This window comes from Labrenzia sp. ATLA3, assembly GCF_057180185.1.
Genome location: NZ_JBXUKV010000009.1, coordinates 54,439 through 110,624, shown reverse-complemented (window position 1 = coordinate 110,624; position 56,186 = coordinate 54,439). Strand labels below are relative to the sequence as shown.

Here is a 56,186-nt window from a genome sequence, read left to right as displayed (position 1 = left end):
GTGTTCCGTCTTGAGAACATTCAGGTCCCGACCCAGTTTTCGCAGGTCGCGTCTGACATTCTGGCTCAGAAGTATTTCCGCAAGGCCGGCGTTCCGGCCAAGCTGAAGGCCGTTGAAGAAAACACCGTCCCGTCCTGGCTGTGGCGCCATGAGGCCGATGAGGCCGCACTGGCAGACCTGCCGGAAGACGAGCGTTACGGTTCAGAAATCGACGGCCGCCAGGTTTTTGATCGTCTTGCCGGCACCTGGACCTACTGGGGCTGGAAAGGCGGCTATTTCGACAAGGAATCCGACGCCCAGGCTTTTTACGACGAACTGCGTTACATGCTGGCGACCCAGAAGGTGGCGCCGAACTCCCCGCAGTGGTTCAACACCGGCCTGCATTGGGCCTATGGCATCGACGGCCCGGGCCAGGGTCACTTCTATGTCGACTTCCAGACCGGCAAGCTCGTCAAGTCCAAGAGCGCCTATGAGCACCCGCAGCCGCATGCCTGCTTCATCCAGTCCGTTGGCGACGACCTGGTGAACGAAGGCGGCATCATGGACCTTTGGGTTCGCGAAGCACGCCTGTTCAAATACGGTTCCGGTACGGGCTCCAACTTCTCCCACGTCCGTGCTGAAGGCGAGCGCCTGTCCGGCGGCGGTAAATCCTCTGGCCTGATGAGCTTCCTGAAGATCGGCGACCGGGCAGCCGGTGCGATCAAATCCGGTGGCACCACACGCCGTGCGGCCAAGATGGTGGTGGTCGATGTCGACCACCCGGACATCGAGGAATACGTCAACTGGAAGGTCAAGGAAGAGCAGAAGGTAGCGGCACTCGTCACCGGCTCCAAGATCTGCCAGAAGCACCTTTCTGCGATCATGCGCGCCTGCGTCAACTGCGAGGCGGATAACGGCGATTGCTTCGATCCGGCCAAGAACCCGGCCCTGAAGCGCGAAATCCGTGCCGCCAAGAAGATGATGGTGCCGGAAAACTACATCCAGCGCGTCATCCAGTTTGCCCGCCAGGGGTTCAGCAAGATCGAATTCCCGACGTTCAACACCGACTGGGATTCCGACGCTTATCTGACGGTTGCCGGCCAGAACTCCAATAACTCGGTTCGCGTAACCGATGGTTTCCTGAATGCCGTTGTCGAAGACAGCGACTGGGATCTGACCGCCCGCCGCTCCGGCGACGTTCTGAAGACCGTCAAGGCAAAGGAACTGTGGGAACAGATCGGCTACGCCGCCTGGGCCTCCGCAGATCCGGGACTGCAGTACCACACCACCATCAACGACTGGCACACCTGCCTTGCCGATGGCGAGATCCGCGCGTCCAATCCGTGCTCGGAATACATGTTCCTGGACGATACGGCCTGTAACCTTGCGTCCCTGAACCTGATGCAGTTCCGCCGGGAAGACCGGTCTTTCGACATCGACAACTATGAACATGCCGTCCGCCTGTGGACCATCGTTCTGGAAGTCTCGGTGCTGATGGCCCAGTTCCCGTCCAAGGAAATTGCCGAACTCTCCTACAAGTTCCGCACTCTTGGTCTTGGTTATGCCAACATCGGCGGCCTGCTGATGACCTCCGGCATACCCTACGACAGCGATGAAGGCCGCGCGCTTTGCGGTGCACTCACCGCCGTCATGACCGGTGTTGCCTATGCCACTTCTGCTGAAATGGCCGGCGAACTTGGCGCCTTCCCGGGCTACAAGAAGAACGCAAACCACATGCTGCGCGTCATGCGCAACCACCGCCGGGCAGCCTATGGCAATGCCGAAGGCTACGAAGGCCTGAACACGGCACCGGTGGCACTCGACCATGCGTCCTGCCCGGACAAGGTCCTGATCGAACGCGCCCAGAAAGCCTGGGACCGCGCGCTCGAACTCGGCGAAAAGAACGGTTACCGCAACGCCCAGTCCACCGTGATTGCCCCGACCGGCACCATCGGTCTGGTCATGGACTGCGACACCACCGGCATCGAACCCGATTTCGCGCTGGTGAAGTTCAAGAAGCTGGCCGGTGGCGGCTACTTCAAGATCATCAACCGTGCCGTTCCCGAAGCTCTGCGCAAGCTCGGCTATTCGGAAAGCGAGATTGGTGAAATCGAAGCCTATGCCGTTGGCCATGGTTCCATCGATCAGGCGCCTGGCGTCACCCCGTCCGCACTGAAGACCAAGGGCTTCACCGATGAAAGCCTGACCAAGCTAAAGGACGGCATGAAGTCGGCCTTCGACATCAAGTTCGTCTTCAACCGCTGGACCCTCGGTGACGAGCAGATGAAGGCGCTCGGTGTTTCCGACGAGCAACTGGAAGATCCGGAATTCGATCTCCTGACCTTCCTTGGCTACACCAAGGCAGAAATCGAAGCGGCCAACACCCATGTCTGCGGTGCGATGACCCTGGAAGGTGCTCCCTTCCTGAAGGAAGAACATTATCCGGTCTTCGACTGTGCCAACCCGTGCGGCCGTATCGGCAAGCGCTACCTGTCGGTCGAAAGCCACATCCGCATGATGGCTGCAGCCCAGCCGTTCATCTCCGGTGCGATCTCCAAGACGATCAACATGCCGAACGATGCGACGGTCGAGGACTGCAAGGAAGCCTACATGCTGTCCTGGAAGCTCGCCCTCAAGGCGAACGCCCTTTACCGCGATGGCTCCAAACTGTCTCAGCCGCTCAACTCCCAGCTTCTGGTGGATGAGGACGAAGACGAAGATGAGGCCATCGAGGCGCTCGCCGCCAAGCCGCTGGCTGCCAAGGCCGAAGTGGTTGCCGAACGCATCGTCGAGCGGATCGTCGAGCGTGTCGTCCGTGAACAGGAAAAACTGCCGACCCGCCGCAAGGGCTACACCCAGAAGGCAAAGATCGGTGGTCACACCATCTTCCTGCGCACCGGCGAATATGATGACGGCCGTCTCGGCGAAATCTTCCTCGACATGAACAAGGAAGGGTCTGCGCTTCGGGCGTTCATCAACAACTTCGCGATCTCCGTTTCGCTTGGCCTCCAGTACGGTGTACCGCTCGAGGAATATGTCGACGCGTTCACCTTCACCAAGTTCGAACCGGCCGGCATGGTCCAGGGCAACGACGCGATCAAGAACGCGACGTCGATCCTCGACTACGTCTTCCGCGAGCTGGCCGTTTCCTATCTCGGCCGTCACGACCTTGCCCACGTTCCGCCGGAAGCTTTCAGCGGCCCGGTCAGCGCAGGCGCGGTCAAGACCATGGACAAGGGCAACTCTGGCGGTGTGGTTTCCCACGGCCTGGTTCGCGGCCAGACCGAGCGTTTCCGCCTAGTCTCCGGCAACGAGCCTGCCGGAGAGATCACCGAAGCGGTGAAAGTGGAACTGGGCGCAACGATTGCCGCGCAGACCTCAGCAGTCGCAACGGCCTTCGCTCGCGGCTCAGAAACCACTGCCGCAGTTGAAGTGACCTCAGCTCCTGCCCCGCAGGTGAAAACCGCAGCTCAGCAAATCGCCCAGGCCCGAATGAAGGGCTACGAAGGCGAAAGCTGCTCGGAATGCGGCAACTTCACCATGGTACGCAACGGCACCTGCCTGAAGTGCGACACCTGCGGCTCGACCAGCGGCTGCAGCTAACAACCGACGGGCTTCTGTCCCGAGTCGCATAGGACGGCCAATTCAGGCCAATAGGCGGCTCAAACGACCCTGAAACGAAAGAACCCGCCCATCGGAAACGATCGGGCGGGTTTTCTTTGTTTGCGGCCCATGATGGCAGACCCCGGGTCGAATGTCGGTGGGATAACGTCACCCGATCGATGTTCATGAGACAACGTCCCGTGAAACATGAGGATGTTTCCAAATCATCGCCTTGTGTTGGAGTATTCTGAAGGCCTTCTTTGAGGAAGACAGCCGGGGGCCATCCGCACGCGAGCGCCTTATGCCGGGTTCTTCCCCTCACCCCATGATTTCCGAACAGTTACAAGCAGTCCTGCACGCAAACGAGTTCGCGGGCGAGACTACCAGGGTGGGGGCACAGTGAGACCTCACTTTTGTTTTGATGCCTGCAAATGAGCATCAAAGACACTCGGCAGAATAACCGACCTGGGGGCGTGAAGCAGTCATCAATCAGAAGCCTGCCCCAAATGCCCCTCTCACAAATGCAGATATTGCTCCACGTGGTCGCGGTTGGCGTTGAAGGCTTCCGCCTCGCCTTTCCAGACGATTTCACCCTTTTCGATCACGTAATACCGGTCCGAGATCCGGGAGAGTTCGTCGAGGTTCTTGTCGATCAGGAGGATCGACAGGCCGCTTGCCTTCAGGCCGGCGAGCATGGACCAGATTTCCTCGCGGATCAGCGGGGCCAGGCCTTCGGTTGCCTCGTCGAGGATCAGGAGATCCGGATTGGTCATCAGGGCGCGGCCGATGGCCAGCATCTGCTGCTCGCCGCCCGACAGCTGGAAGCCGAGGTTGCGCCGGCGCTCCGCCAGGCGAGGAAAGGCCTGGTAGATCTTTTCCTCCGTCCATCCGCCCGGCGCAGGACGCGCGGTTGCGCGCAGGTTTTCGCTGACGGTAAGCGAAGGAAACACCTGCCGCCCCTCCGGCACCAGTCCCAACCCCGCCTGGGCAATCCGGTGGGGCGGTTCGCCGGTCAGGTCCTCGCCTTTCACCAGCACCTTGCCTTCGCTTGGTCTCAAAAGCCCCATGAGACAGCGCACGGTGGTCGACTTGCCCATGCCGTTGCGGCCCATGAGCGTGGTCACCTGGCCCTCGGCCAGGTCGAGGTCGATCCCGAACAGCACCTCGGCGTTGCCGTAGCCCGCATGCAGTCCGGAAACAGTCAGAAGCGCACTCATGTCTTGCTGTCTCCGAGATAGGCGGCCCGGGCCGCCGGGTCGTTTCGGACCTCGTCCGGGGTTCCCTGAGCCACGACCTGTCCGTTGACCAGCACCGAAACCGTGTCCGCCAGCCGGAAGATCGCGTCCATGTCATGTTCCACCAGCAGCATCGGAATGCTGCGGCGCAGGTCGGCCAGAATGTCGGTCAGCATCGCGCTCTCCACCCGCCCAAGGCCGGCCATGGGTTCGTCCAGCAGCAGGAACCGCGGCGCGCCCGCCAAAGCGATAGCCAGTTCCAGAAGCCGCCGTTCGCCGTGGGACAGGTCGGCGGCGGGCACGTGGGCCCGCTCCGCCATGTTGAGGCGTTCCAGCGTCGTCATGGCCGTGTCGTTCAGGGTCTGCTCGCGCGCGGCCGGGCGGAAGAAGCGGAAGCTCGAACCGTCTTTGGCCTGCGCTCCCAGCGCCACGTTTTCCAGAACCGAGAACGACGGCAGGATCGAGGTCAGCTGGAAGGTGCGCCCCAGGCCCGCCTGCGCCCGCTGCCAGATCGCGCTGGCGGTTATATTGCGGCCGGCAAGAACGATCTCGCCCGCATCCGGGCGCAGAACGCCTGAGATCTGGTGGATCAGTGTCGTCTTGCCCGCCCCGTTCGGCCCGATAAGCGCATGGCATTGTCCCTCGGGAACGGACAGCGAGATGTCGCGGCTGACGTGTACGGCGCCGAAATGCTTGTTCAGGCCGCGGATTTCCAGAACGCTCATGTCGCCTGCTCCGTGTTTACCAGGTGCGCGCCCGTTTTTGCCGCCCCGGACTTCGCGGGATCGGAGACCTTCGGGGCCGGCAGCAGCAGGTGGCTCAACCCGCCCCGGGCATAGAGCGCCATCAGCACCAGCAACGGGCCGTAGAGAAGTCGCCATTCGTGCATGAACGATCCGAGCACTTCCTCGACGATGACCAGAAAGAACGCGCCGAAGAGTGCGCCGTTACGCGTTCCCAGACCGCCCAGCACAACGACCACCAAGAGGTCTCCGGACCTTTGCCAGGTAGCAAGCGCGGGGCTGACGAACTCTGCCTGCTGCACCGTCAGGAGGCCGGCAACGGCGGCGATCATGCCCGCAATCACATAAGCGGTGAGCCGGTAGCGGAAGACGGAAAAGCCAATGATTTCCGTCCGCTCGGGATTGTCGCGCGCAGCCCGCAGGACCCGGCCGAAACGGGAATTGCTCAGGCGGTGAACGCCCCACCAGGTGACCAGAAGCGTTAACAGGATGACGATGTAGAGGTGACCGCCGCTCTGGACAACGTCACTGCCGAACAGGGTCGCGAGGGACCAGAGCGTCAACCCGTCGTCCCCGCCATAAGGTGCAAGCGAGGTCAGTGTGAAATAGGTCATCTGGCCGAAGGCGAGCGTGATCATCAGGAAGTAGATCCCGGAGGTCCTGAGTGCCAGCGCACCGGTGACAAGCGCGTAGAGCCCGGAAACAGCGAGCGCAATCAGCAGCAATACCAGGATATTTTCGATCCCGCTGTCCAGGCCGATGGCCGCCGCATAGGCACCGATCGCGACGAAGGCCGCGTGACCCAGGCTGAGCATCCCGCCCTGGCCGATCAGAAGGTCGAGCGAGATCGCCGCGATCGCCAGCAGCATCGCCTTGATCACCAGATTCAGGAGGTAGGCTTGGCCGATCAGCGGCAGGACGAACGGGGCGGCCAGCAGAAGCGCGAATACGAGGCCCATGACAAGGAAACTGCGGTCCACGCGCATCATGCGGCCCCTTTCGCCGGCAGCAGTCCCTGCGGACGCACCACCAGGATGACGGCCATCAGGATGTAGATCAGCATCGACGCCAGCGCAGGCCCCACCTGAGTGGACAACGAGGGCGGAAAGACCAGTTCCAGCCCCTCGGTCAGGAGTGTGCGCCCGAGCGTGTCGAAGAGGCCGACCAGAAGGGCTGCCAGGAAAGCTCCGCGAATCGAGCCGATGCCGCCGATGATGGTGACCACGAAGGCGATGATCAGGATGTTGTCGCCCATGCCCGGCTCGATCGCGAAGATTGGTGCGGCGATCACGCCGGCAAAGCCCGCAAGCATCGCGCCGACGCCGAAGACGATCATGAACAGCTTCTGGACGTCGACCCCGAGCGCGGAAACCATCTCCGGCGTGGTCGCGCCGGCACGGATCAGCATGCCCACCCGGGTTCGGGTCACCGTGACGTAGAGCAGAGCTGCAACGACGAGCCCGGCCAGGATCGTGACGAAGCGATAAACCGGATAGCGCAGTTGCTCTGTCAGCTGGATCGATCCGGCCAGAAACTCCGGCGGCTGGATCGACAGCGTGGCCGGACCAAAGATCACCTTGGCCAGTTCATTGAGAAAGATGATGATCCCGAAAGTCGCCAGCACCTGGGTCAGATGATCCCGGCCGTAAAGTCGCCGGAAAACAAAATGCTCCAGCAACAGACCGAACAGGAGGGCTGCAACCATCGACAGGACAACAGAGACGAGGAAGCTGCCGGTCAGTTGATGAAAGGCGAAGACCAGATAGGCCCCCACCATATATTGCACGCCGTGGGCCAGATTGATGAAGCCCATGACGCCGAAGACGAGCGTGAGCCCGGCCGCGATCAGGAACAGGAGCGTGCCGTACTGGAGCCCGTTCAGGCACTGGATCAGAAGGAGAGTGAAAGACATCGCGTCTGCCTTTTGATTGAAGAAATGCGCCTCCCCTCGACGAGAAGGCGCGGTCGGCTTGCTACATCTTGCATTCGTCGTGGAGGCTGTCGGCGTAGTCCTTGACGATCGTCCGCTTGACCGTCGTCCAGTACTGGCCGTCGTCCCGCTTGGCGACCTCAAGCAGATGGAAATCCTGAACGGGATAGTGGTTATTGCTGAAGGAGAAGGAGCCGCGTACGGAGGTGAAGTCCGCGGCTTCCAGTGCCTTGCGCATCGCGTCCTTGTCGCTGACCTTGCCACCGGTCTTTTCCAGCGCGCTGGCGATCAGCATGGCCGTGTCATAGGACTGGGCGGCGTAACCGCCTGGAACATAGCCATATGTCTCCTCGAAGGCCGACACGAAGGCCTGGTTGGTCTCGTTCTTCATGTCCGGCGCCCAGTTGCCTGCCGAAAGGAAACCGACGGCAGCGTCCTTCTGGCCAGGCAAGGTGGTTTCGTCGGTCGTGAAAACGGACGTGAATGTCATGCTGTCGCCAAGGCCGGTGGCCTTGAACTGCTTGACGAGGCGTACGCCCATACCGCCGGGCATGAAGGTGAACAGCGCGTCCGCACCTTCGGTGGAGATCTTGGCAAGTTCGGACGAGAAGTCCTGATGGCCGAGCGGCGTGTAGATCTCGTCCGCAATCTCGCCCTTGAAGGTCTGCTTGTAGCCGGCGACATTGTCGCGCCCGGCCTGGTAGTTGGGCACCATCAGGACGACCTTCTCGAAGCCCTCCTCATTGGCGATCATGCCGCTCACCTCGGCGTTCTGGTTATTCTGGTAGGAGGTGACGAAGAAATACGGATTGCAGTTCTTACCGGCGAAGGTCGACGGCCCCGCATTGGGGCTGATCAGGAAGGTCTTGGACTGTGTGACCGGCTTGAAGATCGCCTGCAGCAGGTTTGAGAACACGGTTCCGACTACGATGTCGACCTTGTCCCGCTCAATCAGAGACTTCGCCTTGAGCAGCGCCACATCGGGCTTGAGCTCATCGTCCTCGACGATGAGGTTGACGGACTGGCCGCCCAGCTTGCCGCCGTTCTGCTCCAGCGCGAGGTTGAACCCGTCGACGATCTGCTGGCCGAGCGCTGCCGGTGGGCCGGACAGGGTAACAACCATCCCGATCTTCACGTCCTCGGCGAGCGCTGCCGACGACAGCGCCGTATTCATTGCCAGCATCGCCGCCAGGCTCGCAAAAGTGATTTTCGTCCGAGCTTTCATGATCATTCTTCCTTTTCTGCCCCCCTCCGGGACGGGTTGAATTTCAGTTCAACAATTTTGCGGGACCGGTTTCCTTGTTTGTTTTTCCGATGTCCCGGGATGACGCCCGACAGTTTCGGTCAGGCATCCTCTTTCGTGGCGAAGCCGGCCATCTTCGCGTAGCCTTTGACAATCGCCTTGCGGTCTTCGTAACCAAGAACATCGTCCACGTTCTCGAAACGGCGCGGGCTCAGCTTCTCGACCTCATCAATCACGCGCTCGGGTCCCCCGATCCGGTTGGTGCGCACGACCTCGGCGGTCTTGGGCAGCCGATCCTGCTCGTAGCGGTAGAGCGCTTCGCGCGGATGTTCCGCAGCCGCCAGTTCATCGGCAAGGCAGCGCGCATCCAGGATAGCCTGCGCCGCGCCGTTGGAACCCACGGGGTACATCGGGTGCGCCGCGTCTCCCAGCAGCGTGACCCGCCCGTGGGTCCAGCGCGGCAGCGGATCGCGGTCAGCCATCGGATATTCGAAGATCGCGCTGCTACCGCGCACGAGCGCCTCAATGTCGATGCCCGGCACGTGGAACCGTTTAGCATAGGGCAGCACCTTGGACAGCGGCGCCTGTTTCGACCAGCTTTCCGGTGGCGGCGGCGAAACCGAAGCATCGGCGACACGCACATTCACCACCCAGTTCATCAACTGCAGGCCGTCCTTGGCGGGTGCGATCGGATAGAGCACCAGCTTCGCGCCCAGTCCACCGGCAATCGCCATGGTCTCGCCGTCTTCCCAGACGGGCCATTCCGCAGCACCACGCCACATGACGACACCGGTCCAGCTCGGCCCGCCCTCGTTCGGATAGAACCGGCGCCGGCCGACGCTGTGAATTCCATCGGCGCAGATCAGCACCTCGGCGCGTATCGTTGTCGAGCTGAGCCCCTCGGCCGTGTCGGTGAAATGCGCCGTGACGCCCGCCTCGTCCTGGACGAAGCCGGACAGCCGCTTGCCGGTCAGAACCGCTTCCGGCCCCATACGCTCGACCGCGGCATCGTAGAGCACCTTCTGCAGCCGGCCGCGGTGGATGGAAAACTGCGGATATTCATGGCCGGCATGAAGCCCGCGCGGCTCGCGCCAGACCTCCTGACCGATGCGCGTCAGGTAGCGCAGCTCGCGGGTGCGCAGTCCGACCTCGTCCAGCCGCTCCAGAAGGCCCAGTTCGGCAAGTTCGGCGATGGAATGGGGCAAAGTGTTGATGCCGACCCCGACCTCGCGCACCTCTGACGCCTGCTCTACGACCTGCGCCTTGACGCCGCGTTTGTGCAGCATCAACGCCGTGGTCAGCCCGCCGATACCGGCGCCTGCGATCAGGACAGTCATTGCACTGCCTCGTCTTCCGGTGGCAGGAAGTCGATGGCATGGGCCGCCGAGACGGCGACAATCTCGGCCGGATCGGCCTCGGGCCCCATGTTATGAAGCGCCCAGAACAGATCGTAGAGTTGCCTGGTCGGGGTGACCCAGAACAGCGTCTTGATACTGCTGTCGGACTTGTTGAAGATCCCGTGGGGAATGCCGCGCGGCAGCTTCACCAGGTCTCCCGGCTCGCCGACAGTCGGCTGTCCGTCAAGCAGGAAATCGAAACGACCTTCGAGGATGTAGAGAAACTCATCCTGATCCGGGTGAATATGTGGCGGCACGAAGGTGCCGGGCGGCAGAGTGGCGTGCCATGTGAAGCACTCATCGGTCATCTGCTTCGGAACATAGATCTGGCCCAGAACGTTCCAGCGGATCTGGTCGAGACTGTCGCGGGAATTGACGATCCCGGGAGCCATTGCGGTCATTTTTGTCTCCTTTATCCTCGTGATGCCTGATGATTGAGTTGCCTGCGCCCGTCCGGGCTTTTCGTTGCCGGCCTCTTGGCGAAAAGGGCCGACAAAGGCAGCCGTGATTGGCGATTCAGGATCCTTCAGGCCTTCGATGATCGTGAAGTGGTTGTGGTCGCCTTCGACTTCGCAGCGCACCGGCACATCCAGTCCCGACCACATGTCGGTCATGAGACGCGTCTGGCGGATGAATTCGGGTCGCTCGCCGCCCCCGACCCAGCAAGTCAGTGGCGTGGCTGCTGCTGGCTGCGCCAGAACCGCGCTTTCGGCGCGGGCCTCGTCCAGATCCAGGTTGAGTGTTCGGTTCATCTCGGTGTGAAGCAACGGGCGCAGGTCGTGAAGGCCGCTGATAGACAGGGCATGAACGATGCGGCCACGAACATCAGCCGGTAGCGGGCTATCCACGCAGAGCATTCGTGTCGCAAGGTGTCCGCCCGCGGAGTGTCCGGAAAGGCGGATTGGGCCGTCAATGAGTTTGGCGGCCGTTGAGATAGCGCGGCCGATCTGGGCGGTGATCTCGTGGATCCGCGCCTCCGGTGCCAGGGTATAGGTGGGCAGACACACCGCCCAGCCCTGCGCCCGGGCGCCTTCGGCAAAATCCGTCCAGTGCCCCTTTTCCAGCCGCATCCAGAAGCCGCCATGGATAAAGACGGCCAATCCCTTGGGCGTGCCGTCCGGCCAGACGATGTCGAATTTTTCCCTCGGGTGGCTGCCGTAGGAGACATCCTGGTCGAGCCGGTGACCGCCCGCCTGCAGATCCGCCCGGTAAGCCGCCGCCCGCGTGGCCCAGAAACCGGGAAGCTCGGCGGAGTTCTCGACATGTTTCATGTTCGCGAAGGCATCGTCCCAGTCGCGCAGAGGTGCTAAATTCATTTTCGGACTCATTGGGGCTGTCCTGTTGGATACCCGGTACTGTTGGAGGTCTTCAGTCGCAGGACCTTTTGAGGGGCGCAGGAACCTTTTGAAGGCCCTGCGCAAGGTTAGAAGGGCTTTCCCCGGCTCAAGCCGCATCGGGCGGCGGCAGGAAGTTCACGTCGCGCAACGCGGACAAGCGCACCAGCTCTGCGGGATCGGTCACCCCGTCCAGCTCAGTGAACAGCTCGAAGAGCTTGCACGCAGGCGAAACGCCAAAGACACAGGTCGCCGTCTTGCCGGAGCGATTGAAGATGCCATGGGCGATGCCGCGCGGCATCCGGATCGTGTCGCCGGTCCCGGCCTTGTCGTGCGCGTCGGGAAACTCGATCTCCAGTTCGCCGTCCAGCATGTAGATCCACTCGTCCTGCGTTGGGTGGATATGCGGCGGAACGAAGGTGCCTGCGGGAATGGTCGCATGCCAGACAAAGGCATCCTTCGACAAAAGCTTGGGCACATAGGTGTGTCCCACGACGTTCCACGCCAGACCGTTCACGCCGTTGTCGGCCTTCAACACGCCTTTTTCCATTGTCCGGGCTCCTGTTGCTGCGGATCGGTTACGAAACTCGCATTACCCTGCAACGCTTTCCCGCAATCAGTTATCCGAAAAACGAACGCCTCTGCCGGCATAAATTTTAAGCTTGAAGCAAATCGGAACTCGTGCGCTAATTTGATCAGGGAAAACCCGTACCTTTAGCGTTGGGGAACGAATGGTCACACCAGAGGCTTTGCCGACGAAGGAATATTTCGCGCAGCACCCTGTTGTCCGCACGCGCGACATGGATGAAGCGCGGCACATCGTTTCCCGCAAGCTTTGCGACCACAAGCTGGAGGTCGTCGGCCGCCAGTCCGGTCTTTTCGTCCGCCACAATGCAGTGACCGGTCGGTCCGTTTCCGTCAATTACCTGCGCTATGGCGCCGACGTGACGGTGGACCCGGGACAATTGGGCTCTTTCTATCTGTTTCAGGTACCGCTTTCGGGCTGCGCAACCATCAGGCACCGGGGCGAGGAAATGACCGCCACCACGCAGACAGGTGCCATAGTGAACCCCGACCGAGGCGCGTTGCTGCACTGGAGACGCGACTGCAGCAAGCTACTGCTCCAGGTCGACAGGAGCCAGTTGGAAGCCGTTGCCCGGTCGATCACCGGCGCCCCCCTGCCCGGCCCCATCCGCTTCCAGATGCAGGTCGATCTGACCAACGGACCGGGACGCCAGTTGAGACGCCTCGTCATGGCCTGCGCCCAGGCGATCGAAAACGGAGACCTGTTCCTGGGTGAACTGGCGGCCCGGGACCTGAAGGCGGAGGAAGATCTGGCCCACGCGCTGCTCACCCTTCAGCCCAGTAACATCTCGCACATCATCGAGCGTTCGGACCGCCGCGCCACCCCTCGCGAAATCCGGATATCACTGGAGTACATTCACGCGAACCTGGGCGAACCGATCACCCTGGCCGACATCGCCCATGCGGCGCGCATGAATGTGCGAACGCTGCAAAAAGGTTTCAAGCGCATCTGCGGTCAAAGCCCGATGCAGGTCCTGCGCAACGCCCGGCTGGACACGGCGCATTACATGCTCGCCGCCCGACGCGACCCTCCCAGCGTCAGCGAAGCCGCCTACTCCTGTGGCTTTTCCCACCTTGGCCGGTTCTCTTACTACTACAAGGAACGCTTCGGACATCTGCCGAGCGACACGCACTAAGGGTGCTGAGTTAAACCTCGGACCTGATATCTCGTTCGATCTTCAAGTTCCCACCAGCCACACCGCTGCTTCCTGCGCCCGGGCGAAAAAACCCGCCAATCGCGCACGATCGGGCGGGTTTTCTTTGTATTTTTTGAGTGATCCAACTCCGGCTGCACACCCTAGCCCACCAGCCTCTATCTCAGAACATGCAGTGAAGGGTAAGTGGCACAAAACCAAAGCCTCAAACAGCCCTCGCAACTCCAGAACTATGCAGCTGAGGCGATAAATTGGCTGAAGAGACGAGCCCTGTCCGCCAATACTTCCAGCCGTTCTTTGTTAGTGCCCACCACCGCCGCCGGCAGCCGCGGGTTTGGGTTTTTCGACGAAATAGAGCGCGGCGACCAGGGCAAGAAACATCACTGTCAGGATCAGGAAAACATCCGAGAACGACATGATAAATGCTTCCCGGGTGACGATGCCCGACACGGTTTTCAGGGCGGCGGCCTCGGCGTTCTGGCCTAGCTCCGAAAAGGCATGTGTCATGTTGGTCAAGGTCTCGTTGACGACCGGGCGTGACCAGTTGACCGTTTCGGCAATCCGCTCGTAATGGAAATCCTGACGGCTGGTCAGCATCGTGTTGATGACCGCAAGCCCCACCGCTCCACCCAGGTTCCGGGTCAGGTTGAACAGGCCGGAAGCGTTCTTGATCATCTGCGGTGGCAGCAATCCGAGTGCGATGTTGTTGATTGGCACCATGCACAGCATGAGCGAACAGCCGCGCAGGATCTGGGGAATAAAGAGCTCCCAGAAATCCCAGTCATGGGTGATGCCCGTTACCATGTAGGTGCCAATGGCAAAGCCGGAAAACCCGATTGCCATCATGACACGCGGATCGAGCAAGGACATCAGCCGCCCGGCAATCGGCGCTGTCAGAAACATGGCAAGACCGGTTACGAACATCGTCTCGCCGATCTGCAAAGACGTGTAGTCGCGAACACCGCTGAGATAGACCGGGTAGAGATACGTCAAGCCGTAAAGCCCCACCCCCATGATGAAGCTGAACAGACTGCCCATCGCGAAGTTCTTGTCGGCGAACGCCCTGAGGTCGACAATAGGTTCGCGCGCGGTAAAGGCCCGCCAGAAGAAGATGGCAGCGCCCAGAACGGTGACCACGGAGAAGAGGACAATCTCGCCGCTCTGGAACCAGTCGTCGCCCGAGCCTTCTTCCAGAACGAACTCCAGAGACCCCAGGAAAATCGCCATGCCCGCGAAGCCGTACCAGTCGAAATGGTCGAGCAGCGACAGATCCGGCTCGTCGAAATCGATCAGGGTGACCGCAGCAAGCGTAACGAAGATGCCCGGCACGACGTTGATCAGAAACAGCCAGTGCCAGGACCCGAATTCGGTGAGATAGCCACCAAGCGTCGGGCCGATGGTCGGCGCCAGCGTGGCCACCAGACCGATGACCGGAGAGATGACGTTGAATTTCTCACGCGGAAAAATCAGATAGGCCGTCGCGAAAACCGTCGGGATCATGCCACCACCAAGAAACCCCTGCAGGGCGCGGTAGATGATCATTTCCTCGATGGTGGAGGCTGTAGCGCACATCAGGCTCATCACCGTGAACCCGGCGGCCGACAGTGCGAACATCCATCGGGTCGACAGCATGCGCGAGAGATATCCCGACAGCGGGATCATGATGACCTCCGCAATCAGGTAGCTTGTCTGCACCCAGGGGATATCGTCCTGCGAAGCGCTAAGACCTGCCTGAATTTCCGACAGGGACGCAGACACGATCTGGATATCCAGGATCGCCATGAACATGCCGAACACCATGCAAAGAAAGGTGAACAGCTTGCGTCCGTCGATGGGTTCGCTCTGTGCCGTCTCGCTCATGTGACGTAACCTTGGACCGGCTGGCGTTTTGCCGAAAGCGGCAGAAAATCTGTTGGCCAGTCAGTCGAAAAAAGTTGAGTCCTCACGGCACGCTGCCGGTCAAGGGATGCTCATCAAAGGGGCGGTATCCGCCAGAGGCGGATACCGGGCGTGTGCGGTTGGAGGCCGCGGGGATAACTTGAACCGGTGCGGGTCATCGACACGCACCGCAAACCTAGTGAAGCGCCGAAACCGTGACATTGGCCTTTTGGCCGCCGGTTCTGGTGTCGACCTCGACCACCACCGACATGCCTGCGCGCAGATGGCCACTTGTGATTTCTTCTTCCGGAACCTTGATCTTCACCGGAACGCGCTGGACCACCTTGGTGAAGTTGCCGGTCGCATTTTCTGACGGCAGCAGGCTGAACACCGAACCGGTCGCGGGGGCGATGCTTTCAACCGTTCCGCGGATCGGTTGGTCCGGATAGGCATCGACGGAAATTTCAACCTCAGCCCCGGGCTGAATTCCTTCAAGCTGGGTTTCCTTGAAATTCGCATCGATATGGGTGTCGGCTAGCGGCACGACCGCTGCAATCCGGCTACCCGGCTGAAGCAGGGAGCCGACCTGGGCCGCCCTGTTGCCGACAATCCCGTCGACAGGAGCCCGAATAACCGTGAAGGCCAGATCGCGTTCGGCCTTTTCAAGCGCGGTCTTGGCTGAAACCACCGCCTGCTCGGCTTCCTTTTTCTGCCCGTTCAGCACTTCGATGTTGGCTTTGGCAAGTGTTACCGCCGCCTGAGCATTCTCAAGGTCCGCCTGCGCGCCTTTCAGCCCGGCATCCGCGGTATCGAGTGTTGCCTGGCTTGCAAACTTGTTGTCCGCCAGCTTTTTCTGGCGGTTGAAGTTGGCTTCAGCTTCTTCTTTTCTGGCCTTGGCCGCCGCAACGGACGCTTCAGCCTGCAGCACGGAGGCCTTGGCTGCCGTGATCTGGGTCGTGATGCGGTTGACCGTTGCGCGGGCGCTGTCGATGGAGTTCTTGGCCGACTGGACGGCCAGCTTGTAGTCCCCATCATCAATCGTCAAAAGAACATCGCCGGCTTTCACACGCTGATTGTCGCCAACGGCAACCGAAGCAACATATCCGGAAACCTTGGATAGGATCACCGTGATGTCGGAGGTCACATAGGCGTCGTCCGTGCTGGCGATGAACCTGCCTTCGGTCCACCAGTGATAGGCTTCATAACCGCCGAAGCCGAGGCCCGCGAGCAAGATCAACGTAAAGACCCGCTTGGCCTTGCCCTTCTTTTTTGTCGGAGGCGTTTGCGAAGACGCTGTTGAATTCGCCACCTGAGCCTGAGCCGATACAGCTACCTGCCCGCTCTTGGTTTTGCTCGCGTCTTTCGCAGCAGACGGTGTTGCCTGCTTGCTTTCCGCGTCGCCGGAAGTCTTGCCGTCTTGGTTCTGCGGGCTCGCCGTCTGCGGCCCGCCACCGATCGCACCGCTCTCGGTGCGGCCTTCTCTGAGTGCCACGATGGTATCCTTTGCCCAAAATTCTCGACCGCCCAATGTTGACTGAACGGTTCGGTCAATTTCGTTTATATGTTCAATATTCAGGTCAGCGCAAGAGTTGCGGAGAATTTTTTGCAGCGCACCATGAATCAAATAGCTTGAGGAACCACGATGGACAGAGGAGAAAACGTGACCTGGCATCAAGAACGTTTCAGGACCGCGAGCCCGGCGACCGGACCTTGCAGTTGGTCCATTTTGGCGATGCGCCCTGCCCGCAATTGATGGTTTGATTGCGAAAGATTGAACAGTTCTAACGAATGACCGATAGTGTTGAACATGATGAAGCGCCTGCCGGTCGGCTGACTTCGGGACCGATACGACAACTTCGGACAAACAGCGTATGTTGGACGAGTTGTCTTGCTATAACCTGCTGAAAGACGGCAGAAATTCGAGATTGTGATGACCACCGACACTCAGGACCTACCGGCGCTTTCCGAAGATCCGGCGCAGAAAACCGACAATGCCAAATACCGGCAGATTCTTGCCGGCGCGCGCAAAGTCTTCCGGGCGAAAGGCTTTGACGGTGCCAGCATGGAGGTCATCGCCAAGGAAGCCGGTGTATCCAAGGGCACGCTCTACGTCTATTTCAACAGCAAGGAAGCCCTGTTCGAGGCATTGATTCTGCAAGATCGGTACAGCCAGGCGGAAATCCTGCAGGAAGCCCTCGTAAGCAAGGCGGATGTGGAAACCGACCTGAACCGTATTGGCCGCAGCTATCTCCAGAAAATGTCCAAGCCGGACAAATTGTCGACCCTTCGTATGGTAATCGGCGCCGCCGAGAAGTTCCCGCAGTTCGGCATGCTTCTGTATGAAGCCGGTCCCTGCCAGGGCCGACGTGACCTCGGCGCTTACATTCAGGAGCGGATCACCCGAGGCGAGCTGAAAGATTGCGATGTGGAGCTGGCTGCCGGACAGTTTTTCGACCTGTGCGTCGCGGGTGTCCTGAGGCGAATGCTGCTCAATGCCGGTCCCAAGCCAAGCGAAGAAGAAATCGAAGCCAATGTCGAGGCTGCGGTCAAGGTGTTCCTTGCAGCCTACGCAGTGTAACGGGCAACGCTTTTCCGACATTGCGGCTTTCCTGGATCAGAAAACCGGACTGACAGGGGCGGACAGACTGTCCGCCGATCCTATATGAAGCGGTACACACCAGTCCCATAGACCACAGCAGGTTCCATGACCGCCCGTCCCCCTATCTTCCAGTTCGACAATTCCTATGCACGGGATCTGCCCGGTTTTTACGTGGCCTGGGAAGGCGCGAAGGTGCCCGCCCCCAACCTTGTGCTGTTCAATCGGGATCTCGCGGCTGAACTCAACCTGGATGCAAAGCTTCTGGAAACGCCGGAAGGCGCCGAGATCTTCGCCGGTGTCAGACAGCCAGACGGCGCCACACCTCTCGCCCAGGTCTATGCGGGTCATCAGTTCGGTGGCTTCTCGCCGCAACTTGGAGACGGCCGTGCGCTTCTTCTTGGCGAGATCATCGACAAAGCCGGAAATCGCAAGGATATTCAGTTGAAAGGGTCGGGACCGACCCCCTTCTCACGTGGTGGTGACGGCAAGGCCGTCGTGGGACCTGTTCTGCGCGAATATATCCTCGCCGAAGCCATGCATGCGCTTGGCATCCCGACAACCCGGGCATTGGCTGCGGTCACCACTGGAGAAACCATCTACCGGGACGGCCCGAAACCAGGCGCGGTACTGACGCGCGTCGCCGCAAGTCATTTGCGCGTCGGAACTTTCCAGTATTTCGCGGCGCGCGGTGAAACGGACAAACTCCGCCAGCTCGCAGACTATGCCATCGCCCGCCATGACCCGGATCTCGCAGGACAATCGGACAGATACCTCCAGCTGTTCCGCGGCGTGGTTGAGCGACAAGCGTCCCTCATGGCCAAATGGGTCCTTGTTGGCTTCGTTCACGGCGTGATGAACACCGACAACACCACGATTTCCGGAGAAACAATCGATTATGGCCCCTGCGCCTTCATAGACGCATACGATCCGGCTGCCGTGTTCAGTTCCATCGACCACGGCGGACGCTATGCTTTTGGCCGGCAGCCCGTCATCATGCAATGGAACCTTGCCCGCCTTGCGGAAACCCTGTTGCCCTTGATCCAGCCAGATGATCCGGACCACGCTGTCGAGCTGGCAAGTGCGGAACTCGCCCGCTTCCCCGACCTCTACCGCTCTGACTGGCTAACCGGCATGCGCGCAAAAACAGGCCTTCAGACAGAAGCGGAAGACGATCCTGATCTCTTCGAGACCATGCTTGCGGCGCTGCAAGAACAGTCAGTCGACTACACGCTGTTTTTCCGGCATCTCGCAGATGCTGCGATGGATACCCCCGAAAAGCTGCGTGATCTCTTCACGGGCCCGGCACAGATTGATGTCTGGCTGGAACGCTGGAGAAAACGCCTTGAGAACGAAGGCAAAGCACCGGTTGAGATCAAGGCAGAAATGGACGGGGTCAATCCCATCTACATTCCCAGAAACCATCTGGTTGAAGATGCCCTTCAAAGTGCAGAGACCGGAGAGTATATTTTGATCAACAAGTTGCTGGAAGCTCTTCATTTTCCATATGAAGAAAGGTCCGGCCTTGAGGCCTATGCGCTCCCCGCACCTGCTGCATTCGGCCCCTACCGGACCTTCTGCGGCACGTGACCTGCGATTGTCTGGCCAAGGGACACTTTCGGGGCTGCACTCTCAGCCGGCGAGTAACGGTATAAGCCGACCGGAACACCCTAGCCGGCCAGGCGCTCGACCAGAAAGTTCATTTCCTCTTCAAGCTTTTCACCAGACAGACCAACGAAGCGCGCTTCCAGGCTGATCGTGACGAGACCATGCACAGCCGCAAAGGCTGTGCGGGTTCGCGCAGCGAGGTCTTCTTCCAGCATCGTGGGCTCGAGTTCACGCAAGGGGGCCGCAATGAAGCCGAGCAGCGCGATGTTTTCCTGCATGTGCCACTCAGGCACCGGCTTCCCCTCTGGCAACTGATGGCTGAACAGAGTTATCCAGAGATTGCGGTTGTCCCGCGCAAACGCGAGGTAAGCCAGCGCCAGCACTTTCAGACGCTCCAAAGGCTCGTCGACAGTCTCGACTGTCAAGGCCATCAGATTTTTGATGCGCCCGAGCGTTACCGAGTTGACTGCAAGCAGCAGTGCATCCTGGTCCTCGAAGTGCTTGTAGACCGAACCGACAGAATAGCCGGCATCGGCCGCGATCTTTCTGATGTTGACCGCTTCCATACCCCCCGCTTCAACAGCAGCAATCGCTGCCTCCAGAACGCGACGATGGGTTTCTTCGCTTTTCGCTTTTTGAACTCCGGCCATTAACCGTATCGCACCTCAAAAGTGAACTTTGTTCATTTTTCTTCTTGACCTAATCAAAATCATGTGGCTTTGTCAAATAGTGAACAACGTTCATCTTTTAAGAGGGCACAATGTTTGAGCCATTCATGAACCAACTGAAAGCGCTGTTTCTAGCCAGCGCAGAGGAAAGCCGGGGCAACCAGTCCCTCGCACTCCTGTCAATCAACACCCGCACAGCCGCCGCATCCGTCCGCACGGCCCAGGTTGCGCTGGCCCGCGCCAGGGCAGAACAGCAGCAGGACCGCAAGCGGCTGAGGCAAATCAATACGTCCCTTGAAGATCTGGAGAACCGGGCTCGCAACGCCCTTCTAAAAGAGCTTGAGCCCCTTGCCAGAGAAGCAGCAGAAGCCATTGCGCTGCTCGAAGACGAAAAAACGGCTCTCGAGGAAGCGATCCATTCCTTCGACAACGAGCTTTCAGGCCTCACGGAAACCCTTCACCGCGCTCAAAGCCGCCTGCGTGCCCTGAAACGCGGCGAACGCACGGTCGAGGTTCGGGACCAGATCCAGAAAGCACAATCTCTCGGCTCCAGCACCGGCCAGTCAGCTTTGGCCGTGGCCGAAGGACAGCTGGAGGAGATCAGCAGAAAGCAGGAACGTGACCAGCTTGCCGAGCAAGAGTTCAAGGCCCTGTCGGCAGCAGATAATCCGCATGCGGTTATCGAAAAGCTGGGCGACGCCGGATGCGGCGCACCTGTCAAAACCAGAGTGGACGACGTGCTCGCCCGCCTGAAATCCGACCTTCCCCTTCTTCTTGAAACAACCATCTAACGCGAGGACGAACCCATGCAGGAATCAACCGTCAAACACACCAACAACTGGACCATTTTTACCGCCAGCAGCTTCGCCATTGCCGCTATCATGATGGGCTTGGGCATCTGGAACCTGGAGGCGAGTTTCTCAGCCAAAGGCTTTTACACCATGGCCGCGATCATGCTCGTACATACCGCGGTGACATTGACCAAGACACTGCGCGACCGCGAAGAAGCAAGCAAGTTTCACAACCGCCTGGAAGACGCTAAAACTGAAAAACTGCTGATGGATATCAGCAAGCCGGAAAACGTCTGACCCAACTTTCAAGCCGGGCGGAGACCTTGTCGTTCCGCCCGGGCTGTCTAAACCGAAGGTTATGAAGCCGCCGAAACAACGGCAGCTCCCAAGGAGGACCTTATGAGCGCTCCACTGATGACGTCCCGGCGTTTCGCTCCGCTCTTCTGGACACAGTTCTTCTCCGCGTTCAACGACAACTTCCTGAAAAACGCCCTGGTGTTCCTGGTGTTGTTCCAGGTCGGGGAACAGGGGACGGACGGTGGCAACACCGGTGTTCTGATCACACTGGCCGGGGCGGTCTTCATCGCTCCCTTCCTGTTCCTGTCCGCTCTCGGGGGCGAGCTTGCCGACAAGTTCGACAAGAGACGGATCGCGCGGGCGACCAAGCTTGTCGAAGTCGCAGGTGCAGGGCTTGCGGTTGCCGGCATGGCTCTGTCCTCCCTGCCTGTCCTGTTTTCCGCGCTGTTTGTGTTCGGCGCCATGTCGGCTCTGTTCGGGCCGGTCAAATATGGACTGCTCCCGGATCATCTGCCTGCCGACAGTCTGCCGCGCGCCAATGCCTGGATCGAGGCGGGAACCTTCCTGGCAATCCTCGGCGGCACGATTTCCGCCGGGCTTCTGTTCAGCACCGGCGCTCCCACGCTTATCTTCGCTCCGGTGATGATGGCGCTGGCACTTGCCTGTTACGGGCTGAGCCGCCAGATCCCCTCCGCACCGGCCGCAGCCCCCGACCTGAGGGTTGACTGGAACCTTGCCACCTCGACATGGCGCGTGGTGCGTAATCTGGCCTCTGACCGCCGCCTCTTTCTGGCAGCCCTGATGAATGCCTGGTTCTGGCTTATCGGCGCCATGGTGCTCGCGCTTCTGCCGCTGATCGTCAAGACGCTTCTGGGTGGTGGAGAAATCGCCGTCACCTATTTCCTGACCGTTTTTGCAATATCGATCGGCATCGGGTCGGCGATTGCCGCCTGGCTGCTGGCGGGACGCGTCGTCCTTCTGCCAGCCCCTGTCGGAACGTTGCTGCTTGCGCTGTTCTGCCTCGACGCTGCGCTGACCCTCGCCGGCTTGCCAGCTGCGACGCAAACATCAAGCCTGCAGGAGTTCCTGACGCATGAGGGTGTAATACGTCTCAGCATTGACATGGCCGGCCTTGCCATCTCCGGTGCGCTGCTGGTTGTCCCCACCTTCACGGCGCTCCAGACCTGGGCAAAACCAGAGGTGCGTGCCCGCCGGATTGCAGCCTCCAATGCCCTTGGCGGCGCCCTGATGACGATTGGCGGCGTGCTGCTGGCAGGCGCCCAGAAACTCGGTTTTTCCGTCTCAGAGATTTTTCTCGCACTGGCAGTGTTGAACCTGATCGCGGCTGCGGTGATGCTGAAGACCCTGCCGACCAATCCGCTGCGCGACGCGATCTCAATCCTCTATCGCGCGATCTTCCGGATGGAAGTCAAGGGACTGGAAAATCTGGAAAAAGCCGGCGAAGCCCCGATCCTGGCGCTCAACCACGTCAGCTTGCTGGATGCCGGCCTGGCACTGACCCTGACCGAAAAGAAACCGTCCTTCGCGATCGACTATGACATCGCCCGGCGCTGGTGGGTAAAACCCTTCCTGCACCTTGCAAATGCGATACCTGTCAATCCGACAAAGCCCATGGCCGCCCGTGCGTTGATCAAGGTGGTGAACTCCGGTGAGCCCATGGTGATCTTCCCGGAAGGCCGGCTGACAGTGACCGGCAGTCTGATGAAGGTCTACGACGGTGCCGCCATGGTGGCCGACAAGACCGGCGCCATGATCGTCCCCATTCGTATCGACGGCCTTGAAAAAACGCCGTTTTCCTATCTGAACCCCAGTCAGATCCGCAAACGACTTTTCCCGAAGGTAAAGGTAACGATCATGGAACCGACCCGCCTGGACATCAATGACGACCTGCGAGGCCGTCAGCGGCGCGCGGCCGCCGGTGCCAAGCTCTATGGCGTCATGTCCGAGTTGATGTTTGAAACCAGCCTGATGGAAGACGTCACCATCCTGGAAAAAATCATCGCCACAGGCGCAGAACACGGCCACGGCAAACTGGCACTTGAAGATCCGGTGACTGGCAAGCTGAGTGTGGGCAAGTTGCTGACGGGCGTTTCCGTGCTTGGCCGCAAGCTGATACAGCACACCAAGGGGGAAGAGACCCTGGGGATCATGCTGCCCAATGCCAATGGCGCTGCCGTGACCGTTCTTGCGACCATGTCCGCCGGCAAGGTGCCCGCCATGATCAACTTCACGGCCGGCCAGGAGAACATTCTCGCTGCGTGCCGGGCTGCAGAGGTTCGAACGCTGTTGTCCTCTCGTGCCTTCGTCAAACAGGCCCGCCTGGAGCAACTGGCGTCAAACCTTGAAAACCACGTTCGCATCATCTGGATGGAAGACCTGCGGTCTGAAATCGGCTTTACAGACAAGATCCGCGGTCTACTGACCAAAAGCCGCCCCCTGGTGCGCCGACAGGCGGACGATACGGCCGTTATCCTGTTCACCTCGGGCTCGGAAGGAACACCGAAGGGCGTTGTTCTGACACACCGAAATATCCTGTCGAATGCCACACAGGCAGCCGCAAGGGTTGATTTCACGCCGAACGACAAGGTGTTCAACGTCCTGCCGATGTTCCATTCCTTCGGTCTGACGGCAGGAACCATTCTACCGTTGATTTCAGGTGTACCGGTCTACCTTTATCCGTCGCCCCTGCACTACCGGATCGTTCCGGAGCTGATCTACACCTCCAATGCAACGATCCTGTTTGGCACCGACACCTTCCTGAACGGGTATGCCCGCGTCGCCCATGCCTATGACTTCCGCTCCCTGCGCTACTGTTTTGCTGGCGCGGAACCGGTGAAACCGTCGACCCGTCAGATCTATCAGGAACGGTTCGGCTTGCGGGTTCTGGAAGGCTATGGCGTGACCGAGACCGCGCCGGTCATCGCGCTCAACACGCCGATGTACAACCGCCCGGGCACGGTCGGCAAACTTATGCCCGGAATGAAGGCCCGCCTTGAACCTGTGCCAGGTGTTGAAGATGGCGGCAGACTGCATGTCTCGGGGCCAAACGTCATGGTCGGCTATCTGAAGGCGGACAATCCGGGTGTGGTCGAACCGCTGGTCGATGGCTGGCACGACACCGGCGACATCGTCGAGATCGATGCTGACGGCTACATCATCATCAAGGGCCGCGCCAAACGCTTTGCCAAGATTGCCGGTGAGATGGTGTCTCTGTCCGCCGTGGAAGCGCTGGCAGGTCAGATCTGGCCGCAACACCTTTCAGCCGTTGCCGCCATCAAGGATCCGCGCAAGGGCGAGAAGCTGGTGCTCGTTACGGAAAATCCGGATGCGGATCGCACAACCTTCATTGAAGGCGCAAAAGCCCGCGGCGCACAGGACCTGATGATACCGGCAGAAGTTCGTGTGGTGTCGAAGGTTCCCGTTCTGGGCTCCGGCAAGCTGGATTTCGCGGCGGTTGCGAAACTGGTCAAGGACGGTTCTGAACTGGGGGAAGCTGCCTGACGCTTCACCCACGTCGAAGATCGTTTACACCATCAATCCGGCACTGTTGGCCACTTTTGGCCTGGTGCCGGCGAAGGCCGGAGCGAAATCTCCGGCCTTCACCTTTGGAACACCGGCAATCACCGACGCGGTATCAAAGATCTGACGCGACCTCTTTAACGCGTCGGCAGAACCATCTGTAATCATTCTGAAGCCGGTCGCTCGTTCCATAGCCACTCAAACAGACTGTGTTTTCTCACAGCCCCGTCACAACATCACCTCAAGTCAACCGGCTTTCTCAGAGTCCACACCCAGGATGTGAAATCCGGCTGCAATCGATTGAACCACCATTGATCGGTCTCACGTCTTGGGGCAACTTGCATCGTGCCAACGCTTCGCGAAATTCTTTTGCCTATCAGACAGGAAATACCCCATGTCCGCACCCGCTTATGACGACAAGAATGTCTTCGCCAAGATCCTGCGCGGCGAACTGCCGAGCCACAAGGTTTACGAAGACGACAAAACACTGGTGATCATGGACATCATGCCACGCGGCGACGGTCATGTTCTGGTGGTCCCGAAGGCCCCTTCCCGCAACATTCTGGACATCGCCCAGGAGGATCTCAACGCGGTGATGGCAACGGCCCAGACGATGGCCAGAGCGGTGATCAAGGCCTTTGAAGCAGACGGTACCACCATCCAGCAATTCTCCGAGCCTGCTGGCGGTCAAGTGGTGTTCCACACTCACGTCCATGTCATTCCGCGCTTCGAGGGCGTCTCACTGAAACCCCACACAGGCACAATGGCCGACAACGACCTTCTGGCGGAACACGCTGAAAAAATTCGCGCTGCGCTGTCCTGAACCGGGCTCGGCCCGACCGCCGACAGGAACGAACAAACAACGCTCGCCCGGCCCCAAGCCGAGCGGGCATTTTTCGAAGTTTGGGAACACAAACGCGGCGTTTCTTGGAGAGTGCACGGCGGAGGTTTGCCTGTCAGAAGTACCGTTAGTTTTCCGCCAACTGCCGACAACGCAGCGCGTGACAGAGCAAATGTTGGCTGGAAAAAAGCCCCTAGGCGACACCGGCCTGAACAGCCGCGTCGTCCTGTTCCTTGGCCATGTTCTGATCTTCCTGAAGCACCTTCACCACGGAAGGCCGCTCGGAGAACCGCTCGACATATCTCGTGAATTCCTCGAATTCCGGCACGATGCCGAACATCATGCCCCACCGAAGCCCCACACCCCAAAGAACGTCAACGGCCGTCATCCGCTCTCCTAGAACAAACGGTCCCTTGGACAGCTGGATACGCATGTTTTCCATCACGGTGTCGAAAGACCCATAGGCAGACATGGAAGGCGGCGGTTCTTCCCGTTTCAGAGCGCGGTCAATCAGTGCGGGCTCAAAACAGGACGCCATGTGCACGAACCAGCGCAGGTACGGCCCGCGTAAGGGATCGTCGAGCGCGGGAGTCAGTCCTTTTTCCGGAAAAAGATCGGCCAGATAGACATAGATCGCGACCTGTTCGGTAATGACCGCTTCGCCGACATGCAACGCCGGAACTTTTCCGGCAGGATTGACCGCAAGATAGCGGGGCGTCCGATTTTCACCCAGCTTCAGGTTGAGCACGTTCAACTTGTAAGGCGCTCCCAGTTCTTCCAGGAGAATGCGCACGCCTGTGGCCCGTGTTTGCGGTGCGTAAAAGAGTTCGACCTGGTCCGCCATTTTCCTCTCCTTGACCGAATGCAATCACCCCCTCTTCAACCTACCCCATCTATCCGGCAAGTGAACATGGCAAATCGCTACGTGTCAGGAGGCCATTCGGTCGAGGAGCAACCAGCCCGCGACAAGGAAAACTTCTGCCGCGAGCACGCCCACAAAAACCCGCTGGCGGGCCACAAAAAACGAGGCAAACCCGAAACCGGCGGCAGCCACACGCAGCCAGAGCGGTGTTTCCGCCAGCACGCCTTGCGGAAACAGGATCAGCTTTGAAATGACACCGGCGACCAGCGCGGTCGCGACACAGCGCACCCAGATCAGCAGTTCGCCATCTTCGCGCAGCTTGCCGCCTGCAAAAACACCCAGCCACCGCCAGACGTCGGTTGCAAACCAGCCGGCAACGATGATCATCGCCAAGGGCCACCAGGTTTCGGAAATCAATCCGCCCGCAGTTGATCCGTCCATCACGACAGCCCCCTGCGCATGATCCGTGTCCCGAGATAGGCAATCGTACCGCCCACAAGACCGGTCCAAAGAAGATCCAGCCCAGGCAGATAGATGAAGAAGACCGGGCCGAGCACCAGCCCGGCAACCATCGCGGCTCGGTCCGCATTCAGCCGTGAAGCGCCCCAGAGCGAACACAGGAAATAGACCGGCGTCAGGAGAAACAAGGCCCCCGCTACCATGCCCGGCATGGTCTCCACCAGCAGATAGGAGACACCGGTCATGCAGAACACAAAACTGGTCACCGCCCCGCCGAAACCGAGGAAAAACGGCAGGCGTCCTTCCCTCGGCATATCCGGCAGGTGCTTCATCGCGAACACCCAGGCCGTCACCGCCACGAAATGGGAGGCGATCAGCAATTGCCAGGTGCGGGTCTTGCCGGGCACCTTGATCAAAGGCATCAACGCCATGGTCATCGGCATCAAGCGAACAGAGGCAAGAGCGACAGCAATACCCGCAGGAAGCATTCCCATACCGGAAGAAATCGCGCCGGTCAGAACCACGATGGACGGCAGCGCCCAGACGAAACCGGTCATCGCCAGCGTTTCGACAAGCGTCAGTCCGGACTCCCGGGCAAGCCCGGCATAGCCGACAAAAGCCGCAGTCAGAATAAACGCTGGAATAGACACCGCAGCCCTCGCCCCACGCGCCATCCAGACCCGGGCATGTTCTGGCGGATCTTGCGGGTTTGGTGCGTTTTCTGGCTGATCAGGAGCCGTCATAAAGCTGACTCACCTCTGGACAGTTGGTAAGGTAGCCTTACCTTTCTGGGAAATTTCTGTCTAGAGGACCAAAGGGGGAAAGCGTTCGGATCTTTTGATGCGGCAACTCCACCCATTCAGAGATCCTCACACCGACCGTGTCAGACCGCCGTCGATGCGGATGTTCTGCCCCGTGATATAGGCTGCCGCGTCGCTGGCAAGGTAGGAAACCAGGCTGGAAATCTCGTCGGCGCGGCCGTAGCGGCCCATGGGGATGCGGGCAAGGCGGTCTTCTTTTTCCGGCAGGCTGTCGATGAAGCCCGGCAGAATATTGTTCATGCGCACGTTCTCGGCCGCAAACTTGTCTGCAAACAGTTTTGTGAAGCTGGCAAGCCCTGCCCGGAACACACCGGATGTCGGAAACATCGGGTCCGGCTCGAAGGTGGCGAAGGTGGAGATGTTGATCACCGTTCCGCCGCCCTGTGCCGCCATGACCGGAGCGACGAGGCGCGCCGGGCGAATGACGTTCATCAGGTAATAATCCATGCCGAGATGCCAGCCCTCGTCAGAGATTTCCAGAATATCACCTTTCGGGCCATGGCCGGACGAATTGACCAGAACATCAATGCTGCCAAAGGAGTCCAGAGTTTTTTTGACAAAGGCGGTCAGGTGGTCCGCAACAAGATTGGAGCCGGTGAACCCCACGCCGCCCAATTCCTCCGCAAGCGCCTCCCCCTTGCCGGATGACGACAGGATAGCAACCCGGAACCCGTCCGCAGCCAGCCGTCTTGCGGCGTCAGCGCCCATGCCGGAGCCACCTGCGGTAATCATGGCAACCTTGTTATCGCTCATATCCGTTCTCCCGAAAATATCTGCTTCTTAGCTAGGCGGGTGGCCGGACGTCTGCAAATGATTTTCCTGAATGGTTTCAATTCCAAACATGAATGAGAAATGGCACAGCCTGCTTCGTCGACGACACGCCCGAAGCATTGACCCAGCCCGACCCTGTCCTCTTCCAGCATCATCGTTTGTCTTTGCAGACTAAAACGAAAAAAGCCCCGGATCTCTCCGGGGCCTTTCCAGTCTTATAATGCAGTGCCTCAGTCGGCCAACGGCACCTTGGGCACAAGGCTTTTCTTGGACGGGCCGCTTTTGCCTGCAGGCGGCTTTTTGTCCTTGGTGGCTGCAGCCTTGGCGGCGGGCTTGCGCCGGCGCTTTGGCTTGGCCTTGGTTTCGGTCTTGGCCTTGGCTTTGGGCGGTGTTGCCCGCTCCTCGATGCTTTCCAGAAGCAGACCCTTGCCGTCTTCGGACACGGAGACCTTGACCATCCCGCCTTTCTTCAGCTTGCCGAACAGCACCTCGTCGGCCAGTGGCCGCTTGATGTGCTCCTGGATGATCCGGCCAAGCGGGCGAGCGCCCATCTGGCTGTCATAGCCCTTGTCGGCGAGCCATTTGACGGCATCCTCGGTCAGCTCGAAGGTCACGCCACGATCAGCCAGCTGGACTTCCAGCTGCATGACGAACTTCTCGACCACCTTGTAGACAACTTCCATCGGCAGATTGCCGAACGGAATGATCGCATCAAGACGGTTGCGGAATTCCGGCGTGAACAGCTTGTTGATCGCTTCCGCATCGTCGCCTTCCCGCTTCATGCGGTTGAAGCCAACCGGCATCTTGGCCATATCCGCGGCACCGGCGTTCGTGGTCATGATCAAGATGACATTGCGGAAGTCGACCTGCTTGCCGTTGTGGTCGGTCAGCTTGCCGTGGTCCATCACCTGCAAGAGGATGTTGAACAGGTCCGGATGGGCCTTTTCGATCTCGTCCAACAGCAACACACAGTGCGGATGCTGGTCAACACCATCGGTCAAGAGACCGCCCTGATCAAAGCCGACGTAGCCAGGAGGCGCACCGATCAGGCGAGACACGGTGTGACGCTCCATGTATTCGGACATGTCGAAGCGGATCAGTTCGACACCCAGCGAAGACGCCAGTTGCCGGGCAACTTCCGTCTTGCCGACGCCTGTCGGGCCGGAGAACAGATAGCTGCCGATCGGCTTGTCCGGCTCACGCAGGCCGGCACGTGCCAGCTTGATGGCCGACGCCAGCGTTCCGATGGCCTCATCTTGACCGTAGACAACCCGCTTCAGATCCTTGCCAAGGTTTTCCAGAACCTCCGCATCATCCTTGGAAACGGACTTCGGCGGAATCCTTGCCATGGTGGCAATCGTATTCTCGATTTCCTTCACGCCGATGGTCTTGCGGCGACGGGTTTCGGGAACAAGCATCTGCGAAGCACCAGTTTCATCCAGCACGTCGATCGCCTTGTCCGGCAACTTGCGGTCTGAAATGTATTTCGCCGACAGTTCCACAGCCACCTTGATCGCGTCGTTGGTGTAACGAACCTTGTGGAAGTCCTCGAAATACGGCTTCAGGCCCTTCAGGATATCGATTGCATCCGGGATCGAAGGCTCATTGACATCGATCTTCTGGAAACGGCGGACAAGTGCCCGGTCCTTTTCGAAGAACTGGCGATATTCCTTGTAGGTGGTCGAACCGATGCAGCGGATCGCTCCGGAGGCAAGCGCCGGTTTCAGCAGGTTCGAGGCATCCATCGCCCCACCCGATGTTGCGCCGGCACCGATCACCGTGTGGATCTCATCGATGAACATCACGGCGCCCGGATAATCCTCGATTTCCTTGACCACCTGCTTCAGACGCTCTTCGAAATCGCCGCGGTAGCGGGTACCCGCCAGCAGCGAGCCCATATCGAGCGAAAAGATGGTGGCGTCCTTCAGAACGTCCGGCACATCGCCATTGACGATTCGATGCGCAAGGCCTTCCGCGATGGCGGTCTTGCCGACACCCGGGTCGCCGACGAAGAGCGGATTGTTCTTCGACCTGCGGCACAGGATCTGGATGGTTCGCGAAATTTCGGTATCGCGTCCGATCAGCGGATCGATCTTGCCGTTGGTAGCCTTGGTGTTGAGATTGACACAGTAAGCTTCAAGAGCGTCCGTCTTCTGACTGGACTTCTTCTCGGTTTCAGCGCCTGGCATCACATCTTCTTCATCCGCCCCTTCGACAGGACGGGCCTCGGACATACCGGGACGTTTGGCTATGCCGTGCGAGATATAATTGACCGCGTCGTAACGGGTCATGTCCTGATCCTGCAGGAAGTAGGCCGCATGGCTTTCGCGCTCGGCGAAGATCGCAACGAGCACGTTTGCGCCGGTGACTTCTTCCCGCCCGGAGGACTGGACGTGGATAACCGCTCGCTGAATAACGCGCTGGAAGCCGGCGGTCGGCTTGGAATCCTCGTCACTGTCGGTGACAAGATTGTCCAGCTCGGTTTCGACGTATTCAACCAGGTTGCGGCGGATCGTATCCAGATCGACGTTGCAAGCCCGCATGACTGCAGCCGCGTCCTGGTCGTCAAGCAAGGCCAGCAGAAGATGCTCTAGTGTCGCATACTCTTGCTGTCGCTCGTTGGCGAACGCCAGAGCCTGGTGGAGTGCTTTTTCTAGACTGCGTGAGAAGGAAGGCACGTGCGTTTGTCCTCACTTTTTTTCCATGACGCATTGCAACGGATGCTGATGCTTGCGCGCGAAATCCATCACCTGGGTGACTTTCGTCTCCGCGACTTCGTAGGAAAATATTCCACATTCCCCGACGCCGTGATGGTGAACATGCAGCATAATGCGGGTCGCTTCTTCGCGGTTTTTTTGGAAGAAGTTCTCCACAACGTGAATAACGAACTCCATCGGAGTGTAGTCATCGTTCAATAGCAGCACTCGATAGAGATTTGGCCGCTTGGTTACTGTTTTGGTCCGGGTGACAACAACCGTTCCGGCGTCGCCACCGTCATTGTCATAATCAGAGCCCGCCGACATTGCCGTTTCTTTTGCCTCTATCACTCCGGCCATCACCAAATTTCGAATCCTGAACTCACTGCCCTGCGCAGCTGGTCCAGAGCTTTCCGCAGCACGGACTGCGCCGCGAATACGCATTCTCAGTGGTAATCCTGCCGCGCAAGCCGCGCTCGCGCAATGGTCGATTTCATCAACATAAAGGTCAACAGCGCATTTGTGGTCCCAGCGCTGCCGGTCAAGAGGAATGTAGGTTGCCTGAAACTGAATAAAAGGAGGCAATAGAACGCATTTCAAAATGCGGCTGCAAATGGCAGGCCGCGCCGTAAAAAGCCAGTAAACCTGTGCATATACGAAAAAACCCGGCTCAAACGAACCGGGTTTCAGTCTTCGGGCCGTCTCGCGACGGCTAGAAGGAAAACTTATTTCGCAAGCTTGCCCATCACGCCTTCGTAAGGCTTGTAGGCATCCTTGGACATGTCGGTGACCATTTCACCGATTTTCGTCATTTCTCCAACAAAACCTTCGTAAGCGGTTTTGACGTAGTCCGCCTGTGCTTCGAATGCCTTGTCGAGGGACTTGGAAGAAACGAGCTTCTCAACAGCTGCGGAACCTTCCTCAAAGGACTTCTTCTGGTAGTCGGCCATTTCAGCTGCGATTGCCTGGAAGCCCTTGCTGACGGAGCCGAAAGACGCCATCGCCATGTCCATGTTGTCTTTGCTCATTTTCTGCAGATCGTCCAAATTGTTCATCATTTTTCTGCCCTTCTCCGGCGAACCGGTTTCCCATCCCAAGCATCGGCCTTATGGGGCGGCCCGGCGCGCATATAGCGTTACCTTACGAGACTTTGTAGATAATGCACTGCACAATAAGTGTCAAGGCGATTTTGCACTGCAAAACAACCTTTACGCGAAACTACCTATCGTTTCATCACGTAAACCGCCCCACCACTGCAAGAGAAACGACTCCCCCGGATGCGGGCTTGCGCCAGCAACTGCAAGTAGGAGGCAATCAACAAACATCAAGAGATCGGGCAAATGCTTGAATGTGATCAAATCTGAAACAAAAGATCACGAAGATAAACGAAACATTAACCCGATTATAAAGTGAACTTATGTATTGAAATAATTTATTCTTTATAAGACGAATGATCGCGACCTTAACTAAAGATTAACTCTACCAAAAAACTATTTTTTTAAGTGGTTTTTCGGTCATTCATTTACTCATTCGTAACCGTGATTCCATCAAATGACATGGAGAACGACGGGGCAGCCGTTCTGAATCGCTGGGGGTTAAGATCCAGAGCGCGCCGCTCCAGAGACAGACCACGTGACCCGGAATGGGATAGTAATTGTGTTTGGGAAGCGTATTTTTCGCAAAGGGCGAGCTCTCGCCCGCACCGCAAAGTTCTTGACCCTCGGCCTTGTGCTTCTGGGGTTGCCTGCAACGGCCATGGCAAACCCGAAATATTCGGGGATCGTTGTCGACGCCAAAACCGGCAAGACACTTTATTCCTCATCGGCTGATTCCTACAGGTACCCCGCCTCTCTCACCAAGATCATGACCCTTTATCTGGTGTTTGAGGAACTGGAAGCCGGACGGCTGTCGCTGAGCTCCAATCTGAGTGTTTCCAGCTACGCTTCCGCGCGCCCGCCCTCCAAGCTGGGCCTCAAGCCTGGTGGCACCATCAAGGTCAAGGACGCAATTCTTGCGCTGGTCACCAAGTCAGCCAACGACGTTGCCTCCGTCATTGCAGAGAACCTTGCCGGCTCCGAAACGAAATTCGCCGAACGTATGACACGCACCGCGCGTCAGATCGGCATGTCGAAAACCACTTTCCGCAACCCGCACGGTCTGCCGAACAGCAGGCAACGCACCACTGCACGGGATATGGCAACGCTTGGCCGCGCCATTCAGGAACGGTTTCCGCAGTATTACGGTTATTTCAAAACCCGGGCCTACAAGTACAAGGGCCGCACCTATGGCAACCACAACAAGCTGCTTGGCCGCGTGAAGGGTGTTGACGGGATCAAGACCGGTTATATCCGCGCCTCCGGCTTCAACCTTGTCACCTCGGTCAACCGGGATGGCAGGCACATTGTCGCCGTTGTCATGGGCGGCAGGACCGGTGCGTCGCGCAACGCCCAGATGACAAAGCTCATCAACACCTATTTGCCCAAGGCAAGTCGGGGCCCGAAAACAGCTCCGCTGATCGTCCAGAAATCTTCTACACCGACGTTTGTTGCCGCCGCGCTCAAGAACCCGCCCTTGCCGAACATCAAACCCGGCAGCGAACCAGTGCCGGCTTCAGGCGACCCGATGGTGTTGGCGTTTACCGCACCGGCCAAGGCCGCAGCCATCCCGACACCGGCTCCCGCCCCTGTCCTGGTGACTGCATCGAACGCGCCTGTCACGGCGTCTGTCGAGACACCCGCTCCGGTTCCCGGTTTCGGCAACGACGTACCTTTGCCGCCGAAACTCGTGAAGCAACGGTTTGACAGCACGTTTGCGGTTGCGACCGCCCTGCCGCCGATCCCGCCTGCAAGCCCGGATGAGCCGCTGAACACCAATTCGATTTCCAGAGTTGCCCTGGCCGCTGCCGCGAAGTCCGAAGGTAAGAAGGCAGGTAGCGGGCAGCGCTCCGTCGGTTCCACGCAGCCTGTGAAAACGGTCTCCGTTCAGACCATCGCAATCAACAACACACCTGTTGAAACCCAGGCTGCACCGGAAACCGTAGCCAACGACAACAGCAGCGATGACGACAGTGTCACGGTTGCGACAAGTGATACCCGCGATGTCGAGCCGGGCTGGCAGGTCCAGATCGCCGCGACAGAATCCGAAGGCCAGGCCATCACAATGCTGAAGAATGCCAAGGCCAGGACCGGAGCCGCCCTTCGGGGCCGGGTCCCCTATACCGAACCCGTCGACACCAACGGACAGACGCTCTACCGGGCCCGGTTCGTCGGCTTCGACACCAAAACAGCTGCGTGGAATGCCTGCAAAAGCTTGAAAAAGGCAAAATACGCTTGCTTCGCCATCTACCAGTAACCGCGTAACGGATGCCGTCAATGTCTTCTGAGAAGCGTGTCTTTAGCCTCGTTGATTTTCGCCGCGAGGAAACCGGAGCCTCCCTGGTCGGGATGGACTCGCATCATAAGCCTGCGGTGCGCGGCTCGAATTTCCGCGTCCCCGGCATCGGGCGAAAGCCCCAGGATCTGGTAGGCCTCCTCATCTGTCATGGGGCCCGAGCTCGCCGCGCTTCCCTGCCGATGTGCTCCATCCGCCTGGAAGTGTTCGCGCCATCCGGCAAGCCTGCGGTCGAGATAAGCTTCGACTAGTTTCTGGCTCTGACCGTCCTGGGCCGTTTCCTGCCAGAAGGCTTCAAGGTCCGGTTCGGTCAGATCATCCAGCTCGCGCCCCTGAAAGGTGCCTGCAAGCACGGTTCCGTTCATGGCACCGGTATCGTGATCAAGTTCCATCTCGACCATCGCGGTCCGCACACGCGAACGTTGTCCGGAGGTTTTCTGAGGCTTGTAGCCTGACGAAAGCCAATTGAGACCAGACAACCCCAGAACGGACAAGCCAAGGCCGAAGAGAGGGACGGCGAAGATGAACCGTCCCGTCAGCGCAAAGATCAGCGCCAGCACCATGAGCAAGCCGCCTGCGAACAGGCGCAGACCTTTCGCAAGATCCGCCGGATTGGCATTGACGAACTTGTTGCCGAGGGTCAGTAGGGCGGTCAGCAATATCAAGCCGATAATCAGATAAATCATATGGCGGTGGGGTCCCCGTTCGCCGGCCCAGGCCCGCTCTATATGGATGCAGCGGCCCTATTCCACACGTGTTGAATCTTTCCGGTTATGTAAACCTGTGGCAGCGACCACAGCAAGGTTGTGCAACTCTTGTCCGTCAGGGCCTAGCGGGCACCTGGCAACTGCTGCAGCAAAAGCTTTGCTCCCTTGCCACCCTGCTTTTCCAGCTGCTGCAACGCCGACCGGCCGCCACTGGCAAAAACCGCAACCGCCTTCAAGAGATCCGCCAGTTGCTGAGCGGACCCGGAATCAAATCGGCAAAACACTCCGTTGGTAAGCCTGGCCATCTCGCGAAACGCACGCTCCGCAACCCCGTCATGCCCCTCCTGAAACAGGAACATGGGCACGCCGAGCAGGCCAAGCTGGCCAGCCTTGTCACACAGGGCGTCGACGTCTTCTTCCATGCAGTCGCCAACATAAACCAGGGCGGCGATCTTTTCGGAATTGGCGGCCTGGAGCGCGGCCGAAAGCACTTTGCGGATCTGTGTGCGCCCGCCCTGGCAAGAAATACGGCTCATGGCGTGAGCAAGCTCAGCCCCACTGGCAAACCAACGTGAGGCCCGGCACTCTCCAAATCCACGAAAATAGACAAGTTTGATACTGAGACCCGAAATTTTGCCCGCTTCCTGAAACATCTCGGCCTGAATCTGACAGGCCTGGTCCCAGGTCGGTTGACGGCTCATCGTGGCATCCAGGGCGAACACGAGGCGCCCTCCACTGCCGGGTTGCGGCACGATTTCCTCGGCCTTGCGAAGGAAGGCTGAGACCTCGGAAGCGGCTGAAGGCACTCCAGTTTCCTGACGGACCATCGGGTCTGCCGTGCCTTTGCCGGTCTTGACGTTCACGGCCGCCTCCTTCTGCCTGTTCATGACAGTCAAATTGGGACCGGGAAACCGTTTTGGCAAGTCTCAGCCGAGCGGATGCGACAGGATGCAATCGTTCGCGGCCTCAGGCGGTCGCGGAGGCCAACCGTAAGCGTTCGGGACGAACGAACTGAAGATACATTTCCATGACAATGGCATTCGGTACCCAGCACAGCCAGGCAATAAGCGGATAGGCAATTGCAAAGTCGAGACCGGCCGCCATGCTGCTTCCCAAGTAGACCCGCAACGTGACAGCAGCAAAGGTAAGCGCGGCTGAACGCAGCATCCAGGCGCGGTGACGCTCGATTTGCCGCTGCAAGACAAATACAACCGCAATACCGGTTGTCAGCATCCACAAGACCGCCAGAAGCGCAAAGCCTGTTGCTGCGAAAGGTCCTGCTGTCGTGTGAAAGGCAAGCTGCAGTCCCGCAAGACCAGAAACCAGGATCGCGGCAACATAACACCGGCCCATCCAGCGGTGCAGTTTCGGCTTGCACGCTCGCAGCCGGGTCATGAACTGAAACGGCATCAAGGCAAGCGCCAACGGCGCAATCCCAATATGCGTGTAAAGCATCAGCGCATTTCCGCTGAGATTATGCGCCACGAAATCCATCGATGCGGATACCCCCAGCGCCAGAAACCTCAAGGACGCAATCGCGATCAAGGCGGCGCTAACCGCCATTGTCCAGAATGCCAAGCTTGCTGCAAACCTTGAAACCATCGTCATTCCGCCTCCTCACGCTAACTTGACACTGTCAAGGTAAAGCGTAACTTGACAGTGTCAAGCAGATCGTTGATGAAGATCCCATGACAGCTTCTCCCCCTTCCCGCCGCAAACGAGACGGCAGTCTGCGAATTGCTCTGGTTGATGCTGGTGTGGCGCTGTTGCGGGAACGCGGTCCGGACAAGCTTTCCTTGCGCGAGTGCGCCGCCAAGGCAGGCGTTTCACACGCTGCGCCGGGTTATCACTTCAAGAATATCACTGGCCTGTCGACGGCGATTGCAGCGCGCGGGTTTTCCCTGTTTTGCCAGGCAATGGAACAACGGCTAGCAACGTCCGCTCCAGACGCTGCCGAAAGGCTGAGCGCCATTTGTCAGGGGTATCTGGATTTCGCGACGGGACACCCGGACCTGTTCCTGTTCATTTTTTCGGGACAGAAGTTCAGGGAAGACGATGAAGAATTTGCCCACTACGCCTCAAGATCCTATGCGATCCTGCGCGAGACATGTGCACCGCTGATCCCTGAGGGAACCGATCCGGAGGAAATCGAGATCCTCGTCTGGTCGCTGGTGCATGGCTATGCGCATCTTGCCATGACGCGCAAGAAGGAAAATCCGGGCCTTGGGCGTGGCTGGCCGGACTTCAGCACACTCATGGGGCATCTTCACAAGGCTTTGCAGGCCTCGGGCTGATGTCGGCCGATCAAAGCAGGCAGAGTTCCGTCAGATCGCGCCGCATATCCTCGGGCATGGCCTGCGCCGCTCCATCGGCCTTCAGATCTGCCGGAGCGTCCTCCACCTTCAGATACCGCCAGCCCTGAAATGGACGCTTTGGCTGGAACTGCGTCAGGATCAGCCTCGGCTCCATGACCAGATCGCAGCGTTTGACGCCCGCCTGGTCCGTGAACGGCCGGATATCGATAAGGTGCTGGCGCACCTGAATTTTGCCCTTGATCACCCAATACAGGGAGCCGCCGTCCAGCAGCTCCTTCTTGCGGGTTGGCACCATGCGCGTCGTATGGATCGTTTCCGCCGGAAGCCCGGTTTTGCGGGCATTGTCCATGCGAAAATCTATCCAGGCCTGAAGGGACTCGACGCTGTCCGCGCCGACGCACAGTTTCACCAGATGCAAGGTCATGCTTCTCACCTAGCAGGCTTCCGGCCAAGGTCAAGATTGTGGCAGAAAACGGCGGTGGATTGTCGCGCCTGCCGGGCAGCTTCAGCTTGCACCGCCAGCGCGAAAAGGGTTCTCTTTGCCCATGGAAGTATTTGTAACGGGTGGAACCGGCGAGATCGGTTCTGCCGTCGTAAAACGGCTGGTTCAGGACGGTGCCAGGGTAATCGGTCTGGCCCGCTCTGATGCGTCTTCAGCCAAGTTGCGTGCATCTGGCGCAAGTGCCTATCCCGGTGATCTGCGCACGCCGGAAAGCTGGGTCTCCAGAGCAGCTTCATGTGATGCCGTCATCCATCTCGGTGCGACATTTTCTGAGGATATGGGGCGGGTCGACCGGCAGAGCATGCTCGCCCTGAAGCAGGCCGCCAAACACCGCAAACAGCCGCTGAAGATAATCTACACCGGAGGCATCTGGCTCTATCCAGCAACGACGGGAACCCACTTGCTGAGCGAGAAAACCCAGTTCGCTCCCCTGCCCGCGTTTCGCTTCATGACCGAGACGATCAGAACCCTGTCGCATGGCACGGATCTCAATCTGACGGTCATTCATCCGGCGCTCGCCTGCAGCCAGACAACCGGGCCAATTGCCCTGATGACAGCCGCGCTCAAGGAAGGCAGACCGTTTGAAACCCGAGCGACTGCCGAGACAAAGTGGCCTCTGGTGGAAATTCAGGACCTTGCCGCGCTCTATGCGCTCGCCCTCAAGAACGCCCGGTTCCGCATGTCCCTGATTGCGAGCTGCATTGAAGGCATTTCGGTCGGCCACCTGGCATCGCATATTTCGGCTCGCCACGGCTTGCCGCTTGAAATCGAGACGGTACCAGCCTCCCAAGGCGCCGAGCCACTCACCGACTGGTCCGCCGGCTACGCCCTGTCGCAATCGGTTGACGTCAGCCATGCTCAAAGAGCCACCGGCTGGCAACCGGAACATTCGACAATAGAAGACCTTGTGGTATCCCTGTCAAAATAGAGTGTAACCTTGAGTTGTTTCAGATTTACGGAGCGAGTCCGGTATTGGACAAAGACTTTCTAAAGTTTTGAAGGTGTATGATCGTGTCATGTCTCAATACAGGGTCCGGGCGTGTTTCGAACACTCATCTCTTTGCTGCTCCTTCTCGCCTCCTTCGTGCCGCTTCAGGCCGAAGTTGAGGTTCCGGTTGGCATTTTCAAAGTAGTCAACACGGAAGGTTTCATCGAGACGAATGGTGAGCGCGTTGCCCTCGAAACGGATATGAATGAAGGCAGCGCACTGATCGAAAGAGATGCTGCGAACCGCTTGAGTGTCGAGATTAACGGCGCCCAGTTCAATCTGTTTCCTCTGGACCGCGGCCTGGCCGCGCTCACGTGGGATGCCACTGGCACCGCCCTGCTCCACGACATCGATGTCCGTGCGCTATTCGGAAAAGAGGATCCGGCAGATGTTCCGGCCTGGGGCGCGGAGCTTGACTGGCCCGGCTCCGGCACTGTCCAACTTGTGCTCATGCCTCTGGGCGAGCGCGCCTATACCGCATTCCTCATCAGCCACCCCAGGGACATGACCGTGGTACGGCAAATGGAATTCAGGCAATCCTACGGACCGTCGAACAGACCCGGGATTTCATTTTCATCCAGCCTGTCGCCGCCAAATTAATACCGATCAGGCGTCGGCCAAGGGCTCTTTGGAAAAATGCTTCGGTGCAACAAAAGAGCCTTCAAAACGACAAAAGGCGCAGCATCACGCTGCGCCTTTGTTTTCCTTGCGTCCCGCTGGCTTATTTGGCGGCGGCGACGGCTTGTTGTGCACTTTCAACATCGTTGAACAGAAGAACCATCGACAATGCCAGGCCAACTGCAGCGACAGTCCAGAGAGTGACGCTCCAACAAGATTTCTGCACGTTTTCGTCCATAAAAACCCTACATATTGTTGAGTGACACCAGGTCCCACCGACCTTTAAATATGGCGCCATTGAGGCGAGGAGGTAAACGATCCCTTACCATTTCGCAAGCGCAAAAAGAGAGCAGCTGATCCCGCATTTTTGCAGACCTTTCCCGGATGCTGGGAATTCAGTCACTTAGTGCCTTCAAGTCTGTCTGTCAGGCCTACAGAAAAGTCTGGTAAGACAGGGCATGGCCGGATTCGGCCGCAAGAGAATCAGAAGGGATCACGATGCACGCGCTCTCGACTCTGGACCTGGTAGCCGCGGCCTGGTTTCTGTTCGCCTGGCTCGGTTTTAATGTTCTGATCGACCTCAGCCCGCTACGTAAGAAAACCTTGTCCAGCGCAATGGAAAACTACCGGCGCAGATGGATGCAAGTCATGAGCCTGCGCGAGGTTCGTATCATGGACACCTCAATCATGTCCGGGCTGCAACAGGGCACGGCCTTCTTCGCCTCGACGTCCTTGCTGGCAATTGGAGGCGGCTTTGCGCTTCTGGATGCCACCGAACGCATCTTTCAGGTTGCCGGAGACCTTTCTATCCCCGTGGCCGACAGCCGCGCGCTCTGGGAGATCAAGGTGCTCGCCCTGATGGTGATCTTTGCCTATGGCTTCTTCAAGTTTGGCTGGGCGTACCGGCTGTTCAACTATGCCAGCATCGTCATGGGCGCGGTTCCCCACAGGGGCCAGGTACCAGACGAAGAGATCAACAAGATGGCCGCACAGGCAGGAGAACTGGGCGTTCTCGCCGGCCGCCACTTCAATCGCGGCCAGCGTGCCCTGTTTTTTTCAATCGGCTTTCTGGGCTGGTTCGCCGGGCCTTATGTCTTTGCGGCAACCACCCTGGCCGTTCTTCTGGTCCTGATCCGGCGTCAGTTCGTTTCCAAAGCCAGGGAGGCTGTGCTTTTGGGGCAATATCCCGATTGGGGATCGGCCGACAAATCGGGCGAATACACCGAAACGGGGTCATCGAACCCCTTCACCTGATAGCGGCCGAACAGACCCGACCGGCAGCCCATGATATCGGCCAACGCATCGGACACGAGAAGCTGGCGCTGCAGGTCCTTGGCAAGTTCGGCAATTCGGGCAGCCAGATTGACCGCGGGACCGACGACAGTGAAATCCAGACGGGTTTCACTGCCCACATTGCCGTAGAACACATCGCCCGCGTGCAGCGCGATGCCGACACTCATGTCAGGCGTGACGGGACATGTCCGGGCTGTGTTGATGGCCTCGATCCGCGTCAGCGTCTCACGGGCAGCCATCAGGGCACGCATGGCGGCATCCCTGGCCTGCTCTTCGGTCTCATACGGGAAGATCGCCATCACTTCGTCGCCGATGAATTTCAGCACTTCACCGCCGTGGGCTTCAACAGCCGCCGTCATCGCCCCGAAATACTTGTTGAGGAACATAACGATCCTGTCGGCGGGCAACGTATTGGAAAGGCGGGTAAACCCGCGGATGTCGGCAAAGCTGACAACCGCCTTGATCCACTCGCCATCCCCGCGTCCGGTAGTCCCATCCAGAACTTTCAGCCCGGCGCGACGGCCAACATAGGTTTCCAGCACCGTTTCTGCCGTACGGCGCAGCGTCTTCAATTCACACACGAGGGCGAGCGGCTGGATCAGTGATTCAAACACACCGATGTGCGAGCCCGAGAACCCGCCCGGCGCCTTGGTTGCGAAACTGGCAACCTTGACCGTCCCGTCCGAAAACCGCATCGGCAGCGCGATATAGTCCGTATAGCCTTCCCGGGCCAGTTCGGCGGTAATCGGAAATTCGTCGGCAGCACCTGGTGTCTTGCTGATTTCGACGCGAATCGGTGTCTGCTCTTCATGTACGTGTTTGATGGGGCTATTCTGGTATTCGTCCTGCGATGTGTTGTCCGCAGTATGAAGACGCAATTGCGGCGCCTCTCCGTTGATCCAGATCGAGCTTTCCGCGCGCACGTTCGGATGCACCACCCAGATGCCGGTGATGACACGGTCGACCGGAACTTTTCCGGCGCGCAGACGTTTAGCCATCTCGGTGACGACTTCCAGCGTCCCTTTCAGTTGGGGCGCATCGCTATACAGCCATTGTACGACGTCTGCCGCAACGATCGGCGCTTCGAGGACCATCAGCCCACGTCCTTTCGAATCTCTGAATTGCACCATTATATGGGAACACGCTTCATGCAGTAAAAGAGGTTTGATTTCAAAAGTCGGCGCCAACCGAAAGTGTTTTGCAGGCTCAGGGTCCAGGGAAGAATTCAGTGCTCCGCCCAAGCAGTTTGTAGACGGCGAGGCCAACCCACTCCCGGAAGGCGATATCGAAGCGCCTCAGGCCCTTGGAGGCCCCGTCAAAGCCCAGCATCCTGTCCTGCGGTCCCCGGGTACGGAAATCAACCGGATAAGCTGTCACGCCCGTCCAGCCGGCTTTTTCGAAAACGCCCATTGAACGCGGCATGTGATACGCCGACGTGACGAGCAACCAGCGCTGGCCGGGTTGCGGCTGCACGATCTTCTTGGCGTAGACCGCGTTCTGCCAAGTGTTCTGGGACTGATCTTCCAGAATGACTCGATCAGACGAAATGCCGAAGTCCCGAAACAGTCTTGCCGCGCCTTCCGCCTCCGTTGCCTGCGACGACACAATCATGCCCTGCCCTCCGGTATGGATGATTTTTGCTTCCGGCAGCGCTTTGGCAAGACGTGCGGCGATGGTAACCCTTTCCGCGGACATCGTCAGAGCTGTATCGCCCCTGACACCGGTGACGACAGTGTCCACTGCACCACCCAAGATGATGATGCCGTCATAGTTCTCCAGCGTGGCAGGCCGTTGAAAACGGTCCTCAAGCGGCACAATCAACAAGTTTGCCGCTGGCGAGAAAGCGCAGATCACAAGACCGGCAAACCCGGCAAAGGTCAAAAGCCGGCCTCCTCTGCGCCACTTGGCCGACAGACTGAGCAACAGACCGACAGCGATCAGAACAACAAGAAAGTTAGATGGCAGAATCAGAAAGCCGCCGATCTTGGAAAGGAAAACATACATTTGAAATACCCGAGTCGTTACGGCCCCTGCCCGTGACAAGCAATACAACCGTTCTGCCCACTACGGCCATGCCTTCTGCATCTCCCAGGTCGGTCTGTCCCCGCCAAGTGGATCAAAGATGCATATGCTCTTCGCCGTTTTGCAGAAATCCCGATGGGACCTCATAACTAAATCACTGTTTTTTATGAAGAAACCTGTTGCCCTCAGCCTCAGCCGGTCGGGAAATCGCATGGATCACTGCGAGTAACCACTGCGACTCACCGCAATATCCATCCGCTTTGAGCGCCTTATACGGAATCCGAGACCAATGCCCTAGCGTCACTTGACCGTGACAAGGTGAGACAGCTCACTTTTCGGCCTGCGCCGGTGCTCCGAACGGTCCTTCTTGGCTCTCTGTCCAGCGAAAAGAGTGAATTTGCGGCGGACCTTGGCCATCGGAAGGCACTGGTTATTTTGACAAAGGTTTTATCCGTGATCAGAGTCACACGGCTGGCACGCCTAACGACTTACATTGTTGTCATCGTATCGAAGGCTCAAATGAGGGTTTACCAGATGACACTCTATATGAAACTCGGCGGTCGCGAAGCGATCATACAGGCAATGCCGCACCTGAAGGCACGACTGGAACAGGATCCCTGCTTCGACGTTGCCAGCTTTCTGCCGGAATTCGAACACTCGGACGATCTGACCGAGTTCCTGGTCTTTCTTGCAGGAGGTGCTCCCATCTACGACGGAAAGCCTGTCAGAGATCTGCTCGCACCGATCTGCACCTGCAACAACATCTATGAGCGATTCGTCGACCACTTGGTCGCAGTCATCTTCAACGGTGCTCCTGCTACCGAAGACGAGGCAGACCTCCGGGACCTCATGGATCGGCTTCGCCCGCATGTGCTCGCCCGCAAACCGGTTCCTCGGGCAAGGGTTTACGCCGTTCAAGCCGAAGCGGTCTGCATCTGACCGTTCTCAGAAAAAAAACGCCGGCAAAGCCGGCGTTTCTGTTTCTTCGTGAAGACGCTTGAAGGTCAACCCAGTTCGTCGACGCTGGTGACGACCTTGCCAACCAGTCCGTAGTCGATCCCTTCTTCCGGGCTCATCCAGTAGTCGCGGTCGGTATCCTTTTCGATCCGCTCGATCGGTTGACCGGTCGCGTCTGAAAAAATCTTGTTCAGACGATCACGCATCTTGATGATTTCCTTGGCCTGGATTTCGATATCCGTCGCCATGCCACCAGCGCCACCGGACGGTTGGTGAAGCAGGAAGCGCGTGTTCGGCGTGCAGAAACGCTTGTCCTTCGGAACCGACACGTAAATCAACGCACCAGCGCTGGCGACCCAGCCCATTCCGAGGATACGGACCTCAGGTGCGACGAATTTGATGGTGTCGTGAATCATGTCGCCGGATTCGACATGACCGCCCGGGGACGAAACGATGACCGTGATCGGGTCGTTGGAAACCTGCGCCAGCGCCAGAAGCCGGGCGCAAACGTCGCGCGCCATGTCCTGTGTCACCGGACCGGTGATCAGAACTGTGCGCGCTTCGAACAGATGCTTGTCGACCTGGATCGACGGCTGGCTCTTGGGTTTGTCCTCGTCTTCATCATCGAGGCGTGCAGGCACCGTGGTCGAATAGTTTTTCATGCGCAGGATTAAGCTCCCTTTGCTGTTGGGCCGGCCGGGCCGGCAGTTTCGATGGGCTGACGGAAGGTTCCATCGCCCTGCGTTGGTCCATGTGTAAGCGAAGTCAGTTGCACTCGCAAATCATCAGACCCTGATTAGCGTGAAAAGAGTTATCAGATCGGCAACAGGCACGGCCTCACGTCCTCAATCGCCCGTTCCTGTCGTCCCGCCAAGACGTTTTTCCTCACGGCCAATAACAAGTTGCCAGAACAGCATGACGACAAACGGCAACGAAGGCCAGATAAACCACAAGGTGGACAAGCCTGACGTCAGAACATTGAGCAGGAAAAAGAAGCTGATCATGAACAAGCAGCCGCGTACGCGTTTCGGCTGAGCCCTCAACCAGCGGCGCGCCTGTTCGAAACCCGAGGCGACTGCCTGGGTATCCCGTTCCCATTCGGGCCCTGAAACACCGTCCTGGTGCGCACCGGTGTGGGGCGTCTCCTGTCTGGCACTGGTTTCATCGGGCGAATTACGCCCCCCGATGCGTACCGAGTAGGTTTCAACAGGGTCGGTGACATTCTTGACGTGCTGTGGGCCAAGCGGATCGAAGCCCAGCGCCATTTTTGATTTCACCTGATCATAGACCGACTGAGACAACATGATGCCGCCCCGCGGCGCGATTTCCTGCAATCGGGCGGCAACATTCACGCCGTCGCCATAGATGTCATCGCCTTCGACCATGATGTCGCCGAGATTTATGCCGATGCGAAACTCCATGCGGGTCATGTCCGGCAGGTCCGCGTTGCGCACCGAAAGCTCGTTCTGGATATCAACAGCGCATTGCACGGCTTCTGTTACCGATGCGAACTCGATGATGACTGCATCACCCCAGGTGTTCACGATGCGCCCGTTATGACGTTCTGTCAGCGCGGACATTACCAACCGGTAGGCTTTGAGCCGATCCAGAGTTCCGTCTTCATCCCGCTCCATGAGCTTGGAATATTGCGCAACGTCCGCGCACATAACTGCCGCCAGACGCCGCTTCACCCGTTGCATGCTCTTACCCCGCTTGCTCCCGTTTAGGAATGGGAAGGCAAACCGTAAATTGCAAGGGAGAATCCACCGAATTCACTATCTTCGCGAAAGTCCGGTCCAGCTGGACACCCAGGGATCAGCTGTCTCCGGTAAGTTTGCGCAGTGCTGCCAGAGCGTCCTCGGCGCGTTCTGCGGGCACAAAAACATGATCGTGAAAAAAGGCTGCAACCACATTTGCCGAAATTCCTTCGGCGGTCAGAGCAGCGGAAATCGATGCTGTCAGTCCGACGGCCGCCAGGGAGGAATGCACTGTCAGCGTTATACGCCGGAACCACTCCGCCTCTGCCAACCCCAGTTCACGCGCTCGCTCAACCGGCAGAATGGCCGTCAGGCCTTCGCTTTCCGCGAAAAGGCCAATAGGTTCGTACTCCGCGAGATCCGTCATCGATTTCGATGCGAATGTGCAGAACACATAAGGCTGCGGATCCAGCATCGGACGCATCTGCGATATCAAGGTGGCAAGGTCAGTTTCGCCGGTCATCTGGAAGTTCCGTTCATAGTGTCTTGCGCATGAGTGGCCGCTTGGGGCTCCGGCGGGCGATTTCGATGAAACCGGCGCGCTGGAACACGTCTGCAATGCCTACGAAGCCCTCGCCCCATTGAAGAGGTTTGTCCGTTTCCATGGGACAGGCATCCAGCTGACGAGCCCCTTGGGATTGCGCATGGGCAATCCCTGCCTCCAGCAAGAGGGACATCAAACCGGTTCCACGGTGCCCTTTGCGGATATAGAAACAGGTGACCGCATATGTTGTCTCCATCGCCTCCTCGCCATCTTCCGCTAGCGGCTGGCTGTTTTTACCAAGCTGGAAGCGTTGATACTGCCCGCGTGGACCGAGAGCCATCCAGCCGACAGCAAGACCACCGCGATACGCCAGGAGCCCGGGAGCCGGACCAGCATCCACCTTCTGCTGAAACGCATCGCGCCGTTCCTCACGGGTCATCGCATTCCAGTCCTTCCCCCTCAGGAAAGGCCACATACACCAGCAACCACCAGACGCCCCCCGTTCCGGGCCGAAAAGATCCACCAGATCGGCCCAGCGCGCAGGTGTTGCAAGTTGAATGTGGACGGGATCGTTATTTGTCATATCCTCTCCTTCCGATTTCAAGGTTGCACGGAAAGAACAGGGACAGCAATCCCGGTGAAAGGGTCCGTTACACGAAAGCAAAACGCCGCTCAATGGATGGCGTTTTGTCTTTTCAATCTTCGCTCAAGCTCTGTGTTGGCTAACGAACATCGGCTGGCACTCGCAAAGCGCCCAACATCGCCCCCCTGACTTATGCCTACCAGGGAATGGGCTTGCCGCGCTGATCGAAAAATCCACCGGTATCGGCGGGCTTGAGACTGGTCAAAACGTCGACAAGACGCTCGGCTGCAACTGCCGGCTCCTGAACGTCGAGCCCGGTCTTCGCAAAACTCTCGGTCAAAGGCGTTCTTACCGTACCAGGATGAAGCGCAACACAGATCGCTTCAGGATTTTTTCGTGCCACCTCAATCGACGCCGTACGGACCAATTGATTGAGCGCGGCTTTCGCGGCCCGATAAGCATACCATCCGCCCAGTCCGTTATCGCCGATCGAACCGACCCGGGCCGAAAGGGTTGCGAAGACACTTCGCCCTTCTTTTGGCAGCAGCGGCAAAAAGTGTTTCATGAGCAGTGCCGGACCAATGGCATTGATTGCAAAAGACCTGGCAAGGACTTCTGGATCAAGTTCCCGCAGGCTTTTTTCGGGACGTGCTGTCCCGAGCGTGAGAGCACCGGTCGCATCAAAGAGCAAACGCAGCTCACCACCAGCCTTCCGAACCTCTTCGGCACACGCCTGGATCTTGCCCTCATCGAGCAAATCGAGAGGTGGTGACGACTTGCGATGAAGCGAGAGAACCCTGTCATATCCGCCGTGGCTTTCGAGGTGCGTCCTCATGGCCGAACCAATTCCGCCACTGGCACCGAAGATCACTGCAACTGTCGTCATTCACTGCCCCTCTTTCGTAGTGAAAGCGATACGCAGGAAAAACCGGATCGGTTCGGCAAAAGAATCGGTCTTAGCTTTCGCCGACCGTCGCCTTCCAGGGGCCATCGACAAATTCGGCTTCATTATCTCCCGGCCAGGGAGGCATGGAGATACAAATGAACTGGAGCACGCTGTCACCGGTGTTCCGGTACTGGAAAGCGGTACCGGCCGGAATATCGATCGAGACCCCGGCCTCCAGATCGACAACGGCCTGGCTGGCATCGTCGGACCTCCAGATCTGTCCGCTGCCGGCTAGCACATGCCAGAATTCATGCACCGTCTTGTGCCGTGTTGCGCGGTTGGTCTGGCCGACAGGAACGGTCGAATGGATCATGTTTCCTGTCGGGCCATCCATGATGAAACGGATATCGGCCCCCGCTGGAGACTTCGCATCAGGTTTGTCGGGAAGCCGTGTCTGTTTCATTCCGCTCTCTGGGTTCGAGGCTCACGCCGTCTTGTTGAAGATCTCCCGGCCAATCAGCATCCGCCGGATCTCCGACGTGCCCGCGCCGATTTCATAAAGCTTTGCGTCACGCAGCAGGCGACCGGTCGGATATTCGTTGATATAGCCGTTGCCGCCAAGGAGCTGGATCGCATCAAGCGCCAGCTTGGTCGCGTTCTCAGCTGCATAGAGGATCGCACCCGCGGCGTCTTCACGGGTTGTCTCGCCCCTGTCGCAGGCCTTGGCAACCGCATAGACGTAAGACTTGGTGGCGTTCATGGCGACATACATGTCCGCAACCTTGCCCTGCACAAGCTGGAACGTGCCGATGGGCTGACCGAACTGCTCGCGCTCATGAACATACGGGATGACCACATCCATGGCCGCCTGCATGATGCCGACAGCCCCTGCCGCCAGCACGGCGCGCTCGTAGTCGAGACCCGACATCAGAACATTGACACCCTTGCCAACCTGACCAAGGACGTTTTCTTCCGGAACTTCACAATCCTGGAACACCAGCTCACCGGTTTCGGACCCGCGCATGCCGAGCTTGTCCAGCTTCTGCGCCACGGAAAATCCGGCAAAGCCCTTCTCGACCAGAAAGGCCGTGATGCCCTTCGGACCGGCTTCGGGATCGGTCTTGGCGTAGATGATCATCGTATCGGCGGACGGGCCGTTGGTGATCCACATCTTGGATCCGTTGAGAACGTAGCGGTCGCCCTTTTTCTCCGCCCTCAGCTTCATGGATACGACGTCAGACCCGGCGCCCGGTTCCGACATGGCCAATGCGCCAAGGTGTTCGCCGGTCACGAGCTTGTTCAGATAGCGTTTTTTCTGGTCGTCACTCCCCCAGCGACGCAACTGGTTGACGCACAGATTCGAATGAGCGCCGTAACTGAGGCCGATGGAGGCAGAGGCCCGGCTGACCTCTTCCATGGCGATGCAGTGCTCCAGATAGCCAAGCCCCGAACCGCCCCACTCTTCTTCAACAGTGATCCCGTGAAGTCCAAGTTCCCCCATTTCGGGCCAGAGCTCGCGCGGGAACCAGTCTTCGCGGTCGATCTTTTCCGCCAATGGCGCGATACGGTCCTGGCTGTAGGAGCGAACGGTATCGCGCAGCATGTCTGCAGTTTCGCCGAGATCGAAATTGAAACCCGGAAAATCGTTACGGATCATTTTGAATACCTCCCAGAATTCTTAAGGCCTGTCGTATCGGACAAAATCGCTCAAGACGCCGATCCGGTCGTAAAGCTGCCGGGCGCGCGTATTGTGATCATGGGTGTGCCAATAGACCGCGCCGCTGGCGGTCGGCTCATCAGTTGCGGCCTGATAGACTGCTTCGATCAACTTGCGGCCAGCTCCTCCGCCGCGCAGTTTTTCGCTTACAAACAGATCTTCCAGGTAGCAGGTCGACGACAGGGCCCAGGTGCTTTCGTGAAACAGGTAGTGAACCAGACCGACAAGCTCATCACCCTGCACCGCTACGAAAGCCCGGTGGCCCGTATCGGAAAGCAGACGCTCAAACAGCTTCTCGGTAACCTGCGATGCCAGGTCCTGCTTGTAAAACGCAAGATAGGCGGCCCAAAGCTCAAGCCAGCCTTGCTTGTCTGACCGCTTGAGGGGCCGGGTGGTGATATCAGTCATTCGTCAGTCCTTAACGCCTGAGACGCTCATGAGCGTGAACAGGCCCGTTGCGACATGCACCTGCATGCCATCGTCCAGTCCGTAAACATCCGCCTTTGCGATTGTCAGTGTGCGGCCGGGTTTGACCACACGCCCCCGTGCCAGAAGCACGGGTTGCTTCGCCGGGTTCAGGAGGTTGATCTTGTACTCGCTCGTCAGCACGCCGAAGCCGGCGGCAAACAAGGTCAATGCCGCGTATCCCGCCGCGCTGTCCGCAATGGATGAGGTCGCGCCGGCATGGAAGAAACCGTGTTGCTGTGTCAGCTCCGGCCGCATCGTCAATTCCAGATCGACGGCACCAGGCGAAGCGTGAACCATCTGCGCGCCCAGATGGGTCATGAATTTCTGCGCAGCAAAACTCGCTCGCACGCGAGGTTCCCAATTGTCATCACGAGGAAAAAGATCCATCAGCCTTTCCTTGATGCCACATCGGCTTCGGACATGTTTTCCGAACCTGTGTCGAGCACAGCCATACGCGCTTTAGCGCCCGCCTCGACATCATCGAGTTCTCCAAGCGTCAATTCGATATCGCGCTGTTTTTCCAGAAGTTCTGCCCGGCGGGCAGCGATCCTGTCGAGGAGCAGCCGCAACTGGCCAGTCTCCCCTGGCGCACTGCCGTACATCTCGATCATTTCCTTGATTTCGTTCAGGGAAAACCCGAGGCGTTTGCCACGCAGGATCAGCTTGATGCGGGTCCGGTCGCCAGGCGTGTAGAGGCGTTGGCGGCCACGGCGTGTGGGGGACACCAGACCCTGTGCTTCATAGAACCGCAGGGTTCTGGTCGTTATGTCGAACTCCTGCGTCAGCTGGGTAATGGTGAAATAACGCTGCATGCCCGCTCCTTGTTGGAGCGCACAGTTCCGCCTTTTTACGTTAAAGTCAACACACCAATTTTAAAGCTTATATTTCATAAGCTTGCGCGATCAGGACTTGAGGTTATCCAGGCTCTTCTCCGGATGCAGAACATTCAGATCCACATCCCCCGAAATGCCTTTGATCGTTCCCCTGTCGTGGTACTGCCAGAGCGTCCAGTCTGACACATAATTGGGCGAATGCCAGATGGACCGAGTCCAGAGCCGGCGGTTCAGGCCTTTGCCCTTCAGATAGTCCAGATAGAAGTCCTCCGGCACGTAGAGAATGACCTGTTTGCCACGCCCCTGCTCAACCAGTGCCGCAAAATCACTGATCTCCTGCAGCACTTCCTCGGCCGGTGGGCGGCGCGCGCAGTTTCCGGTGAATTCCAGATCCACCACCGGGGCCAGCATATCGCTGTCCTGCGGCAGGACGGACAGGAAGTTTTCAGCCTGCTCCCGGCCCGACTTGCACAGACTGAAGAAATGATACGCACCCCGTGCCAGACCGGCACCACCGGCTCCGGCCCAATTGCGGGCAAAGGCGCGATCCTTGAAGTCGCCGCCTTCAGTGGCTTTCATATAGACAAAGTCAACGTCGTCCGCTGCCACTTGAGCCCAGTCGACATCCCCCTGATGGTGCGAGATGTCGATGCCGCGTATGCTGTACTGGTTTCGGTCAGGCTCCCAGTTCATGAAGAAAAACGCAGCTCCGACAATCGAAATCACCCCGCCGACGACAACGTAGAACAATGTCCGCAGGACTGCTTGCAAGAAATTCATTGCACTACCCGATATGACCTTCAAACACTGTCATCCTGCAGCAAAACGCTCAAAGTTTAAGACTGATAATTTGGCCAAAGCGGCGCAGTTACCAGTTCGAGCACATTGCCGTCCGGATCATTAAGATACAGGCTTTGACCACCTGCTGGCCACGTGACCTCGCTGATAATCTCTATCTGCATCTCGTTCAGATAGTCCCTCCAGGGCGCAAGCTGATCCGGGCTGATGCGAAACGCGAAATGGCTGTGCCCCGTCGTATCGTGCCCCGGCACCACACCGCCTGCCGTTTTGACGTCTTCGCCGGTATGGCCGCGATGAAACACGAGGAGAGTCTGGGCTGGTCCGGCATCATACGCAGAGAGCCTTTCTCCTGCGACCATGCGCTTCAACCCCAAAATGTCGGCATAAAACGAGTGCGCCGCCTGCATGTCATCGACATAAACAGCGGTTTCCAGAATGCCATCAAGCTTCGGCCGCATAATATTTTTTCTCCGTATGGAACCAGGCGCCCTTCTTATCACTCAACCGACAGGGATTGCAGGGCATGCGGCAACGTTTCCTGTTGAGCATCCCTTCATGAGGGAGGTTTTCAAGACCGGTCAATGGCGGAAAAGAAATCTCGGAAGACTTAAGCCTCTGGCGCGGAGCTCACTGAGCCTGGCGATCTCGGCAGCTTCGGAAAGGTCAAAAAAAGGGAAACCCTCCGGAGTTTGAGCCTGGTGAAAAGAAGTCCGGTTCTGCCGTCGGCGACCGAACCGGACTTTCAGCATCAGGCAACCGACAGTTTGACGTCGATATTGTTTCGGGTTGCGTTGGAATAGGGGCAAACCTCGTGGGCCTTCGCAACAAGGTCTTCAGCCACGGTCTTGTCCACGCCCGGAATAGACACTTCCAGTGCAACTGCCAGACCAAAACCGCCCTCGGAACGCGGGCCGATACCAACCGTCGAGGTGATTGACGTATCTGCCGGGATCGAGACTTTCTGCTGACCGCCTACCAATTTCAACGCACCGATAAAGCAGGCGGCATAGCCAATTGCGAACAGCTCTTCCGGATTGTTGCCCTCACCGCCTGCACCACCGAGCTCCTTGGGTGTCGTCAGATTGAGCTTGAGGGATCCATTCAGGGTTTCCGCCGTTCCATCGCGGCCACCGGTTGCCTTTGCACTGGTTTCATATTTCACGTCGACAGCCATTTAAAGGCTCCTTCTCTACCTGTAGGGTCAGTTTACATTCTAATATCGTACAAGCTTTTATCGTACACGATATAAATTACCCACATATACGCACACCGGCAGATCGTCAACATGTTGCGACCATATCGCGCGCGATTTATAAGGAGCGAATGAACGAGACCACTGACCAGATGTCCCTGCTGGACGCGATTGGATTTTCCGCGCAGGAAGCGAAGGAAAAACCAAAAAAGGACAAGCCGGCAAAAGCCGGAAAGTCTGAGAAAAAACAGCGCAAAAAGGCCTCTGCCAAGCCTAAGACCGTGGCAGAGACAGCCTCCGGCGCTGAGGACGATGCTGCGCGCGAAGCAGAGATTGTTGCTGCTGTCGTTGAGATGCCGATTGCGCAAGAGGTGTCCGATAGCAACGATAATTCGGACGATGTGCTGGAAGCCGTGGCTGCGGAAGACACCGGCACCGAGCAGCCTGCCTCCGTCTCAGCGGAAAAAAGCCTGGATGACGACAGCCTGCACACCCCGGAAGACGAACCGACGCTCGACCGCTTCCTGTGCTTTGCGCTTTATTCCGCCAACCATGCGATGCACGGTGTCTACAAGGCATTGCTCAAGGACGTCGGCCTCACCTACCCGCAGTTCCTGGCCATGAGCGTGCTCTGGGAAACAAACAACATTCCGGTCGGAGCAATCACGTCCAAACTGCAACTCGACACCAACACGCTGACACCGCTCCTGAAGCGGCTTGAGGCGATGGGGCTGGTCACGCGTACGCGCAATATCAAGGACGAACGCCAGGTAATCCTGAAACTGACCCGCAAGGGCCGCGCTCTTCAGAAGAAGACGGAGCATTTCGGCTCCTGCATTCTGTCGTCCACGGGCCTGCAGCTGGAAGAGGTTATGGATCTTCAGCAAAAGGTCATGCGCCTGCGCGACAATTTGCGTGGAGCAGGCCTGGAGTAGCGTCTGGAAGTATGTGCCGGGTGAGATGAGTTGCTACAAGACGGGATCCAAGATGTCGCTGTCTCCAGTAAATATCTCGAACCCGTCTCCTTTGGCTATGACCAGGAGATTTGCCTGATTTTCCGAATTGCACCCACGCGTGTTTTTCGGTCGGCGTTTGCAACACGGGCAGTTGCTCTATTTCTGTCCGGTGTTTGCATCCGGACAGGTTTCAAAAAATGGCTCGCAGCTTGTGAACATTCGCTCAAAACGTATGGTCTACGGCAAACCGGATGGGAGCAAGACACGCTTCCTTCTTTGAAAAATCCGGTTGCCTCCGGGTCTGTGTCGACGGCACCGTTTCCCAAAAGAACACTGCCCCTTCCACGGCGCCGTGTTTGTCGAACTCGACGATAAAAATGTGCGATCGGAGGCAGCCTTGGTTCAGGAATGTCCTCATCCCAAGCTCGCCAGGCAAGAAGCGCAAGGGCGATAAGGTCGCGATTTCACAGGAGCGTTTAAAACGGCAGGCCGAACCAAAGCGCCGCGATGCCGAGAAAGGCGAAGAACCCGACCACATCAGTCACGGTCGTCACGAAGACGCTGGAGGCGATTGCCGGATCGACGTTCAACTTGTCGAGCGCGATTGGGATAAGCAGGCCGGAAAGCCCCGCGAACAGAAGATTGATCACGATTGCACCGCCAATCACCACGCCGAGCCCGGGATTGCCAAACCACAGCCAGGCGGTCACGCCGATGAGGATTGCCAGGGCTACGCCGTTGAAGACACTCACCATGATTTCGCGGTTGAGAATGCGCAAAAGGTTGCGTGCCCCCAGTTCCTGCGTCGCGATACCACGCACGGCCACCGTCATGGTCTGCGTGCCGGCATTGCCACCCATGGAAGCGACGATCGGCATCAACACCGCAAGCGCCACCATGGCCTCGATCGTGTCCTCGAAAAATGCAATCACTACAGAAGCAAGCACGGCGGTGAAAAGGTTGACCACCAGCCATGTCAGGCGCGAGCGGGCGATGGTCATGACGTTATCGGAGATCTCTTCGTCACCGACACCGGCAAGGGCGCGCAAGTCTTCTTCCGCTTCTTCCTGGATGACGTCAACGATGTCATCGACGGTCAGAACACCGACCAGACGGTCGTTCTCATCGACCACAGCGGACGAAACAAGGTTGTAGCGCTCGAACCGGCGGGCAACCTCTTCCTGATCTTCCGTTGCAAGCACCGCCTGTCGGGTCTCTTCCATGATGGAAGTGACCTTCTCGTCCCGCTTGGTCCGCAGGATCTTGTCCAGATGCACCGACCCCAGCAGCTTGAAAGTCGGATCGACCACATAGATTTCGTAAAAACTGTCGGGAAGGTCACGCGCCTCGCGCATGTAGTCGATGGTCTGGCCTATGGTCCAGAAGGGTGCCACCGCAATAAACTCGGTCTGCATGCGCCGGCCGGCGCTTTCTTCCGGATAGTCCAGCGCCTTCTGCAGCTGCGCCCTGTCCGCGTAGGGCAGTTCACCCAGAATGGCGGCCTGGTCGTCCTCATTGAGGTCTTCCAGAATGTAGACCGCATCATCCGAATCGAGGTCGCCCAGGCCTTCGGCGATAACCTCCATCGGCAGGTCTTCCAGAACCTGCAGACGCACCGCCTCGTCGATCTCGGTCAGGGCGGTATAGTCGAAATCTTCGCCCAGAAGCCGAATGAACGACGCCCGGTCCTCGGCTTGCAGTGTTTCGAGAAGATCGCCCGTATCCGCTTCGTGAAGATCGGCGGCAAGGTGCCTCAGGGCTTCCTGATCGCCAGCCTCGATCGCCGCTTCAACGGCCGCAATGAAATCGCGATTGAGATGCTCGTCCTCGTCGCGTACCGGAATCTCCGTAACGGGAGAGGTGGCAACATCAAGCTCAGATGCTTCACTCATCAAGCGCCTCCCCTCACAACGCGCAGAAACTGCCGGTAAAACGCACCGGACACTCATCACAAGATCTAGCGTTTGCCGTAGCAAAGCGCCACCGGAAAAACGAAACCGGTCCACAGACTTAACCTGGCAAGGCGAAATTGCTCAGTGTGTCAGCTCACGGGCCACAAAGTCCCTCAGCGCAGATTGGGGCCATCACAGCCCTTGTCTTTGGCGACGCTTCGCAAGTGGTCAAGATAATCACGCGTATCTTGCGGAAGTATCGCCTCGTCGTCGGAAATACACCGCTCCGCACGGCGGAAGGCCCGGCGGGCCCGCTCGCTGGCAAGGCACACCCGACCTGCTGCCAGCACTTCCTGTTCGACATACCAAAGCTGCTGGCATGTCATCGCGCCGAACCGTCCCGGATTAACCGCCGGATTGACCAAAAGCGACTGCGCCAGCGCGGCAGCCGGCAGGCAGGCAAGGGTCAGTGCAATGAGACCAGCCCGGCACAAGCGTGCCCGTGACCAGCAGCCGGTGCTTTGCCTCAGGGTCTTATGCATCGGCGGAACATTCCCTCGACAAAGGCGCGTCAAACAACGCGAACACAGAGGGCAACGTCAACGCGCCCCAAAAGCGTACCGACGAATGGTGGCAGCAGGTCCCAACCATGGGCACTGAGCCCTTCGGCACAGGGGTAACGGTCATACCGTAACCTCCATTTTCTCCCACACCCGGAAACCGGCAGCCACCCCCCCCCTCTAGACAAAGGCGAAACCGACATCACGATCACGGTGGCTGCTGGCTCCCACCAT

56 protein-coding genes and 1 pseudogene (1 of these 57 running past the window's edge) are annotated in these 56,186 nt (G+C 58.6%); 15 read left to right on the top strand and 42 right to left on the bottom strand.

Annotation, left to right across the window (positions count from 1 at the left end; genetic code table 11):
- A protein-coding gene (locus tag AC2A6O_RS24450; protein ID WP_498931009.1) for a vitamin B12-dependent ribonucleotide reductase crosses the window boundary here: on the top strand, positions 1–3,582 show its 3' portion. The gene continues 102 nt to the left of window position 1, outside the view; the window shows 3,582 of its 3,684 coding nt (coding positions 103–3,684); its start codon lies beyond the left edge, outside the window; its stop codon occupies positions 3,580–3,582.
- A gap of 515 nt (positions 3,583–4,097) precedes the next feature.
- Here AC2A6O_RS24450 and AC2A6O_RS24445 read toward each other — a convergent pair.
- The 9 genes and pseudogenes from AC2A6O_RS24445 to AC2A6O_RS24405 form a co-directional block, all read right to left on the bottom strand.
- On the bottom strand, positions 4,098–4,799 hold the full coding sequence (locus AC2A6O_RS24445) for an ABC transporter ATP-binding protein (protein WP_498931007.1): 702 nt from the start codon (positions 4,797–4,799) through the stop codon (positions 4,098–4,100).
- The gene (locus AC2A6O_RS24440; protein ID WP_498931005.1) at positions 4,796–5,542 is read right to left on the bottom strand and encodes an ABC transporter ATP-binding protein; all 747 of its coding nucleotides are present in this window, start codon (positions 5,540–5,542) and stop codon (positions 4,796–4,798) included. The genes AC2A6O_RS24445 and AC2A6O_RS24440 overlap by 4 nt, the downstream gene beginning before the upstream one ends.
- Positions 5,539–6,549 carry a branched-chain amino acid ABC transporter permease gene (locus tag AC2A6O_RS24435; protein ID WP_498931003.1) on the bottom strand — a complete coding sequence of 337 codons (1,011 nt, stop codon included), beginning with the start codon at positions 6,547–6,549 and terminating at the stop codon, positions 5,539–5,541. The genes AC2A6O_RS24440 and AC2A6O_RS24435 overlap by 4 nt, the downstream gene beginning before the upstream one ends.
- Complete coding sequence (locus AC2A6O_RS24430) at positions 6,546–7,472, bottom strand: branched-chain amino acid ABC transporter permease (RefSeq protein WP_498931001.1); 927 nt, start codon at positions 7,470–7,472, stop codon at positions 6,546–6,548. The genes AC2A6O_RS24435 and AC2A6O_RS24430 overlap by 4 nt, the downstream gene beginning before the upstream one ends.
- A gap of 61 nt (positions 7,473–7,533) precedes the next feature.
- Positions 7,534–8,715, bottom strand: coding sequence for an ABC transporter substrate-binding protein (locus AC2A6O_RS24425; protein ID WP_498930999.1), 1,182 nt, complete (start codon positions 8,713–8,715; stop codon positions 7,534–7,536).
- Positions 8,716–8,834: 119 nt separating this feature from the next.
- Complete coding sequence (locus AC2A6O_RS24420; protein WP_498930997.1) at positions 8,835–10,070, bottom strand: flavin-dependent oxidoreductase; 1,236 nt, start codon at positions 10,068–10,070, stop codon at positions 8,835–8,837.
- Positions 10,067–10,531, bottom strand: a complete 465-nt coding sequence (locus AC2A6O_RS24415) for a cupin domain-containing protein (protein ID WP_498931238.1) — start codon at positions 10,529–10,531, stop codon at positions 10,067–10,069. Before AC2A6O_RS24415 ends, AC2A6O_RS24420 begins: the two co-directional genes overlap by 4 nt.
- Positions 10,532–10,636: 105 nt before the next feature.
- Positions 10,637–11,446 (bottom strand): annotated as a pseudogene (locus tag AC2A6O_RS24410) (hormone-sensitive lipase); the annotation flags it as partial.
- A gap of 127 nt (positions 11,447–11,573) precedes the next feature.
- Positions 11,574–12,014 (bottom strand): cupin domain-containing protein, encoded by a 441-nt coding sequence (locus AC2A6O_RS24405; protein WP_498930995.1) that lies wholly within the window; start codon positions 12,012–12,014, stop codon positions 11,574–11,576.
- Between the two features lie 181 nt (positions 12,015–12,195).
- Between AC2A6O_RS24405 and AC2A6O_RS24400 the strand changes: the two genes are divergently transcribed.
- The gene (locus AC2A6O_RS24400; protein WP_498930993.1) at positions 12,196–13,185 is read left to right on the top strand and encodes an AraC family transcriptional regulator; all 990 of its coding nucleotides are present in this window, start codon (positions 12,196–12,198) and stop codon (positions 13,183–13,185) included.
- Positions 13,186–13,503: 318 nt separating this feature from the next.
- Here the strand turns inward: AC2A6O_RS24400 and AC2A6O_RS24395 are convergent, their stop codons facing one another.
- The 3 genes from AC2A6O_RS24395 to AC2A6O_RS24385 form a co-directional block, all read right to left on the bottom strand.
- Positions 13,504–15,063 carry a DHA2 family efflux MFS transporter permease subunit gene (locus tag AC2A6O_RS24395; RefSeq protein ID WP_498930991.1) on the bottom strand — a complete coding sequence of 520 codons (1,560 nt, stop codon included), beginning with the start codon at positions 15,061–15,063 and terminating at the stop codon, positions 13,504–13,506.
- A gap of 214 nt (positions 15,064–15,277) precedes the next feature.
- A complete protein-coding gene (locus tag AC2A6O_RS24390) occupies positions 15,278–16,573 on the bottom strand; it encodes an HlyD family secretion protein (protein ID WP_498930989.1) in 1,296 nt (431 codons plus the stop codon).
- 179 nt (positions 16,574–16,752) lie between these two features.
- A complete protein-coding gene (locus AC2A6O_RS24385) occupies positions 16,753–16,890 on the bottom strand; it encodes a hypothetical protein (protein ID WP_498930987.1) in 138 nt (45 codons plus the stop codon).
- A gap of 121 nt (positions 16,891–17,011) precedes the next feature.
- Here AC2A6O_RS24385 and AC2A6O_RS24380 point away from each other — a divergent pair, with 121 nt between their 5' ends.
- Complete coding sequence (locus AC2A6O_RS24380) at positions 17,012–17,659, top strand: TetR/AcrR family transcriptional regulator (RefSeq protein WP_498930985.1); 648 nt, start codon at positions 17,012–17,014, stop codon at positions 17,657–17,659.
- A 126-nt stretch (positions 17,660–17,785) separates the two neighbouring features.
- A complete protein-coding gene (locus AC2A6O_RS24375) occupies positions 17,786–19,267 on the top strand; it encodes a protein adenylyltransferase SelO (protein WP_498930983.1) in 1,482 nt (493 codons plus the stop codon).
- Positions 19,268–19,347: 80 nt separating this feature from the next.
- On the opposite strand, the gene AC2A6O_RS24370 is transcribed toward AC2A6O_RS24375, so the two are convergent.
- Positions 19,348–19,935 carry a TetR/AcrR family transcriptional regulator gene (locus AC2A6O_RS24370; protein WP_498930981.1) on the bottom strand — a complete coding sequence of 196 codons (588 nt, stop codon included), beginning with the start codon at positions 19,933–19,935 and terminating at the stop codon, positions 19,348–19,350.
- Positions 19,936–20,060: 125 nt separating this feature from the next.
- Here AC2A6O_RS24370 and AC2A6O_RS24365 point away from each other — a divergent pair, with 125 nt between their 5' ends.
- From AC2A6O_RS24365 to AC2A6O_RS24355, 3 genes are all read left to right on the top strand, one after another.
- Complete coding sequence (locus AC2A6O_RS24365; protein ID WP_498930979.1) at positions 20,061–20,744, top strand: PspA/IM30 family protein; 684 nt, start codon at positions 20,061–20,063, stop codon at positions 20,742–20,744.
- 15 nt (positions 20,745–20,759) lie between these two features.
- Positions 20,760–21,041 (top strand): YiaA/YiaB family inner membrane protein, encoded by a 282-nt coding sequence (locus AC2A6O_RS24360; protein WP_148586683.1) that lies wholly within the window; start codon positions 20,760–20,762, stop codon positions 21,039–21,041.
- A 102-nt stretch (positions 21,042–21,143) separates the two neighbouring features.
- Entirely contained in the window at positions 21,144–24,563 is a 3,420-nt protein-coding gene (locus tag AC2A6O_RS24355; protein ID WP_498930977.1) for an acyl-[ACP]--phospholipid O-acyltransferase, read from the top strand.
- Between the two features lie 24 nt (positions 24,564–24,587).
- On the opposite strand, the gene AC2A6O_RS24350 is transcribed toward AC2A6O_RS24355, so the two are convergent.
- Positions 24,588–24,773: a hypothetical protein gene (locus AC2A6O_RS24350; protein WP_498930975.1), complete on the bottom strand. Its 186-nt coding sequence runs from the start codon at positions 24,771–24,773 to the stop codon at positions 24,588–24,590.
- A 202-nt stretch (positions 24,774–24,975) separates the two neighbouring features.
- Here AC2A6O_RS24350 and AC2A6O_RS24345 point away from each other — a divergent pair, with 202 nt between their 5' ends.
- A complete protein-coding gene (locus AC2A6O_RS24345; RefSeq protein ID WP_498930973.1) occupies positions 24,976–25,404 on the top strand; it encodes an HIT family protein in 429 nt (142 codons plus the stop codon).
- Positions 25,405–25,615: 211 nt separating this feature from the next.
- On the opposite strand, the gene AC2A6O_RS24340 is transcribed toward AC2A6O_RS24345, so the two are convergent.
- The 7 genes from AC2A6O_RS24340 to AC2A6O_RS24310 form a co-directional block, all read right to left on the bottom strand.
- Positions 25,616–26,266 (bottom strand): glutathione S-transferase family protein, encoded by a 651-nt coding sequence (locus AC2A6O_RS24340; RefSeq protein WP_498930971.1) that lies wholly within the window; start codon positions 26,264–26,266, stop codon positions 25,616–25,618.
- Positions 26,267–26,350: 84 nt separating this feature from the next.
- Positions 26,351–26,725, bottom strand: a complete 375-nt coding sequence (locus tag AC2A6O_RS24335; RefSeq protein ID WP_498930969.1) for an AzlD domain-containing protein — start codon at positions 26,723–26,725, stop codon at positions 26,351–26,353.
- Positions 26,725–27,393 (bottom strand): AzlC family ABC transporter permease, encoded by a 669-nt coding sequence (locus AC2A6O_RS24330; protein WP_498930967.1) that lies wholly within the window; start codon positions 27,391–27,393, stop codon positions 26,725–26,727. Before AC2A6O_RS24330 ends, AC2A6O_RS24335 begins: the two co-directional genes overlap by 1 nt.
- Before the next feature lie 219 nt (positions 27,394–27,612).
- Complete coding sequence (locus AC2A6O_RS24325) at positions 27,613–28,317, bottom strand: SDR family oxidoreductase (protein WP_498930965.1); 705 nt, start codon at positions 28,315–28,317, stop codon at positions 27,613–27,615.
- Positions 28,318–28,565: 248 nt separating this feature from the next.
- Positions 28,566–31,013, bottom strand: a complete 2,448-nt coding sequence (clpA, locus tag AC2A6O_RS24320; protein WP_148586676.1) for an ATP-dependent Clp protease ATP-binding subunit ClpA — start codon at positions 31,011–31,013, stop codon at positions 28,566–28,568.
- 12 nt (positions 31,014–31,025) lie between these two features.
- Positions 31,026–31,358: an ATP-dependent Clp protease adapter ClpS gene (clpS, locus tag AC2A6O_RS24315; RefSeq protein ID WP_148587335.1), complete on the bottom strand. Its 333-nt coding sequence runs from the start codon at positions 31,356–31,358 to the stop codon at positions 31,026–31,028.
- Between the two features lie 398 nt (positions 31,359–31,756).
- Positions 31,757–32,089, bottom strand: coding sequence for a phasin family protein (locus AC2A6O_RS24310; protein WP_148586675.1), 333 nt, complete (start codon positions 32,087–32,089; stop codon positions 31,757–31,759).
- A 655-nt stretch (positions 32,090–32,744) separates the two neighbouring features.
- On the opposite strand from AC2A6O_RS24310, the gene AC2A6O_RS24305 reads away from it, so the two are divergent.
- Positions 32,745–34,382 (top strand): D-alanyl-D-alanine carboxypeptidase, encoded by a 1,638-nt coding sequence (locus AC2A6O_RS24305; RefSeq protein WP_498930963.1) that lies wholly within the window; start codon positions 32,745–32,747, stop codon positions 34,380–34,382.
- A 17-nt stretch (positions 34,383–34,399) separates the two neighbouring features.
- Here AC2A6O_RS24305 and AC2A6O_RS24300 read toward each other — a convergent pair whose 3' ends face one another.
- The 3 genes from AC2A6O_RS24300 to AC2A6O_RS24290 form a co-directional block, all read right to left on the bottom strand.
- Positions 34,400–35,107, bottom strand: coding sequence for a DnaJ domain-containing protein (locus tag AC2A6O_RS24300; protein ID WP_498930961.1), 708 nt, complete (start codon positions 35,105–35,107; stop codon positions 34,400–34,402).
- 143 nt (positions 35,108–35,250) lie between these two features.
- A complete protein-coding gene (locus AC2A6O_RS24295) occupies positions 35,251–35,991 on the bottom strand; it encodes a vWA domain-containing protein (protein ID WP_286192752.1) in 741 nt (246 codons plus the stop codon).
- A 103-nt stretch (positions 35,992–36,094) separates the two neighbouring features.
- Positions 36,095–36,736, bottom strand: a complete 642-nt coding sequence (locus tag AC2A6O_RS24290) for a DUF2306 domain-containing protein (RefSeq protein WP_498930959.1) — start codon at positions 36,734–36,736, stop codon at positions 36,095–36,097.
- 80 nt (positions 36,737–36,816) lie between these two features.
- Between AC2A6O_RS24290 and AC2A6O_RS24285 the strand changes: the two genes are divergently transcribed.
- Entirely contained in the window at positions 36,817–37,422 is a 606-nt protein-coding gene (locus AC2A6O_RS24285; protein ID WP_498930957.1) for a TetR/AcrR family transcriptional regulator, read from the top strand.
- A gap of 10 nt (positions 37,423–37,432) precedes the next feature.
- Here AC2A6O_RS24285 and AC2A6O_RS24280 read toward each other — a convergent pair whose 3' ends face one another.
- The gene (locus AC2A6O_RS24280) at positions 37,433–37,867 is read right to left on the bottom strand and encodes a DUF1489 family protein (RefSeq protein ID WP_498930955.1); all 435 of its coding nucleotides are present in this window, start codon (positions 37,865–37,867) and stop codon (positions 37,433–37,435) included.
- Positions 37,868–37,988: 121 nt separating this feature from the next.
- On the opposite strand from AC2A6O_RS24280, the gene AC2A6O_RS24275 reads away from it, so the two are divergent.
- From AC2A6O_RS24275 to AC2A6O_RS24265, 3 genes are all read left to right on the top strand, one after another.
- Positions 37,989–38,873, top strand: a complete 885-nt coding sequence (locus AC2A6O_RS24275; RefSeq protein ID WP_148586670.1) for an SDR family oxidoreductase — start codon at positions 37,989–37,991, stop codon at positions 38,871–38,873.
- Positions 38,874–38,984: 111 nt separating this feature from the next.
- Complete coding sequence (locus AC2A6O_RS24270; RefSeq protein WP_498930953.1) at positions 38,985–39,533, top strand: hypothetical protein; 549 nt, start codon at positions 38,985–38,987, stop codon at positions 39,531–39,533.
- Positions 39,534–40,049: 516 nt separating this feature from the next.
- On the top strand, positions 40,050–40,805 hold the full coding sequence (locus tag AC2A6O_RS24265; RefSeq protein ID WP_148586668.1) for a DUF599 domain-containing protein: 756 nt from the start codon (positions 40,050–40,052) through the stop codon (positions 40,803–40,805).
- Here AC2A6O_RS24265 and AC2A6O_RS24260 read toward each other — a convergent pair.
- Together AC2A6O_RS24260 and AC2A6O_RS24255 are read right to left on the bottom strand one after the other, a co-directional pair.
- The gene (locus tag AC2A6O_RS24260; RefSeq protein ID WP_498930951.1) at positions 40,691–41,938 is read right to left on the bottom strand and encodes an adenylate/guanylate cyclase domain-containing protein; all 1,248 of its coding nucleotides are present in this window, start codon (positions 41,936–41,938) and stop codon (positions 40,691–40,693) included. The genes AC2A6O_RS24265 and AC2A6O_RS24260 overlap by 115 nt on opposite strands.
- Before the next feature lie 112 nt (positions 41,939–42,050).
- Positions 42,051–42,848, bottom strand: coding sequence for a YdcF family protein (locus tag AC2A6O_RS24255; RefSeq protein WP_498930949.1), 798 nt, complete (start codon positions 42,846–42,848; stop codon positions 42,051–42,053).
- A gap of 552 nt (positions 42,849–43,400) precedes the next feature.
- Between AC2A6O_RS24255 and AC2A6O_RS24250 the strand changes: the two genes are divergently transcribed.
- Positions 43,401–43,805, top strand: a complete 405-nt coding sequence (locus tag AC2A6O_RS24250) for a globin domain-containing protein (protein ID WP_148586665.1) — start codon at positions 43,401–43,403, stop codon at positions 43,803–43,805.
- A 65-nt stretch (positions 43,806–43,870) separates the two neighbouring features.
- Here the strand turns inward: AC2A6O_RS24250 and AC2A6O_RS24245 are convergent, their stop codons facing one another.
- The 13 genes from AC2A6O_RS24245 to AC2A6O_RS24185 all read right to left on the bottom strand — a co-directional run bounded on the left by AC2A6O_RS24245 (position 43,871) and on the right by AC2A6O_RS24185 (position 52,526).
- Complete coding sequence (locus AC2A6O_RS24245) at positions 43,871–44,485, bottom strand: ATP-dependent Clp protease proteolytic subunit (RefSeq protein WP_148586664.1); 615 nt, start codon at positions 44,483–44,485, stop codon at positions 43,871–43,873.
- Positions 44,486–44,668: 183 nt separating this feature from the next.
- Entirely contained in the window at positions 44,669–45,490 is an 822-nt protein-coding gene (locus AC2A6O_RS24240) for an adenylate/guanylate cyclase domain-containing protein (RefSeq protein ID WP_286192751.1), read from the bottom strand.
- Between the two features lie 148 nt (positions 45,491–45,638).
- A complete protein-coding gene (locus AC2A6O_RS24235; RefSeq protein WP_498930947.1) occupies positions 45,639–46,043 on the bottom strand; it encodes an ACT domain-containing protein in 405 nt (134 codons plus the stop codon).
- Positions 46,044–46,056: 13 nt separating this feature from the next.
- Complete coding sequence (locus AC2A6O_RS24230) at positions 46,057–46,647, bottom strand: GNAT family N-acetyltransferase (RefSeq protein WP_498930945.1); 591 nt, start codon at positions 46,645–46,647, stop codon at positions 46,057–46,059.
- A gap of 196 nt (positions 46,648–46,843) precedes the next feature.
- Positions 46,844–47,518, bottom strand: coding sequence for an SDR family oxidoreductase (locus tag AC2A6O_RS24225; protein WP_498930943.1), 675 nt, complete (start codon positions 47,516–47,518; stop codon positions 46,844–46,846).
- Positions 47,519–47,603: 85 nt separating this feature from the next.
- Complete coding sequence (locus tag AC2A6O_RS24220) at positions 47,604–47,996, bottom strand: cupin domain-containing protein (RefSeq protein ID WP_498930942.1); 393 nt, start codon at positions 47,994–47,996, stop codon at positions 47,604–47,606.
- 21 nt (positions 47,997–48,017) lie between these two features.
- On the bottom strand, positions 48,018–49,190 hold the full coding sequence (locus tag AC2A6O_RS24215; RefSeq protein WP_148586658.1) for an isovaleryl-CoA dehydrogenase: 1,173 nt from the start codon (positions 49,188–49,190) through the stop codon (positions 48,018–48,020).
- A 21-nt stretch (positions 49,191–49,211) separates the two neighbouring features.
- On the bottom strand, positions 49,212–49,658 hold the full coding sequence (locus tag AC2A6O_RS24210) for a GNAT family N-acetyltransferase (protein ID WP_498930939.1): 447 nt from the start codon (positions 49,656–49,658) through the stop codon (positions 49,212–49,214).
- Positions 49,659–49,661: 3 nt separating this feature from the next.
- On the bottom strand, positions 49,662–50,105 hold the full coding sequence (locus tag AC2A6O_RS24205; RefSeq protein WP_498930937.1) for a PaaI family thioesterase: 444 nt from the start codon (positions 50,103–50,105) through the stop codon (positions 49,662–49,664).
- The gene (locus AC2A6O_RS24200; protein ID WP_498930935.1) at positions 50,105–50,530 is read right to left on the bottom strand and encodes a MerR family transcriptional regulator; all 426 of its coding nucleotides are present in this window, start codon (positions 50,528–50,530) and stop codon (positions 50,105–50,107) included. The genes AC2A6O_RS24205 and AC2A6O_RS24200 overlap by 1 nt, the downstream gene beginning before the upstream one ends.
- A 90-nt stretch (positions 50,531–50,620) precedes the next feature.
- Positions 50,621–51,331, bottom strand: a complete 711-nt coding sequence (locus AC2A6O_RS24195; protein WP_498930933.1) for a glycoside hydrolase family 25 protein — start codon at positions 51,329–51,331, stop codon at positions 50,621–50,623.
- A gap of 56 nt (positions 51,332–51,387) precedes the next feature.
- Positions 51,388–51,810 (bottom strand): VOC family protein, encoded by a 423-nt coding sequence (locus AC2A6O_RS24190; RefSeq protein ID WP_205514270.1) that lies wholly within the window; start codon positions 51,808–51,810, stop codon positions 51,388–51,390.
- A gap of 290 nt (positions 51,811–52,100) precedes the next feature.
- On the bottom strand, positions 52,101–52,526 hold the full coding sequence (locus tag AC2A6O_RS24185) for an organic hydroperoxide resistance protein (RefSeq protein ID WP_498930931.1): 426 nt from the start codon (positions 52,524–52,526) through the stop codon (positions 52,101–52,103).
- A 149-nt stretch (positions 52,527–52,675) separates the two neighbouring features.
- On the opposite strand from AC2A6O_RS24185, the gene AC2A6O_RS24180 reads away from it, so the two are divergent.
- Positions 52,676–53,479, top strand: coding sequence for a MarR family winged helix-turn-helix transcriptional regulator (locus AC2A6O_RS24180; RefSeq protein WP_498930929.1), 804 nt, complete (start codon positions 52,676–52,678; stop codon positions 53,477–53,479).
- A gap of 497 nt (positions 53,480–53,976) precedes the next feature.
- Here the strand turns inward: AC2A6O_RS24180 and mgtE are convergent, their stop codons facing one another.
- Entirely contained in the window at positions 53,977–55,392 is a 1,416-nt protein-coding gene (gene mgtE / locus AC2A6O_RS24175) for a magnesium transporter (protein ID WP_148586650.1), read from the bottom strand.
- Positions 55,393–55,565: 173 nt separating this feature from the next.
- Positions 55,566–55,934 (bottom strand): hypothetical protein, encoded by a 369-nt coding sequence (locus AC2A6O_RS24170; protein ID WP_148586649.1) that lies wholly within the window; start codon positions 55,932–55,934, stop codon positions 55,566–55,568.
- Positions 55,935–56,186 lie beyond the last annotated feature (252 nt).

Coding starts and splice junctions, on each gene's coding strand:
- AC2A6O_RS24345 (WP_498930973.1), top strand. CDS start 24,976: ATGTCCGCACCCGCTTATGACGACAAGAATGTCTTCGCCAAGATCCTG.
- AC2A6O_RS24280 (WP_498930955.1), bottom strand. CDS start 37,867: ATGACCTTGCATCTGGTGAAACTGTGCGTCGGCGCGGACAGCGTCGAG.
- AC2A6O_RS24385 (WP_498930987.1), bottom strand. CDS start 16,890: ATGTTCAACACTATCGGTCATTCGTTAGAACTGTTCAATCTTTCGCAA.
- AC2A6O_RS24415 (WP_498931238.1), bottom strand. CDS start 10,531: ATGACCGCAATGGCTCCCGGGATCGTCAATTCCCGCGACAGTCTCGAC.
- AC2A6O_RS24200 (WP_498930935.1), bottom strand. CDS start 50,530: ATGCAGCGTTATTTCACCATTACCCAGCTGACGCAGGAGTTCGACATA.
- AC2A6O_RS24190 (WP_205514270.1), bottom strand. CDS start 51,810: ATGCGGCCGAAGCTTGATGGCATTCTGGAAACCGCTGTTTATGTCGAT.
- AC2A6O_RS24265 (WP_148586668.1), top strand. CDS start 40,050: ATGCACGCGCTCTCGACTCTGGACCTGGTAGCCGCGGCCTGGTTTCTG.
- AC2A6O_RS24300 (WP_498930961.1), bottom strand. CDS start 35,107: ATGATTTATCTGATTATCGGCTTGATATTGCTGACCGCCCTACTGACC.
- AC2A6O_RS24365 (WP_498930979.1), top strand. CDS start 20,061: ATGAACCAACTGAAAGCGCTGTTTCTAGCCAGCGCAGAGGAAAGCCGG.
- AC2A6O_RS24325 (WP_498930965.1), bottom strand. CDS start 28,317: ATGAGCGATAACAAGGTTGCCATGATTACCGCAGGTGGCTCCGGCATG.
- AC2A6O_RS24170 (WP_148586649.1), bottom strand. CDS start 55,934: ATGCATAAGACCCTGAGGCAAAGCACCGGCTGCTGGTCACGGGCACGC.
- AC2A6O_RS24370 (WP_498930981.1), bottom strand. CDS start 19,935: ATGGCCGGAGTTCAAAAAGCGAAAAGCGAAGAAACCCATCGTCGCGTT.
- AC2A6O_RS24310 (WP_148586675.1), bottom strand. CDS start 32,089: ATGATGAACAATTTGGACGATCTGCAGAAAATGAGCAAAGACAACATG.
- AC2A6O_RS24195 (WP_498930933.1), bottom strand. CDS start 51,331: ATGAATTTCTTGCAAGCAGTCCTGCGGACATTGTTCTACGTTGTCGTC.
- AC2A6O_RS24180 (WP_498930929.1), top strand. CDS start 52,676: ATGAACGAGACCACTGACCAGATGTCCCTGCTGGACGCGATTGGATTT.
- AC2A6O_RS24395 (WP_498930991.1), bottom strand. CDS start 15,063: ATGAGCGAGACGGCACAGAGCGAACCCATCGACGGACGCAAGCTGTTC.
- AC2A6O_RS24425 (WP_498930999.1), bottom strand. CDS start 8,715: ATGAAAGCTCGGACGAAAATCACTTTTGCGAGCCTGGCGGCGATGCTG.
- AC2A6O_RS24405 (WP_498930995.1), bottom strand. CDS start 12,014: ATGGAAAAAGGCGTGTTGAAGGCCGACAACGGCGTGAACGGTCTGGCG.
- AC2A6O_RS24360 (WP_148586683.1), top strand. CDS start 20,760: ATGCAGGAATCAACCGTCAAACACACCAACAACTGGACCATTTTTACC.
- AC2A6O_RS24240 (WP_286192751.1), bottom strand. CDS start 45,490: ATGTGCGCGGACGTTGCGCAATATTCCAAGCTCATGGAGCGGGATGAA.
- AC2A6O_RS24400 (WP_498930993.1), top strand. CDS start 12,196: ATGGTCACACCAGAGGCTTTGCCGACGAAGGAATATTTCGCGCAGCAC.
- mgtE (WP_148586650.1), bottom strand. CDS start 55,392: ATGAGTGAAGCATCTGAGCTTGATGTTGCCACCTCTCCCGTTACGGAG.
- AC2A6O_RS24375 (WP_498930983.1), top strand. CDS start 17,786: ATGACCGCCCGTCCCCCTATCTTCCAGTTCGACAATTCCTATGCACGG.
- AC2A6O_RS24355 (WP_498930977.1), top strand. CDS start 21,144: ATGAGCGCTCCACTGATGACGTCCCGGCGTTTCGCTCCGCTCTTCTGG.
- AC2A6O_RS24245 (WP_148586664.1), bottom strand. CDS start 44,485: ATGAAAAACTATTCGACCACGGTGCCTGCACGCCTCGATGATGAAGAC.
- clpS (WP_148587335.1), bottom strand. CDS start 31,358: ATGTCGGCGGGCTCTGATTATGACAATGACGGTGGCGACGCCGGAACG.
- AC2A6O_RS24445 (WP_498931007.1), bottom strand. CDS start 4,799: ATGAGTGCGCTTCTGACTGTTTCCGGACTGCATGCGGGCTACGGCAAC.
- AC2A6O_RS24185 (WP_498930931.1), bottom strand. CDS start 52,526: ATGGCTGTCGACGTGAAATATGAAACCAGTGCAAAGGCAACCGGTGGC.
- AC2A6O_RS24235 (WP_498930947.1), bottom strand. CDS start 46,043: ATGACCGGCGAAACTGACCTTGCCACCTTGATATCGCAGATGCGTCCG.
- AC2A6O_RS24260 (WP_498930951.1), bottom strand. CDS start 41,938: ATGGTCCTCGAAGCGCCGATCGTTGCGGCAGACGTCGTACAATGGCTG.
- AC2A6O_RS24285 (WP_498930957.1), top strand. CDS start 36,817: ATGACAGCTTCTCCCCCTTCCCGCCGCAAACGAGACGGCAGTCTGCGA.
- AC2A6O_RS24220 (WP_498930942.1), bottom strand. CDS start 47,996: ATGAAACAGACACGGCTTCCCGACAAACCTGATGCGAAGTCTCCAGCG.
- AC2A6O_RS24250 (WP_148586665.1), top strand. CDS start 43,401: ATGACACTCTATATGAAACTCGGCGGTCGCGAAGCGATCATACAGGCA.
- AC2A6O_RS24215 (WP_148586658.1), bottom strand. CDS start 49,190: ATGATCCGTAACGATTTTCCGGGTTTCAATTTCGATCTCGGCGAAACT.
- AC2A6O_RS24275 (WP_148586670.1), top strand. CDS start 37,989: ATGGAAGTATTTGTAACGGGTGGAACCGGCGAGATCGGTTCTGCCGTC.
- AC2A6O_RS24420 (WP_498930997.1), bottom strand. CDS start 10,070: ATGACTGTCCTGATCGCAGGCGCCGGTATCGGCGGGCTGACCACGGCG.
- AC2A6O_RS24380 (WP_498930985.1), top strand. CDS start 17,012: ATGACCACCGACACTCAGGACCTACCGGCGCTTTCCGAAGATCCGGCG.
- AC2A6O_RS24335 (WP_498930969.1), bottom strand. CDS start 26,725: ATGGACGGATCAACTGCGGGCGGATTGATTTCCGAAACCTGGTGGCCC.
- AC2A6O_RS24230 (WP_498930945.1), bottom strand. CDS start 46,647: ATGACAAATAACGATCCCGTCCACATTCAACTTGCAACACCTGCGCGC.
- AC2A6O_RS24255 (WP_498930949.1), bottom strand. CDS start 42,848: ATGTATGTTTTCCTTTCCAAGATCGGCGGCTTTCTGATTCTGCCATCT.
- AC2A6O_RS24210 (WP_498930939.1), bottom strand. CDS start 49,658: ATGACTGATATCACCACCCGGCCCCTCAAGCGGTCAGACAAGCAAGGC.
- AC2A6O_RS24340 (WP_498930971.1), bottom strand. CDS start 26,266: ATGGCGGACCAGGTCGAACTCTTTTACGCACCGCAAACACGGGCCACA.
- AC2A6O_RS24350 (WP_498930975.1), bottom strand. CDS start 24,773: ATGGAACGAGCGACCGGCTTCAGAATGATTACAGATGGTTCTGCCGAC.
- AC2A6O_RS24290 (WP_498930959.1), bottom strand. CDS start 36,736: ATGACGATGGTTTCAAGGTTTGCAGCAAGCTTGGCATTCTGGACAATG.
- AC2A6O_RS24435 (WP_498931003.1), bottom strand. CDS start 6,549: ATGATGCGCGTGGACCGCAGTTTCCTTGTCATGGGCCTCGTATTCGCG.
- AC2A6O_RS24430 (WP_498931001.1), bottom strand. CDS start 7,472: ATGTCTTTCACTCTCCTTCTGATCCAGTGCCTGAACGGGCTCCAGTAC.
- AC2A6O_RS24440 (WP_498931005.1), bottom strand. CDS start 5,542: ATGAGCGTTCTGGAAATCCGCGGCCTGAACAAGCATTTCGGCGCCGTA.
- AC2A6O_RS24205 (WP_498930937.1), bottom strand. CDS start 50,105: ATGGATCTTTTTCCTCGTGATGACAATTGGGAACCTCGCGTGCGAGCG.